The sequence below is a fragment of the Nonomuraea mesophila genome (assembly GCF_004352805.1).
Taxonomy (GTDB): Bacteria; Actinomycetota; Actinomycetes; order Streptosporangiales; family Streptosporangiaceae; genus Nonomuraea; species Nonomuraea longispora.
In genome coordinates this window covers 1-55,189 of record NZ_SMLD01000015.1, presented here as the reverse complement: position 1 = coordinate 55,189, position 55,189 = coordinate 1, and the positions used below count along the sequence as shown (strand labels likewise).

Sequence of the window (55,189 nt, the reverse complement as noted above, 5' to 3'; positions counted from 1 at the left end):
GCGGCGATCCGCGAGATCGTACGGGCCAGCCGGACGTCGCGCTCGGTGACCCCGCGCGTGTCGTGGCTGGTGAGCCGGACGTCGACGTGGGTGTAGCGCAGGTCGAGATCGGGATGATGGTCCATCTCCTCGGCCGCCGCGCCGATGGCGTCGACGACGGAGAGCCCGGTCGCGAAGTTCCTCGTCCTGATGCGGGTGTGCAGGCCGCCGAGCAGGAGCACCCACCCGTCGAGCGCTTCGCCTGCGATCTGCTGTCCAGTGAGCTTGGTCATGAGGTCATGCTCGCGTACCGCCCGGGGACGGAGGAAGGCGGCACGGCGCTGGAGCTGCGGTGCAACCCGTTCGTTATGGGTTCGATCCGTGCGGGCCGCGACGCCGTACTCCGGGGCACTCGACCTTCCGGAGACCGCCATGACCATGCGACCGTTACCTCTCGTGCTCCTCGCGCTCGCCCTGCCCGTCGCCGCCTGCACCGCGCCCACCGGACAGGCCGCCTCCGCGTTCGGCCGGCCGCCCTCGGCGGCGCCGTCGCAGGAGCCCGCGCAGCCGCGCGGCGTCGTGTCCGTCGCGGAGGCCCGAACCGTACTCGACCAGTGGGACAAGGCGGAGGCGGACGCCCAGAGGCAGGGCGGCACCGGCTGGACGGCGGCCGAGACCGGGTTCGCCGCCACCATGAGCAAGGCCGACAGCCGGGCGCGCGAGATGATCGGCGAGACCGTCACCACACCGCGGCAGGCCATCGTCAAACCGCGCTTCGCCATCCCGGGGAAGGTCTCGGGCGCCGCGTGGTTCATGGCCGAGTTCCGCCGCAAGGGCGGCACCGCCTGGTCCCAGGTGATCTTCAAGAAGACGCCGGACGGCTGGCGCATGGTCTTCATGTCCATCACCTCCGCCAAGTCCCGGCCACCCGCCGTCGCCCGCGACGGCGACGGCCTGGCCACCGCGCTCGCGCCGGACGACGGCGACGGCCTCGTCGCCTCGCCTCGCCGGATCGCCCAGGCGCACGCCCGGCTGCAGGCCACGTACGGCGAGGACCGCGACGCCCTGCGGGTCTTCACCACGCGAGCCATCCCCCGCCTGAACGCCGACGCCAGGCGCGACGAGCGCGCGACGCTGGGCAACGAATGGACCATGGAGGTCCGTTCACGCCCGGTCGCCGAGGTCTACGCCCTCAGAACGGCCAAGGGCGGCGCCCTCGTCTGGTACGGGATCCGGCAGCAGAACATCCACGTCGCACGCCCCGGCACCACCGCCACCATGACGTTCACCGACCGCGTGCCCGCCGCGCTGAGCCACGGCCGCAGCTACGAGCGCAGGGCCGTGCTCAAGTCGGCCGGGATGTATCTCGCCGTCGTGCCCCGCTCGCCCGGCCCGGCGCGGGTCCCCGCGGAATGGTTCATCAGCCTCAGCGCCGGCGGCTCCTGACCCGCGCGATGACGCCGGCGACAGCCCGACCGTGCACCTAGGTACACCCCCGGCGTGCCCTCACCCCCATTCCGGCCCCTGACCTGGCTCATTAGCGTCGAAGCCAGCATCCAAGGGGGTCTCAGCCGTGAACACGTCACTCCACTCCTCGACCGCACCGAAGGGCTCGCCCGCCCCGGCCGCGCGGGCACCCGCCCCGGACCTGGCCCGGGGAATCATGTTGCTGGCGATCGCGTACGCCCACGCGCCGCTGTACGTCAAGGCCGTCGACGGCACCGGGCTGCTCAACGACGTCCTCGCCTTCCTGCACCAGTTACTGATCAACAACCACGCCCGGCCGATGTTCGCGTTCCTGTTCGGCTATTCGCTGGTGCAACTGCTCAACCGGCAGTTGCAGCGGGGCAACGACTGGGTGAGCGTGCGCAAACTGCTGCGCCGCCGGGGCTGGTGGTTGCTCGCCATCGGGTTCGTGCACGTCATGGTGATCGTCCCGCTCGACATCCTCGCCCCGTACGGCATCGCCGCCCTGCTCTGCGTCGGCCTGCTGCGGGCCAAGGACAGGACGCTCCTGTGGCTGTCGGGCATCGCCCTCGTGCCGTCGGCGCTGATGGTCGGGTTCGCCATGTGGTACCCGCTGTCGGAGGGCACCTCGGCGTACGAGGCCGGCAACATCGTCCCCGAGGCGTACGGCGCCGCCGAGTTGCTGATGGGCCGGCTCGTGTCGTGGCCGTTCGGCCTCGTCATCGGCGTCATCATGGTCATCCCCGGGGTGTTCGCCGGGATCTGGGCCGCGCGCCGGCGGCTGCTGGAGGAGCCCGTCGAGCACCGGACGCTGCTGATCCGCATCTCCGTGATCACCACCGCCGTGTCGCTGCTCGGCTCCGTCCCCGCGGGGCTCATGCAGGCCGGCTGGTGGACCGCTCCGTCCGGCACGTCGGTGCTGGTCGCCTCGCTCCTGCAGCCGTTCACCGGGCACTTCGGCGGCATCGGGCTGGCCGCGATCATGGGTCTGGCCGCGATCCCCGTCATCCGCCGGCCGAACGCCCTGGCCACCGCTCTCCAGGCGCTCGGCCAGCGCTCCATGAGCCTGTACCTCTTCCAGTCCGTCGTGTTCGTCACGCTCTTCTTCCCGTACGGGCTCAACCTGCAGCACGACCTCGGCCTCGCGGGCGCCACGGGAGTGGCCACGGCCACCTGGCTGGCGTCGCTCCTCATCGCCGACCTCATGCGCCGCGCCGGACACCGCGGCCCGGCGGAGATCCTGCTGCGCCGCCTGGCCTACCGGTGACCCGCGCGCCCGCGAGCCGGTGCCGGATAAGGTGATCGGATGTCTGTCCGTCTGATCGGAGCCAATCCCGGTCTCACCCTGTCCGTCGCCGGCGAGCGGGTCGCCTTCGTGTCCGTGTGGCGGGTCGACTGGTCCGCACGCGGCAAGGGAAACGCCCTGGTCATGTGGCACGACGGCACCACCAGGGTCGTCGCCGAGGACCGCGAGCTCGGGGCCTGGCTGGCCGACGGCTTCACCCGGCACTTCCCCGAGGTGCGCGGCCTGGCGTGGCCGCGGCCCGCGTTCACCCGGGCGCCCGTCGACCTGGAGCTCGACCTGGACAAGGGGCTGCGGGCCACGGCGGACGACGTGACGGTCGAGATCCCCGGCCCGCCCCGCGAGCGGCGGGCCGTCCGCGTGCCGGAGTTCGACCTCGGAGGCGTGCCGCACCTGCTCACCAACGTCTTCATGCCGTGCGACACCGGCAACCTGACGATCGGCGGCACGGCGGTGCCCGCCGACTCGGCCACCGCCTTCCTGGCCGACGCCGAGGTGTGGAGCAACTGACCACCCGCCCCTGCTCCCCGTACGGAGGCTCGCGGCGCGCGGTTTCCTCGACGAGGTGAGACCCGCTCCGGCAGCCCTGTGCGGATAGGGTCGAAGGCAGGCCTGGGAACGGAGGGAACCGATCATCGCCAGCGACCACTCGCACCCGACCGATCATGGTCGCGACCACTCCCGCCCGCACGACGAACGGTCGCCGCGCCGCCGGGTGACCGAGGCCGCGATCCTGAGCGGTCACGACCAGAGCCTGGCCGACATCGCCCAGTGGACGTGCCCGCACGGGCAGCATGCCGGGAACGGCTGCGTCACCTGCTACCGCGCCGCGGGCGAGGCCGACCCGGCGTTGCCGCTGTGGGACGTCGCGGTGTGGTTCACCTCGGTCAAGCCGATCCCGATCAGGGCGCTGCACGACGTGCACCGCCATGACCGCCAGTTCGCGATCGACCAGCCGTCGACGCCTCTGGTCTACCTGCTGAGCGGGCAGGCCCGGGCGGCGCTGGGGGCGGAGGCGGTGGCGGGCGTGGTCGGGTTCTTGGTGCAGAACCAGCACATCGTGGACGAGTTCGTCGTGACGGAAATTCGTGCCGTGCGTTCGTGACGCGCACGCGACGCGATGTGTGATAGCGTGAGAGCAGTTGCAGATGTGTTACCCATAAGACTTGTGCGCACCTGACGAGATCGATCTTCAGGTGCGTTTTTTGTTTCCGGTCATCTCCGGATGGGCTCATTCCAGCGACGCGGGGTCCGTAACGTGCGGATCTCGTCCCGCCTCCTATCTAAAGGAGATAGACATGGCGACCGGAACCGTGAAGTGGTTCAACTCCGAAAAGGGCTTCGGCTTCATCGCGCAGGACGGCGGCGGCGCCGACGTGTTCGCGCACTACTCCAACATCGTTTCCAACGGTGGCTACCGTGAGCTGGCCGAGGGCCAGAAGGTGGCCTTCGACGTCGTCCAGGGCCAGAAGGGCCCGCAGGCGGAGAACATCGTTCCCGCCTGACACGGCATCAAGCTCCACGACCGGGGCCCGCACCTGCATGGGTGCGGGCCCCGGCTCGTTTTCTGCAGGCACCGCCCATGAGGTGCGGAATGCCTGGGTAAGACGGGGTGCGACAGAAGGGTCGCGAGGAGAGTCCTGCGCATGCGAAATGACGGCGAGCTGATGCTGGGCGGGCTGCTGGAGGCGGCCCACCTGATCGCGCTGGAGCAGGTCCCCGGCGTGGTCGCGGAGCACGCCCGCTCGGCCGGCTTCACCCAGGTCCTGATCTACGTGACCGACCTCCAGCAGCAGCGCCTCGTACCCCTGCCTGGCCAGCACAACGGCGACGGTGAAGTGCTCGAGCCGATCCTCATCGACACCACGCTCGCCGGACGGGCCTTCCGCAACGTGGAGATCGTACGCAGCCGGCGACCGGAGCCCGGGCAGGAGCCCCGGGTGTGGGTGCCCGTCCTGGACGGTACCGAACGCCTCGGCGTGCTCCAGGTGAGCATGCCGGGAACCGGCGAGATCGCCGAGCGGCGGGTCGCCCAGCTGGCATCGCTCGTCGCGCTGCTCCTGGCGGTCAAACGCTCCCACAGCGACTCCTACGCGCGGCTGGTCCGCGTCCAGCCGATGACCCTGTCGGCCGAGGTGCTGTTCAACCTGCTGCCGCCGGGCACGTTCGCCAACGATCGCGTGGTGGTCAGCGCCATGCTGGAGCCGGCGTACCAGGTGGGCGGCGACGCCTACGACTACGCCATCGACGGTGACACCCTGCACGTGTCCGTCTTCGACGCCATGGGCCACGACACGTCGGCCGGGCTGACCGCCACCGTCGCCATGGGCGCCTGCCGGAACGCCCGCATCCACGGCACCGACCTCGCCACCGCCGGCCAGACCGTCGACGAGGCGATCGCCGAGCAGTTCACCGGGCGGTTCGCGACCGGGATCCTGGCCGACCTCGACCTGCGTACCGGTGAGCTGAGCTGGGTGAACCGGGGACACCACCCGCCGCTGGTGTTGCGCGGGGGCCGCTGGGTGACCACACTGGCCGCCGAGCCCGACCCGCCGATGGGGTTCCGGCTGAGCCCGGGCACCGGGCTGCTCGGCTATCAGCTGCAACCGGGTGATCGCCTGGTCCTCTACACCGACGGGATCATCGAGGCGCAGAGCCCGGACCGGGAGTTGTTCGGGCTCGAACGGTTCATCGACTTCCTCATCCGCCACGAGGCCGACGGGCTGACCGTGCCCGAAACGCTGCGGCGGCTCATCCAGGCCATCCTGAAACACCAGCGCGGCCGGCTCCAGGACGACGCCACCGTGGTGGTCGTGGAGTGGCAGAGCCGCACCTCGGACCGCCTCGTGCTCTGAGGTCCGGACGCCCGCGGCAGCGCCCAGACCTGCGCAACAGCCCGCGGCAGCCCTCCGCCCCCGGGTGCCCCGGCGGATCCCGGGGCCACCTGGCCTCTCTACGGGGCGCTGACGGGGACGAAGCCGGTGCCGGCGCGGTAGTGGGGCGACTGGTGGCGGAAGTAGGTGTTGTAGACCTGGCAGTAGCGGCCGCCCCGGGCCAGCAGCGTGGGGTGGTCGCCCTCCTCGACGATCCGGCCGTGGTCGAGCACGATGATGCGGTCGACGTGTTCGATGGTGGACAGCCGGTGAGCGATGACGATCGAGGTGCGGCCGGCCAGCACGACGTCGAGGCCCTCCTGGATCTGGGCCTCGGTCAGCGGGTCGACGCTGGCCGTGGCCTCGTCGAGCACCACGATGGCGGGATCCTGGATGAGCAGCCGGGCCAGCGCGACGAGCTGGCGCTGACCCATGGACAGGGCGCGGCCGTGCTCGCCCACGTCGGTCCGCAGGCCGTGCGGGAGCGCGTCGACCCAGTCGCCCCCGCCCACCGCCGACGCGGCGGCGAGCACGTCGTCGTCGCTCGCCTCCGGCCGCGGGTAGCGGATGTTGTCGGCGACCGTGCCGCTGAACAGGAACGGCGCTTGCGGGACCGCCCCGATCTGCCGGCGGTAGGCGGGCAGGTCGAGGTCGCGGATGTCGTGGCCGTCGATCAGCAGACTGCCCTGCTGGAACTCGTAGAAGCGGGTGATCAGCTTGCTGAGCGTGGACTTGCCCGCGCCGGTGTGCCCGACCAGCGCGACGGTCTCGCCCGCCTCGATGAGCAGGTCGAAGTCGCGCAGCACGGGGTTGCCCGGGTCGTAGCCGAAGGTGAGGCCGCGGAAGTCGATGCGGCCGGCGAGCCTGCCGGGCTCTCGCGCGCCGGTCTGCACCACGCGCGGCTCGGCGTCGATGAGGGCGAAGACCCGCTCGGACGCCGACAACCCCTGCTGGAACTGGGACCAGAACGCGGCGATGGACGTCAGCGGGAGCCAGAAGAGCGCGACGCCCTGCAGGAACAGATACCAGTCGCCGGCGCTCAGGCCACCGCCGATCACCGCCGTGCCGCCCAGCTGCACGAGGGCGACCGTGGCGAGCCCCGCCACCAGGAAGAGCACGGGGAAGACGGCGGAGAAGACGAACCCCTGCCGCAGCGTCACGCGGTAGCTCTGCCGGTTGATGGGCCGGAACTCGTCGTAGACCTGCTTCTCCTGGCGGAAGTTCTTCGCCACCGCGATGCCGCCCATGGTCTCCTGCAGGTTGGCGTTGACCCGGCTCAGCGAACGTTGCGCGTGGCGCGTGCTGGCTCGCGCGAGGCGGCGGAACAGCAGGGCGATGCACACCACGATCGGCACGACGAGCATCGTCAGGAGGGCGAGCTCGACGCTGCGCAGGAACAGCAGAACCGTGACGAAGCCAACCATCAGCACCTGGCTGATCAGGTCCATCGTCAAGGTGGAGACCGTGGCGAAGTCGTCGGTGTCGGACGTCACCCGGCTGACGATGCGGCCCGACGGCGTCTCGTCGTAGAACGACAGGTCGCGGGCGAGCACGGCGTCGAACGCGTCCTCGCGCAGCCGCAGGACGACGTCGCCGGTGACCCGCGCGCTCTGCCACTGCCGGACGAAGTTGAACCCCCATCCGAGCACCCCTGCCAGCAGGGTGCCGCCGACCAGGTGCAGGCCGACCTCGGCGATGGTGCCGTCGGCGAGCGCGTCGACGGCCAGGCTGGCCAGCAGCGGGACGGCCGCCTGGCTGACCGAGCCCAGCACGATCATCGAGGCGACCACGAACATGGCGCCCAGCTTGGGCCTGAAGTAGGACAGGATCCGGCGGAGCAGGTCGCGGTCGTTGTAGGTGCGGTCGTAGTCCTCGGCGTCGAGGCCGTCCATGATGAAGCCCATCAGCGGGCCCTCCCCTGCTCGCTCTCCAGGACCGGCTCGTCCGGCTCGTCCGGCTCGTCCGGCGGGTCCGCCGCCACGCCGGGGGCCGCCTCGACCTCGTCGTAGTGGGAGAAGATCCGGCGGTAGAGGGGGCTGCGCCGGATGAGCTCGTCGTGCGTGCCGTAGTCGGCCAGCTCGCCCCGCCGCAGCAGCAGGACCTTGTCGGCCCAGCGGATCTGGGAGAGCCGGTGGGTGATGAGCAGCGTCGTGCGGCCGTCGAGGACCCGGCCGATCGCCTGCTGGATGAGGTCTTCCGTGGCGGAGTCGATGGCGCTGGTCGAGTCGTCGAGCACCAGGATCGCCGGGTCGGTCAGCAGCGCTCGCGCGATGGCCAGGCGCTGGCGCTGGCCGCCCGACAGCGTGATGCCGCGCTCGCCGATGACGGTGTCGTAGCCGTCGTCGAGTTCGGCGATGAACTCTGCGGCCTGCGCGTCCTCGGCCGCCCTGACCACGGCCTCGCGGTCGGCCCGCTGGCCCAGGCTGAAGGCGATGTTCTCGGCCACGGAGCGGGAGAAGAGCACGATGTCCTGCTCGATGGTGGAGATCTGGGAGCGCAGGGAGTCGAGGTCCCAGTCGCGTACGTCGACGCCGTCGACCAGGATGCGGCCCGAGGTGACGTCGTAGATGCGCGGCACCAGCTTGGTGAGCGTGCTCTTGCCCGATCCGGTCTCGCCCACGATCGCCACGGTCTCGCCGGGCCGCACGGTGAACGTCACGCCGCGCAGCACCGGCTCGCCCTCGTCGTAGCCGAACGTGACGTCCTCGAAGACGATCTCTCCGGCGATGGGCGCGGCGCGGCCGTCGTGCCGCTGCTCCAGCTCGACCTCGGCGCCGATGATGTCGAGGATGCGGCGGGAGGAGGCGATGCCGATCTGCACCAGCGAGAAGGTGAAGATCGAGATCTGCGTCGGGAAGCCCAGCATGACGACGAGGCCCATGTAGGCCACCAGGTCGCCGACCGTGATCGCCCCCGCCCCCTGCAACATGAGGCCGTGCCCCATGGCGCCGGCCACCGCGAAGGCGTAGAGGAAGGTGGGCAGATAGCGGGCCTGGACGAGGCCGTTGCGGACGAACGAGTCGCGGTAGAGGCGCGCGTGGGCGCGGAAGCGCCGCCGCTCCTGCCCCTCCTGCGCCGTCACCTTGATCACCTCGATGCCGCGCACGGCCTGGTTGAGCCCGGCGTTGAGCTCGCCGAACTGCTCGCGCATGCGGGTCGAGACCGGGTTGAGCCTGCGCATGTAGTGGCGCAGCGCGAACACGAAGACGAGCGCGTAGACGCCGGGCACGAGCAGCAGCCGGGGGTCGATGGCGGCGATGAAGAAGAACGGCACCAGGCCGTTCAGCCAGGAGTCGACGATCAGGTCGACGCCGGGACTGATCATGATGGACAGCTGGCGGATGTCGTTGGCCGCCCTGGCCATGAGGTCGCCGACGCGCTGGCGGTTGTGGAAGGTCTGGCTCTTGCCGAGGAGGGCGACGTAGAGCTCGTCGCGGGCGTCACGCTCCAGCCGTTTGGCCAGCACCTCGCTTCCCATGCGGGCGACCAGGTCGGACAGGCCCCGGGCGGTGACCAGCGCCAGCATCGCCAGCGTGATCGCCCACAGGGCGGCGGCCGGCTCGCCGCGCTCGCCCAGCACGGCGTCGAAGGCGTCGCCGGTGAGGTAGGGCACGGAGGCGTTGAGCACGATCATGACGAGCGACCCGCCGAGGAACCCGGCCAGGTGCTGCGGATGCCGGCGCAGGTGGGACCAGAGCCAGCGCACGGGACCGCGCCGGTCGTATCGCGGACCGGAGACGGAGAACTCCGAGCTGTTGGTGGTCACCTGCAGGTCCTTCCCCCTTGAGCCGCGGCGGCGGCACCGCACTGTTCCTACCACCCGGGGCCGACAGAATCCCATCGCTTTTCGTGCCGCTTGACAGAAACCTGCAACTGTAGTTATATGTTTTATGAAGCCATACGTAGAAGGATCGAGACACACACGGAGGTGGCAGACGATGCGGCTCACGTCGATCGACTCGGCCTTCCGCGAGCTGGAGCGGCAGCTGGACAGGCTGACGCAGCCCGTGTTCGGTGACGGGTGGACGTCGGTGCCGATGGACGCCGTCCGCCGCAACGACGAGATGCTGCTCCGCTTCGACCTTCCCGGCATCGACCCCGACTCGATCGAGGTCACGGTCGACCGCGGCGTCCTCTCGGTGAGCGCACGACGCGAGGAGAGCTACACCGAGGACGAGGGCGTGTTCGTCCACGAGCGCTCGACCGGCACCTTCACCCGGCAGGTCTACCTGCCCGACCATCTCGACGCCGACGGTGTCCAGGCCGCATACGACAACGGCGTGCTCACCGTGCGCGTGCCGGTGCTGGAGGCGGCCCAGCCGCGCAAGATCGAGATCGCGAAGGGCGACGCCGCCAGGGCGCTCACGAAGTGACCATGGGCGTGGCGGCCTCCGCCACGCCCATCACGAAGGAAGGGGTCCGCGATGTTCAAGACGGCACCGACGGTCGTCCTGCCGGCGGTGGAGGACCGCCCGGTGATCGGCACCTACTCCACCGCCGAACAGGCCAAGAAGGCCGTCGGTTTCCTGGCCGAGAACGGGTTCCCCGTGGAGCGGTCCGGCATCGTCGGCCACGATCTCCGCCTGGTGGAGACCGTCATGGGCCGCGCCACCGCGGGACGCGCCGCGGCCGCGGGCGCCGCCACCGGCCTCTGGTTGGGCTTGATCATCGGCCTGCTCATGCCGCTCTTCGCCGGCTCGACGGGCTCGACGGGGGCGTTCGTGCTCGGCGGGCTCGCCTACGGCGCACTCTTCGGCGCCGCGTTCGCGCTGGTCACCTACCTGGCCAACAAGGGCCCCGGGTTCATCTCCCAGCAGGCCGTCGTCGCCGACCGCTACGACGTCGTGGCCGACGCGGCCGTCGCCGACGACGCCCGCAACCTGCTGATCAAACACAACTGGCGCTCGTAGGCGCCACGAGGAGGGAGCCGGCCGGCGGTCCTCTGGCCGGGCGCGGTGACGCGGTAGCGCAGGTGGGCCGGGCGCATGGGGTGACGTCCGACGGCGCGCGGCAGCTCGCTCCGGCGAGTGGGACGCCGTCGCAGTCGGTGACCCGGCCGTGCACGACCATCGGGGTGGCGAGCCCCGCGAGCCACTCCCTGCCCGGTCGGCCCGGTCTCCTCGACGAAGGCGTGCGGGCGGGTGACGAGGGCGGTGACCGAACAGCTGTCGCATTTATGACATGGCGTGATGTCGCCTCCGCTAGCGCTTGATGGTCGCGCAGGTCGTGGGCCAGGCTGCTCGACGGCGTTCGTGACGCTCGTCGACATCGATGACAGGGCGCCACGAGTGGAGGCTCCCCGTTGCGACAGCGCGTTCTTCCCGCCCGGCCACCGCGCCGCCTCGCCGCCGCGGCCTCGGTCGCGATGACGGCGCTGCTCATCCTGACCGGGACGGCCCTCCCGGCACAGGCACACCCCGGCCCGGCCACCCCGCCACGAACCCAGCCACAACCCGCACCCTCGACCACGCCCTCAACCTCGACCACGCCCTCAACAGGGCCGACCACGGCGCCGCAAGGCGGGACGGGGGTCCAGGCGGAGCTGGCCGCGCGGCTGGCGGAGGGGGACTCGGCGTTCTGGGTCGAGTTCAAGGCGCGGGCCGCGCTGAAGCGGGCCCCGGCGATCAAAGACTGGGCCGCGCGCGGCGCCGCCGTGGTGGACGAGTTGCGCTCGACCGCCGACTCGAGCCAGGCGAAGGCGCGGGACCTGCTGCGTGAGGCGGGGGCGCGGTACACGTCCCTGTTCATCGACAACTCGATCCACGTGCACAGCGGCTCGGCCGCGCTGGCGCGTGAGCTCGCCCAGGACCCGGCGGTCGAACGGGTACGGCTGCCACGCACCTACCGGTTGCCCGAGCGCAGGCCGGGCGAGCGCGTGGCCGCCGAGGGCGCGGTGGAATGGGGAGTGGCCGCCGTCCACGCCGACAAGGTGTGGACCGACTACAAGAGCGACGGGCACGGCGTCGTGGTGGGCTCCATCGACTCGGGCGTGGACGTCTCCCACCCGGCCCTCGCCGCCGCGTACCGGGGAGCGGACGGGACACACGACCACAACTGGTACGACCCCACGGGCCTGTGCACCGCGCCAGGCCCGTGCGACACCTACGGCCACGGCACGCACACCATGGGGACGACGGTGGGCTCCGGCGGCATCGGGGTCGCCCCCGGCGCCCGGTGGATCGCGGCCAGGGGCTGCCAGGACTATCGGTGCGGCGAGCTGACGCTGGCGCTGTCCGCGCAGTGGATGCTGGCCCCCACGGCGGCCGACGGCTCAGCCCCCGACCCGGCGGCGCGGCCGAACATCCTCAACAACTCCTGGTCCTCGGCGCCGGGCGACGAGTGGTACCGGGACTACGTACGCCAGTGGGTGGCGGCCGGCATCTTCCCCGCCTTCGCCGTGGGCAACGACGGGTCCGACTGCGGCACCCAGCGCTCCCCCGGCGAATACCCGGAGTCGTACGCCGTCGGAGCCGTCGACCGGGACGGCAAGGTGGCCTGGTTCTCCTCGCGGGGCACGGAAGGCGCCGCCGACAGCAAGCCGGACATCGCCGCGCCGGGCCAGGACGTACGCTCCAGCGCCCCCGGCGGCGGCTACGAGGTGCAGAGCGGCACGTCGATGGCGGCCCCGCACGTGAGCGGCGCGGTGGCGCTCATGTGGTCGGCCGCCCCCGCACTGGCCGGCGACATCGCCGCGACCAGGGACATCCTCGACCGCACCGCGCAGGACCGCGCCGACACGACGTGCGGCGGCACCGCGGGTGACAACAACGTGTACGGCGAGGGCATGCTGGACGCCTACCGTGCCGTCGGCGCGTCGCCGCGGACCGGGACCGGCACGCTGACGGGCACGGTCACCGACGAGCGCACCGGCGAGCCGGTGGCGGGCGTGCGGGTGTCGGCCACCGGGCCGCGCACGCTGGACACCACGACCGCCGCCGACGGCACGTACCGTCTCCACCTGGACGAGGGCGGCTACGACGTCGCCCTGTCGTTCTTCGGCTACCGTACGCACGAGCTCAAGGACGTGCGGGTGAGCGGCGGCGAGACACTGACCCGCGACGTCGACCTTGTTCCCGCGCCCACGGGCCGCGTCACCGTCCGGGTCGCGGACGGCTCGGGGCAGGGCTGGCCGGTGTACGCCGCGGTGACCGTGGCCGGGGCGCAGCGCACCTGGTTCAGCGACCCCGGCGACGGGCGGGCGGTGCTCGACCTGCCCCTGGACGGCACGTACGAGATCACGGCCGCCCCGCGCCACCCCGGCTACGCTCCTGTGACCGGCCAGGTCACGGTCGGCGGCGACGTCACGCTCGACCTGTCCGCGCGGATCGACGCGGCGGCCTGCGCCGCCCCCGGCTACGCCGCCGCGGACGGCGCATGCGCTCCGGTGCCGGGCACGCTCGTGCACGGCGCCGTCACCGACGCGAACACCGGCGACCCGATCGACACCGCCACCGTCACGAGCCCGGGTGGCGGCACGGCGGAGACGGCGCCCACCCCTGACGACGACGCGCTGCCCGACGGCTTCTACTGGGTGTTCGCGCCCATGTCGGGAGAGCGGGTGCTCAGCGTCGCCCAGCGCGGCTACCGGCCGGCCTCCGAGCGCGTGACGGCGGGGACCGGCGAGGTGGCGAGGGCCGACTTCGTGCTGAAGGCGGGCCGGCTCTCGGTCAAGCAGGACGACGTGTCGGCGCGGGCCAGGCTGGGCCAGAAGGTCACGACCCGCCTGACCCTCACCAACCGGGGCAGCGCGCCGCTCACCTACGACCTCGCCGAGTCGCGGCGGGACGTCATGGCCGGGCTGCGGGGCGCGCCCGTGCGCCGGGTGCGCACGGACGGCCTGAGCCCCGCCGCGACCACGGCGGGCGGCACGACGGACAAGACAGCGGGCGACACGACGGGCGGTACATCGGCCGACACGGCGGGGGCGCCGGAGCAGGCTTCCGCCGGCCAGGCCCCGGCCGCGGAGCCGTGGACGGGCGTCGCCGACTATCCGACCACGATCAGGGACAACGCCGTGGGCTACCACGACGGCCAGGTGTACTCTTTCGGCGGCTCACAGCGCGGCCAGGGCGGCACGCCCGCCTCGTACGTCTACGACCCGGTCACGACGTCCTGGTCCCCTCTCGCGGACATGCCGCGGGCCCGGCAGAAGGCCGCCTCGGGGTTCGTGGACGGCAGGTTCTACGTCGTCACCGGCTGGGACGCGCAGGGCGAACCGGCCGCGCGTACCCTCATCTTTGATCCCGCCACGAACGCCTGGAGCACGGGGGCGGACAACCCGCATCCGTGGGGCGCGGTCGGCTCGGCGGTGCTGAACGGCCGCATCTACGCGGTCGGCGGCTGCGCCGGCGAGTGCCAGACGGCGACGGCCCAGGTCACGGTGTACGACGTGGCGGGCGACCGCTTCACCACCGCCGCCCCCTACCCCGAGCCGATCTCGTGGGCGGCCTGCGGCGGCCTGGGCGGCAAGGTCTACTGTGCGGGCGGGCTGGCCGAGGGTCCGCGCGGCACGCAGCGCTCCTACGTCTACGACCCGGCCCGCGACTCCTGGGAGCGGATCGCCGACCTGCCCTTCGACCTGTGGGGCAGCAGTTACGCGGTGGCGAACGGCAGGCTGGTCGTCGCCGGCGGGGTCACGGAGGGCGGCACCATGCTGACCAACGAGGCGTTCGCCTACGATCCCGACGCCGACACGTGGACGCCGCTGCCGAACTCCCGCTACGCCCTCTACCGGGGCGCGGCGGCCTGCGGCGTCTACAAGGTGGGCGGCGCGGACGGCCCGCGCGTCACCCCGTTCACGGAGGTGCTGCCCGGCCTCGACGGCTGTGACGCGGCCGGGACGGACGCGCCCTGGCTGAGCGCGAAACCGGCCCACGGCACGCTCGCCCCCGGCCGCAGCGCCCGCGTCACGCTCACCTTGGACGCCCGCGAGCTGGCCGGGCCCGGCACGTACGAGGCGGAGCTGGTGGTGAACGAGGACACGCCGTACCCGGCGCCGCGGCTCGGCGTGACCCTGGAGGCGCGGGCGCCGTGGCACTGGGCGCGGCTGTCCGGCCGGGTGCGGTCGAAGGCGTGCGACGGAACGGTGTCGCCGCTGCCGGGGGCGACGGTCACCGTCGAACGCCACCGCGAGTCGTGGACCGCGGGCAGCGACGCCGAGGGCCGCTACGAGCAGTGGCTGCGCGGTGGCCTTCCGAAGGCGAGGGTCACCGTCACCGCCGGCGGGCACAGGACGTCGGCCTTCGACGTCCGGCCGCTGCCGCACGCCGACGTACGCCGTGACGTCACGCTGACCCGCGACGGCTGCTGAGGTTCGGGGCGCCGGTCGCCGTGGAGTCCCGGCCATTCGGGGCAGAGGTGACTGTGTGAAGAACTTCAATCCCGGTCGGGAACCCCTGTGGGGACTGGTGCCGCCGCTGCTGGCCAGGATGGCCGCGTGGAGCGCGTGCCTGATCCTGGTCGGCGTGGTGGCCAACTACCTGATCGGCGTCGTGGCGGCGATGCGGCTCATCGCGCTGCCCGTGGCGGTCGCCCTGCTGCTCACCGCGCTGCTCTTCCCGCTGACCAAACGCCTGGGCGAGGCGGGCATGCGGCCGATCTACGCCACGTGGGTGACGATGCTGGTCGCGCTCGCCGTACTGGCCGGGACGGGCTGGATCATCGGCGTACGCGGCAACAAGGAGTTCCCCGGCCTGGTCAAGCAGGTGCAGGAGACCGCGAGGACCGTGGAGGGCTGGCTCTACAGCGGCCCGCTGCGCCTGGAGCCGAACCAGCTCAGCCAGTGGGTCGAGGACGTCGCGGGCCTGATCAGGACGCAGCAGCAGCAGATCACCGCCACCGTGCTCCAGGGCACGATGGTGGTGCTGGAGGTGCTGGCCTCCATCGTGCTGCTGCTGTTCGTGACGTTCTTCCTGCTGAAGGACGGCGACCGGATCTGGGCCTGGTTCCTCAAGGGCTTCGGCACGGCGGCGCCGCGCGTCGACCGGGCGGGACGTACGGCCTGGGCCACGCTGTCGCACTACGTGCACGGCACGGTGGCCGTGGCGGCGGTGCACGGCATCGTCATCGGCATCGTGCTGGCGATCATGGGGGTGCCGCTCTGGCCGGCGCTCGCCCTGCTGATCTTCCTGGCGAGCTTCGTCCCCATCGTCGGCATCTTCTTCGCGGGAGCGGTGGCGACGCTGGTCACGCTCGGTTCCCGTGGCCCCGTCTACGCGCTGATCTTCGTGGGCATCCTGGTGGTGGAGCAGCAGCTCGAGAACCACGTGCTGCAGCCGCTGATCGTCGGCAGGGTGCTGCGCTTCCATCCGCTGGCGATCATCATCGTGCTCGCCGTCGGCGGCATCCTGGCGGGCATCGCGGGCGCGGTCGTCGCCGTGCCGATCGCCGCGATCCTCTACCGGTCGATACCCGAGCTGTTCCGCGATCCGCCGCCGGAGCTGCCGCCTCCCAAGCCGGGGAGGCCAGAGGCCAACGAACCCCCGCGTCCCGAACCGGCCGCGCCCGGGAAGGGCGAACCGCCTCCCGCCGCCCACGATCGGAGCACTCCGTGAGCCGCCTCGACCGGCGCCTCCGGGATACGGTTGAGCCGTGACTACGCCTCAGGTCGCCGACATGTGGTTCGACCCGTCCTGCCCCTACACCTGGGTGACCTCCCGCTGGCTGCTGGAGGTGCGGAAGGTGCGGCCCGTCGAGGTGCGCTGGCACGTCATGAGCCTGTCCGTGCTCAACGAGGGCCGTGACGACGACCCCGAAGGCGACCCCGAGGGCTACCTGTGGGTGCCGGTCCGCGTGTGCGCGGCCGTCCTGCGGCAGCACGGCCAGGAGGCGCTGGGCCGGTTCTACACCGCGCTGTGGACGACCGGCGGCGACGGCGACTGGATCGCCGACCTGCGTACGGCGCTGGAGAGCGCGGGGCTGCCGGCCGAGCTGGCCGCGGCGGGCACGTCCACCGACTACGACGACGACGTGCGGGCCTCCCACGCCGAGGGCGTCGCCCTGGCCGGCGAGCACGTGGGCACGCCGATCGTGGCCGTCACGGGGGCGGACGGCGGCGGGCGCGTCGCGTTCTTCGGCCCGGTCATGTCGCGCATCCCGCGCGGCGAGGACGCCGGCCGGCTGTGGGACGGCACGCTGCTGGTGGCGGGCACGGCGGGCTTCCACGAGCTGAAGGGCGGGCCGCACCAGGAGCCGGTGCTGGGCTGAGTCAAACCGTCTGATCAGGGTTGATAACGTGACCCCGGCGGTCCTGTCACCGACTCGGGAGTTCGTTTGACCGTTACGGCCTGGCTGGCGGTGGCCGCGTTCCTGTGCGCGTACACGCTGATCGCCACCGAGAAGGTGCATCGGGTCGCGGCGGCGCTCGGCGGCGCGGCGATCATGCTCGTGATCCACGCCACCGACGCGGGCGCGGCGTTCTTCGACGAACATTCCGGCATCGACTGGAATGTGATCTTCCTGCTCCTCGGCATGATGATCATTGTCGGGGTGCTGAAACAGACCGGCGTCTTCGAGTTCCTGGCCATCTGGGCGGCCAAACAGGCCAGAGGCCGGCCGTTCCGGCTCATGGCGCTGCTGATCGTCATCACGGCGTGCGCGTCGGCGCTGCTCGACAACGTGACCACCGTGCTGCTCATCGCGCCCGTGACGTTCCTGGTGTGCGAGCGGCTGGCGCTGCCCGTGGCCCCCTACCTGATCGCCGAGGCGCTGGCGTCCAACATCGGCGGCGCCGCCACGCTCGTCGGAGACCCGCCCAACATCATCATCGCCAGTCGTGCCGGCCTCACCTTCAACGACTTCCTCGTCCACATGGCGCCGCTCATCGTGGTGCTGGTGGCGGTGTTCATCGGGCTGTGCCGGTGGTTGTTCAGGTCGGCGTTCACCTACGACCCCGAGCGGGCCGCGGAGATCATGGCGCTGAACGAGCGGGAGGCCATCGCCGACCACCGGCTCCTGCGGCAGTCGCTGGCCGTGCTGGTGCTGGTGATGGCGGCGTTCGTGCTCCATCCCGTGCTGCACTACGAGCCGTCCGTGGTCGCGCTGCTCGGCGCGGGCGTGCTGGTCGCGGCCACCCGCGTGACGACCGAGGAGGCCATCGCCGAGGTCGAGTGGCCGACGCTCGTGTTCTTCGCGGGGTTGTTCGTCATGGTGGGCGGGCTGGTGGAGACCGGCGTCATCGGGCTGGTCTCCGAGGCTGCGGCCGAGGCCACCGGCGGGCAGATGGCGCTGTCGGCGATGGTGCTGCTGTGGGGCTCGGCCGTGTTGTCGGCCGTCGTCGACAACATCCCCTACGTCGCCACCATGAGCCCCATCGTCGCCGACCTCGTCCAGGCCGCGGGCGGCGGCGAGCAGGCGCAGGTGTTGTGGTGGGCCCTCGCGATCGGCGCCGACCTGGGCGGCAACGCCACGGCCGTCGGGGCGGCGGCCAACGTCGTCATCCTCGGCATCGCCGCCCGCAACGGCAGCCCGATCAGCTTCTGGCAGTTCACGAAATACGGGCTGGTCGTGACGTTCGTGACCGTGGCGCTGTCGACGCCGTACCTGTGGCTGCGCTACCTCACCTGAGCGGCAGGACGTCCACGCCGTGCTCGTCCTCGCCGCGCGGGCCGAAGATACGCCGCTCGGCCTCCGTGATGCGCACGTCGTTGATGCTCGCCTCCCTGCGCCGCATCAGGCCCGACCCGTCGAACTCCCACTGCTCGTTGCCGTAGCTGCGCCACCACTGCCCTGAGGCGTCGCGCGACTCGTACTGGAAACGCACCGCGATGCGGTCGCCCAGCACCGCCCACAGCTCCTTGCGCAGCGCGTAGTCGAGCTCCCGCTCCCACTTGCGGCGCAGGAACTCGACGATCTGGTCGCGGCCGGTGACGAACCCGTCGCGGTTGCGCCACACCGAGTCCTCGGTGTAGGCACCCGCGACCTTCTCGGGATCGCGGGTGTTCCAGGCGTCCTCGGCGGCCTGCACCTTGACGCGGGCGCTTTCCTCGGTGAACGGCGGGACGGGCGGGCGTGACATGGGCGCCTCCTTTCCCCGGCAGCCTAACCGCAGCGGCCCGCCCCGCCGTGGAGCTACAGCAGCTTGTCGAGGGTGATGGGCAGGTCGAGGACCCGTTTGCCGGTGGCGTGCCTGACGGCGTTCGCCACGGCGGCGGCGACCCCGGTGATGCCGACCTCCCCGATCCCGAGCAGCCCCAGGGGCATCGTCGGGTCGGGCACGTCCAACCACTGCACGTCGATGCGGGGGATGTCGGCGTGCACGGGCACGAGGTACTCGGACAGGCCGGGGTTCATGATGCGGCCGGTACGCGGGTCCACCTGGGTCGCCTCCGACAGGGCCATGCCGATGCCCATCACGATGCCGCCGCGCAGCTGCGCCGCCGCCGTCTTCGCGTTGATCACCCGGCCGACGTCGAACATCCCCAGCCAGCGCGAGACGCGCACCTCTCCGGTGTCCCGGTCGACGCGCACCTCGCAGAAGTGGGCCCCGCTCGCGCCCTTCACCCAGCGCCTGCGCTCGTTCAGCGTCTTCGCCACGAACTTCAGCATGCCCGTCCCCCCACCCGCCTCCAGGTGGTCCCGCCCCGCGCGGGCCAGGATCGCCGTGTACGTCTCGCCGCGCCCGCCGTGGTGCAGACCGCCGTCGCGGGCCTCCAGCTCGGCCGCCCTGCGCCCGCGCAGCGGCGAGTCGGGAGCCCGCCGCGCCAGGGCGAGCACCGACTCCTTGAGCTTGCGGCAGGCCTCCAGCACCCCGGCGGCGGCACTGGCGGTCTGCGCCGACCCGCCCGCTTGCGGCCCCACGGGCAGCTCGGAGTCGCCGACCTCCACGCGCACGGCCTCCAGCGGCACGCCCAGCTCGTCCGCGGCGATCTGGGCCTGCACGGTGGCCGCGCCGACGCCGATCTCCTGCAGGGCGCACCGCACCACGACCGTGCCGTCCGCGGCGAGCCGCACCGTGACACTGGCCGGCATCGTCAACGACGGGTGGTACGCCGTGGCGACCCCCATGCCGACCAGCCAGCGCCCGTCCCGCATCGAGCCCGGCTGGGGATCGCGCTCGCGCCACCCGAAGCGCTCCGCCCCCGCCTCGTACGCCTCGCGCAACATCCGGTGCGTGAACCGTTTGCCGTCCATCGGGTTGTGCGCGGGCTCGTTACGCCTGCGCAGCTCGATCGGGTCGATGCCCAGCTCGCAGGCCAGCTCGTCCATGGCCGACTCCAGGGCGAAGGAGCCGACGGAGTCGCCGGGAGCGCGCATGGCCGTGTTGGCGAGCAGGTCGAGCCGGACGATGCGCTGCCGCAGATGCATGGTGGCGGCGTCGTAGAGGTGCCGGGTGGACGAGGTCACTCCTTCCGGCATGCCACCGATCCGGCTCGTCATGGCGACGCTGGTGTGGATCAGCGCGGTCAGGTCACCGCTCGGGCCGGCCCCCAGCGCGACCCGCTGCACGGTCGGGGTCCGGCCGCCGACCGTGCGGTAGACGCCTTCTCTGGTGAGGGCCAGCCGCACGGGGCGGGCGGTCGCGCGGGCGGCCAGCACGGCCAGCAGCGTGCCCGCCCAGACGAAGCCCTTGCCGCCGAACCCGCCGCCCACGTAGGGGGACAGAACTCTGACCGCCCGCTCGGGGATGCCGAATCGCAGTGCCAGGTGGGTGCGCAGCCAGGCGATGCTCTGCGTGCTCTCGTGCACGGTCAGGCGGTCGCCGTCCCACACGGCGACCGTGGCGTGCGGCTCCATCGCGTTGTGGTGCTCCGGCGGCGTGGTGAAGCGCAGGTCCACCGAGACCGGGGCGGCGGCGAGCGCGGCCACCGCGTCGCCCTTGTCGCCGCCGGCCGGCTGGAGCGCGCTGCCCTTCTGCGGCTGCGCGTTCGGCTCCTCGGCCGCGAAGTCCACCACGGCGGGCAGCTCGCGGTACGTCACCCGCACCAGGGACGCCGCGTGCCGGGCGGCCTCGGGCGTCTCTGCCACCACGACCGCCACCGGCTGGCCGTTCCAGTGCACCTCGTCCGTGCCCAGATAGGCGACCGACGTGCCGGAGACCAGCGAGCTGGGGTTCATCAGGCTGGTCTTCGGCGCCGGCTTCATGGGCGGGGCGTTCTCGTGGGTGAGCACCTCGATCACGCCGGGCACGGCCCGCGCGGCCTCGGTGTCGAGGGCTTCGATGCGGCCGCGCGCGACCGTGGCGTGGACGAGCGCGGCGTGGGCCATCCCCGGATAGCGGTGCTCGGCCGCGAAGCGGGCCTCGCCGGTGGTCTTGGCCCGGCCGTCGACCCGGTCGACCGGGCGGCCGACGTGCTTGACCGTGTCCTGCCGCTGCTCGGTCTCGGCGTACTTCGTCGTCATGCCGTGTCCTTTCCGGGGCCTGCTCCGGTGTGCAGGTCGCGCAGCGTGGCCACGATCGTGGCGCGCGCGAGGTGGACCTTGAACGCGTTGCCGGGCCGGACGTCCGCCCCGGCCAGCTCGGCCTCGGCCGCGCGGGTGAACGACTCCTCGTCCGCCGGCCCGCCGAGCAGGATCCGCTCCGCTTCGTGCGCCCGCCAAGGCCTGGTCCCGACGCCCCCGAGCGCCAGCCGCACCGCCGCCACGGCGCCGTCCCGCACCTCCAGCGCCGCCGCCACAGAGACGAGGGCGAACGCGTACGACGCCCGGTCGCGCACCTTGCGGTAACGGGATCGCGCCGCGACCGGGGCGGGCGGCAGCTCCACCGCGGTGACCAGCTCGTCGGGGGCCAGCTCCGTCTCGATCTCCGGGGTGTCACCGGGCAACCGGTGGAAGCCGGCCATGGGGATGCGCCGCGTCCCGCGTACGCTCTCCACCTCGATCACGGCGTCGAGCGCGGCCAGCGCCACGCACATGTCGGAGGGGTGCGCGGCGATGCAGCTGCCGCTGACCCCGAGCACGGCGTGCGACCGGTTGAACCCGCCGAGCGCGTCGCAGCCGCCGCCAGGCTCGCGCTTGTTGCAGGCGGCGGCGTGGTCGTAGAAGTAGGGGCAGCGGGTGCGCTGCAGGAGGTTGCCGCCGACGGTCGCCATGTTGCGCAGCTGGGCCGAGGCCCCGGCGAGCAGCGCCTGCGACAACACCGGGTAGCGGGCGCGCACCCGCTCGTCGGCCGCGAGCGTGCTGTTGCGCACCAGCGCGCCGATCCGCAGCCCGCCGCCGGGCAGCTCGCCGACCGTGTCGAGGGGCAGGCCGGTGACGTCGACGACCGTGCCGGGCCGCTCGACGCCCTCGCGCATGAGGTCGACCAGGTTGGTGCCGCCGCCGAGGAACTTCGCGTCCGGCTCGCCGGAGACCGCGCGTACGGCGCCGGCGACGTCGGCGGGCTTGACGTACGCGAACGGCTTCATCGTGCCTCCTGTGCCGCGACGTCCTTGATGGCGTCGACGATGCCGTTGTAGGCGCCGCAGCGGCACAGGTTGCCGCTCATGCGCTCCCTGATCTCGGCCTCGTCGAGCTCTCCGGGCCGTTCGGTCACGGCGCTGGGCATGCCCGCGCGGTGTTCGGCGAGCATGGCGACCGCCGAGCAGAGCTGGCCGGGCGTGCAGTAGCCGCACTGGAGGCCGTCGTGCCGGATGAACGCCGCCTGCAACGGGTGCAGTTCCTCGCCGTAGGCCAGGCCTTCGACGGTGGTGATCTCCTTGCCGTCGTACTGGACGGCGAGGGCCAGGCAGGCGTTGATGCGCACGCCGTCGGCGAGCACCGTGCACGCGCCGCAGGCGCCCTGGTCGCAGCCCTTCTTCGGGCCGGTGACGCCGAGCCGGTCCCGCAGGGCGTCGAGCAGGCTGACCCACGGCTCGACGTCCAGGGACTCGGCGGCGCCGTTCACCCGCATCCGTATCTCCGTCACGCGCTTCCTTCCGTCGGAACCGTTGTCCCGGCGACGCTAACAGAACGATGTTCCCTTAACAAGAGAACGATGTTCTTTTACATGGGCGTCGTATGCTGGGCGACGATGACGCGGACCTTCCTGCGGGCCAGGCGGCCCGAGCACAAGCAGCAGCGGCGCGAGGCCATCCTCGCCGCCGCGCGCGAGCTCGCCGCCGCGTCCGGCGTGCGCAACGTCAGTCTGGGGGCGGTCGCGGAGGCGGTCGGGCTGGCGAAGTCCAACGTCGTGCGCTATTTCGGCACCAGGGAGGAGATCTACCTCGTCCTCACCGTCGAGGAATACCGGAGCTGGGCTGAGGCGGTCACCGGCCGCCTGCGCACCGCCCGCGACATGGACGACGTGGTGGCGGCGCTGGCGGAGACGATCGTCGAGCGCCCGCTCCTCTGCGACCTTCTCAGCCACTCGTCGGTCAGCCTGGAGCACAACGTCTCGGTCGAGGCGGCCCGCACCTACAAGCTCGGCGTGGTGACGATGATCGGCGAACTGGGCGTGCAGGTCGCCCGCGCGTCACACCTGACGGAGGCCGAGGGCAGGGAGCTCGTCGGCGCGGCCGCCGGAACGGCCGGCCTGCTCTACCCCGCCGCCAATCCGCCGCGGGTCCTCGCCGAGGTCTACGCCCAGGAGCCCGAGCTCGCCCGGCACTGCCCCCAGCTGCTGCCCACCCTGCGCCGCTTCCTCGCGGCGCTCGCCGCCGGGCTGCCCACGCTCAGGCCGCCCGCCGGCTGAAAGTTTCACCTTCCGGCGCCCGCCGTCCGGGACGTCTTCGCACGTGTCCCCCTGTGGAGGTCGCACCACGCGCGGACCCCTCTGTACACGGCGACCGAATCCACGGACCATGCCTGGACGTAACCGGTTAACCCCAGCGGAAGGGCACCCTCATGACCAACCGGCTCGGGCTCGTGGCGGCGGCGTTCCTGTCGCTCCTCGTCTCCATGATCGTCGCCCCGGCTCCCGCGCACGCCGCGACCGGGCTCCGGGTCAGCGGCACCAGGATCGTGGAGGCCAACGGGAACCCATTCGTCATGCGCGGCGTCAGCCACGCGCACACCTGGTTCACCAGCGAGACCGATTCCTTCGCCGCCATCAAGGCGCTGCGGGCGAACACCGTCCGCGTGGTGCTGAGCGGCGGCAGATGGACCCCCAACGACGCCGCCGACGTGGCCGACGTCGTCTCGCTCTGCAGACAGAACCGGTTAATATGCGTGCTCGAGAACCACGACACGACCGGCTACGGCGAGCAGGACGGCGCGTACACCCTCGACCAGGCCGTCGACTACTGGAGCAGCGTCAGGAGCGCGCTCACCGGCACCGAGGACTTCATCGTCATCAACATCGGCAACGAGCCCTACGGCAACAACGACGTCTCCGCCTGGACCAGCGCGACCACCGCCGCGATCACCCGGATGCGCGGCCTCGGCTTCGACCACCTGCTCATGGTCGACGCGCCCAACTGGGGCCAGGACTGGCAGTTCACCATGCGCGACAACGCCAGGACCGTGGCCGCCGCCGACCCCCAGGGCGACACCGTCTTCTCCATCCACATGTACGGCGTCTTCGACACCGCCGCCGAGATCACCGCCTACCTCGGCGCCTTCCGGTCCGCCGGCCTGCCGCTGGTGATCGGCGAGTTCGGGCACGACCACTCCGACGGCGACCCGGACGAGGACACGATCATGTCCGAGGCGCAGTCGCGCGGCATCGGCTACATCGGCTGGTCATGGAGCGGCAACGGCGGCGGCGTCGAATACCTCGACATGGTGAACGACTTCAACGCCTCCAGCCTGACCTCCTGGGGCCGGCGCATCTTCGACGGCGCCGACGGCATCGGGCAGACCTCGCGCGAGGCGACGTACTTCGGCGGCGGCACCGGCGACGACACCACGGCGCCGGCCACGCCCGGCACCCCCTCGGCCACGAACGTGACCGCGAACGGCGCCACCCTGAGCTGGCCGGCCTCCACCGACTCCGGCGGCTCCGGCCTGGCCGGCTACGACGTCTACCGCGAGCAGGGCGCCACCGACCCGCTGCTCGGGCGGAGCGCCACGAACACGATCACCCTGACCGGGCTCAGCGCCGCCACGGAGTACCAGGTGTACGTACGCGCCCGCGACGGCGCGGGCAACCTGTCGGGCAACTCCCCCACGACGTCGTTCACCACGTCGCCCGGGGGCGGCCCCGGCGGCGGCTGCACGGCCACCGGCACGGTGCAGAGCCAGTGGGGCGGCGGCTACGTCACGCAGGTCGCCGTCACCAACAGCGGCTCGTCCGCCATCAGCGGCTGGACGGTCACCTTCACGCTGCCCAGCGGGCACACGGTCACCGGCTCGTGGAACGCCACGCTGAGCGTCAGCGGGCAGACCGTCACGGCGCGCAACGCCGGTTACAACGGCGGCCTGCCCGCGGGCGGCTCCACCAGCTTCGGTTTCCAGGCCGGCCGTCCCGGCGGCGACCCGGCCACGGCGGGCTCCTACACCTGCACCGCCTCCTGACCGCCGCACCCTGCGTACGCCGGACGTGTTCCCGCCACGCTTTCCGCGCGGCGGGGACAGCGTAGACAGCGGGGGGACAGCGGGGGACAGCGGGGGACACGGCCATTGATGAGCCGGTCAACAATGCAAGAATAATTGAAACTTCGCGATGTATCGCTATTGTATCGGCGGTCGCTAGCATGCCGAATCCACCCTCCATCGGGTTTCGCGTTCAATGCCGCTGGCAACCCCTCACACATGAGAGACATCTTCATGGATGCTGCGCTCGCCGATATCACTGACGGCTTGTGGACATATCTGCTCATTCCCGTGGTCGTTCTCCTGGGACTTTTCTTCACCATCCAGTCCAAGGGTGTGCAGTTCCGCATGTTCCCGGAGATGTTCCGGGCGGTGGCGCGGAAGTCGGCGCCGGACGGGGCGGGTGGAAAGCCGGTGTCGTCTTTCGGCGCCTTCACCATCTCCGCCGCGGCCCGGGTCGGCACCGGGAATGTGGCGGGAGTGGCCGCCGCCATCACCTTGGGCGGGGCGGGCGCGGTCTTCTGGATGTGGGTGATGGCGGTCATCGGCGCCGCCTCGGCGTTCGCCGAATCGACCCTCGCGCAGCTGTACAAGGTGCGTGACAACAAGTCCTTCCGCGGCGGTCCGGCTTACTACATGAAGTTCGGCCTCAACGCCAAGTGGATGGGCATGATCTTCGCGGTGGTCATCACGCTGACCTTCGCCCTGGCCTTCAACTCGGTGCAGGCCAACACGATCACGGCGACCATGGTGTCGGCGTTCGGCATGCCCGCCGACTCGGCCACGCCGTCCGTCATCATCGGGCTCGCCCTGGTCGCGCTCACCGCGCTGGTGGTCTTCGGCGGAGTGACCCGGCTGGTGTCGGTGACGACCATGCTGGTCCCCGTGATGGCCATCGTGTACCTGCTGCTCGGCGGAGTCGTTGTGATCATGAACCTCCACAACCTCCCCATGGTGATCGGTCAGATCGTGAGCAGCGCGTTCGGGCTCCAGGAGATGGCGGCCGGCGGCCTGGGCGCGGCCATCATGCAGGGCGTGCGGCGGGGCCTGTTCTCCAACGAGGCCGGGCTGGGCTCGGCCCCGAACGCGGGCGCCGCGGCCAGCGTGCGGCACCCGGTCAGCCAGGGACTGGTGCAGGCACTCGGGGTCTTCTTCGACACCATCCTGGTCTGTTCGATCACCGCGTTCACGATCCTCTTCGCCAACCCCACGCTGGCCGGCAACGACGAGACAGGGGCCAACCTCACCCAGTCCGCGCTGGTGACGAACCTGGGCTCGTGGGCCGGCGTCGCGCTGGCCGTGGTGATCTTCATGCTGGCGTTCAGCTCGGTGCTGGGCAACTACTACTACGGCGAGTCCAACGTGGAGTTCCTCGTCGGCCGCAAGGGTCTGCCGGTGCTCCGCGTCCTGGTGCTCATCGCGGTGTTCGTCGGGGCCGTGGGCTCCTTCGCCACGGTGTGGGCCGTCGCCGACCTGATGATGGCGCTGCTGGCGCTGATCAACCTGGCCGCACTCGCACCGCTGTCCAAGACCGCGTTCAGGCTGCTGGCCGACTATGTGGCACAGCGCAAGGCGGGCGTGGAAGAACCGGTCTTCACCAAGGACCGGATGCCCGAGCTGCGCAACGTACAGGTCTGGGACAGCGCCGACGTGCCGGTGAAGAACTGACCCAGCCCGGGGCGAGAAAGGCCGTGCTGCTTTCCCGTATTCGTGGCACGGCCCTTTTCGCAAACACCGTACGGCACCTGGAGGAGGAACCATGGCACAAACAGATCGTCCCTCACACGTGTACAGAACCTCTTACGAGGTGTTGGAGGGGAACAGCGAGAACATCCGGCTGGAAGGCGAATTCCTGATCCGTGCGACGGAATATCTCCGCGAGGAGGTGTACAGGCTGCAGGAATACTTCGGAAACCCGTCCACCGACGAAGTCGCACGCGTCTTCCGCAACGGCCAGGACGGTCAGCCCGGCTTCGACCAGATGTACAACGACCTGGACGAGGCGCTGCAGAACATCCAGAAGTCCTACGCCGGGATCTCCGCGACGCTGAACGCGATGAGCACCACCGTCAGGGAGGCGGACGGGCCCGGCACGATCGTCCTCGATGCCGTCGAAAAGCTTGTCGCGTTCAGCACCAGGACGAACGACTCCATCGCCGTGCCGACCACCCAGGCACGGCACCACTGATCGCCGGGAGGAGGCACGCATGGCCCTGGGGCCGTCGGCCAAGGTGACGCTCGGCCTGATGGGCGGCGTCGGTCTGGCCGCAGCACTGAACCCCGAGACGATCCTCGGTGTCCGCTACCTCGAAGGCGATCCGGAGAAGATCCGCGAAGCCGCGGACAAGCTCGAGTCGATCGCCGACTACATCGACCGCCATCAGCAGCAGGCCCACACCTGGGCCGCACAGATCTGGACGGAGAACAACGGGCGCGACTATGCCGAGTTCCAGCGGTTCTGGGAGAACAGGTTCGGTCTCGCGGTGTTCGCGACGGCGTACAAGTACCGAAGGGCGGCCGAGGCATGCCGCGCCTACGCCGACGTCATCGAGAAGACCAACCACGCGCTGAAAGTGCTCTGCGCGATCCTCGTCGCGGACCTGGTCTTCACCACCGGCTACCAGCTCGTCACCTGGAAGATCTTCAGGGCGATCGCGCGCAAGCAGGCGTTGTTGATCAAAAACTATGGTGAGACCTTCGCCATCAAATATCTCCTGCCCTACTTCGTCTATCCGATCGCGGACAGCTTCGCCTACGCGGCGGGCGAGGTGGCCATCCCCTTCGCCATCAACAAGGCCGCCGGGATGGAGCGGGATCTGTCAGGTAACGAGGTGACCTCGCTGGACTACAACGTGAGGGAGTACGGCAGCCACTTCCTGAGCAACATGGTCTTCGACGGCGTGGCGGACGCCACCGCCTACGGCATGCAGAAGGTGCCGGGGCTGCGGATGCTCGGCCAGAACGTGCCGCTGCCCAACGGCTGGCAGCTGAACACCGGATCCATCATCCCCAGAATGGCCGGAACGACGATGTACTCGGTGACCAGGGACCTGACGCACCACGACAACCCGCTGCCCGGCACAGAAACCGGTCTGACCGCCGAGGAGATGTACCAGAAACTGCTGTCCCACGGGTCGCGCGGGTTCATCCCGAGACGGTGACGACCCTCCGCCCGGTCGCGGCTACTCCAGATCGAGATAGGGCTTGGCCACCTGCATGGCCCTGCGCCCGGCGTCCATCATCGCCTGCCGGGCGGCATCCATGATCGCCTCGGCCATTTCCTCGGAGCCCATCCGCATCGCGCGTGGATCGATCCGCACGCCCAGCAGCTCTCCGGACGGTGCGACCCGGACCACCACTTTCCCGCCCGCGCTCGCCGCCTCGCCCTCTATCTTGTCGATCTGCCCGATGACGTCGGACAACGGCTCGGCGTCCTCGCGAAACTCCGCCACGAGCCGGTCGAGCTCGGGGTCGAAGCTCCTGCCCTCGTTCATGCGCCGAACTTACTAGAAATTGTTGACATGGTGAAAGCAGCTGTTGACGACCAGGACGTCGTGCGGAACGTGTTGACCGCCGTCAGGCCTTTCATCGGCCGCGGCAAGGTCGCGGACTACATCCCCGACCTGGCCAGGGTGGATCCCCACCAGTTCGGCTTCGCCCTGGCGACGGTGGACGGCGAGGTGCACACGGCCGGCGACGCGACCACGCGTTTCTCGTTGCAGAGCATCATCAAGGTGTTCGGCCTGGCGCTGGTCCTGGGCAGGGACAGTGACGCCATCTGGAAGCGGGTCCATCGGGAACCGGCCGGCACCCCGTTCAACTCGCTGGTCCAGCTGGAGATGGAGCGCGGCATCCCGCGCAACCCGTTCATCAACGCCGGGGCACTGGTCATCACCGACCAGTTGCTGACGGACAGAGGCGACGCCTTCGACGCGGTACGCACACTCCTGCGCGCCGAGTCGGGCAACCCCGAGGTGCAGGCCGACACCGTCACCGCGACCTCCGAGGCCACCACCGGGTTCCGCAACGCCGCGATGGCCAACCTGATCGCCGACTTCGGCAATCTGCACAATCCGGTGGACCGGGTGCTGGACCACTACTTCCGGCAGTGCGCGCTGATGCTGAACTGCGACGAGCTGGCCCGCGCCGCACTGTTCCTGGCCCGCGACGGGATCCGGCAGGACGGCTCCCGGATCCTTCCCGCACGGGACGCCAAGCGGATCAACGCCATCATGCTGACCTGCGGCACCTACGACGCGGCCGGAGACTTCGCCTACCGGATCGGGCTGCCGTGCAAGAGCGGGGTCGGCGGCGGCATCGTGGCCATCGTGCCCAGCCGCTACGCCCTGGCCGCATGGGGGCCGGGGCTGGACCAGAAAGGCAGCTCGGTGGCGGCGGCAGCGGCGATCGAGGCCTTCGTCTCGCTGACCGGCTGTTCGATCTTCTGACCGGCCGGCTCGGCACGCCGCCGGTCCGCCGTGCGGGTCATCGCAGGCGCAGCATGTAGCTGGCCTGACCGTCATCGTCGCTCTCGACCCGTTCCACCAGCCCGGCGGCGGCCATCGCGTCCACCAGTTCGTGCGCCGTCATCGGATCGGCAGGCGGGAGCCCTCTGGAGCCGGGAGTCAGATCGGTGAACCACGGGCCGTTGGCCTCCTGCAGCGCCTCCAGCACCAGGTTGTGCACCCGGGCACCGTTCAGGATGCCGGAGTGCACCGTCCGCAGCTCCTCGCTGGGCTCGACGCCGAGTTCCTCGCGCAACGCCTGACGGCACTCGACGTACGCGGCCAGCGCCTCCTCACGGCGGCCCCTGCCGTACAGCGCGAGGATGAGCAGCATCCACGCCCGTTCCCGGAAGGGATGGTCGTTCAGGAACTTCCTGGTCCGGGTGATCACCGAAGCGTACAACCGTCCGGCGAGCTCCAGCGCGGCCAGGCTCTCCAGCAGTGCCAGGCGTTGCTCGGCGAGCTGCTCCAACGGCTCGGCCCACTGCGGGTGCGGCGCCACGTCCTCCAGCGGGCTGCCGCGCCACAGGTCGTCCGCGAGGCGGAACAACTTCAGGGCGACCTCCGGGCGGTGCCGCTCAAGGGACGACTCCGCCTGCCGTATCAGCTCGGTGAAGGTCAGCATGTCCAGCTCGGGCGGGCTGACCCGGAGCCGGTAGCCGACCGAGTCGCCGATGATCCTGTCGTTGCCGCCCAGCATGGTGCGGAGGGAGCTGGCGTAGGTGCGGATGTTGGCGATGGCGGAGCGTGGCGGCCGGTCCTGCCAGAGGATTTCCACCACGGTGTCCAGCGGCGTCACCCGGTTGGGGTTGAGCAGCAGGGTGGCGAGGAACTGCTGGCGCTTTCCCGCGGTCAGGCGGACGACCCGTCCGCCCGCCCGTACGATCAGCGGCCCGAGGATGCCGAAACGCAACCCATCATCCCACATAGGGGAAAGAGTACATAAAAGTTGACAATCCCTATGTTCACGTGTCAGTTATCCACATCCTGCGCATCACCGGGCCGCATCGGGAGCCACACCCGCATGGTCGCGGTTGCCCCAACGGTGGTAGGGCACGAACCGGAGCCGCGGGACCTTCGAGGCGTCGCCGAACACGGCCTTGCGGGCCAGCAACGCACGCCGGGGGTGCACAAGATGCCCTGCCGGCTGATGATCAGTGACTCCACCTCCTCGCCCGGCGTCGCCTGACGGCTTAAACGGTTAACGACCTCTTCGGAAGGGGCACGGTGCCACAGGGCCGGTGACCTACAGTAGAGAGGGTTATCCGGTTCAGGAGAGGGACGTCCGTGAAGCGACCGACGATCGCCGACATCGCCAGCCGGGCAGGAGTGTCCAAGGTGGCGGTCTCCTACGCGCTCAACGGGCAACCCGGGGTGTCGGAGGCGACGCGGGCCAGGATCATCGCCATCGCCGACGAGATCGGCTGGCGGCCCAACAGCGCGGCCAGGGCGCTCAACGGCGCCAGGGCCAACTGCGTCGGCCTCGCGCTCTGCCGGCCCGCCCGCATCCTGGGCGTGGAGCCGTTCTTCATGGAGCTGATCTCCGGCATCGAAGGCGTGCTCGCCGACCGCTCCTACGCGCTGCTGCTCCAGGTCGTCACCAGCCACCAGCAGGAGAGCGAGATCTACCGGCGCTGGTGGGGCGAGAGCCGCATCGACGGCGCCTTCCTCGTCGACCTGCACTATTCCGACGCCCGCGTGGCCGAGCTCGAACGGCTCGGCATGCCGGTCGTGGTGATCGGCCACCCCTCCGAGTCGGGCTCGTTGTCGGCCGTCTGGTCCGACGACGGCGAGGCCGTCCGCGAGACCGTCGGCTACTTGCGGGCCCTCGGCCACCGCCGCCTCGCCAGGGTCGCCGGGCTGCCCGAGCTGGTCCACACGACCGTACGCGACCAGGCGTTCGCGCGGGCCTGCGAGGGCGTGGCCGAGCACGTCATCGTGCACACCGACTACACCGGCGAGGAGGGCGCCAGGGCCACCAGGCGGCTGCTCAGCACGCCCGACCGGCCGACGGCGATCGTCTACGACAACGACATCATGGCCGTGGCCGGGCTGTCGGTGGCGCAGGAGATGCGGGTGGAGGTGCCGGACGACCTGTCCATCGTGGCCTGGGACGACTCGCCGCTCGCCCAGGTCGTCCGGCCGCCGCTGACCGCTCTCACCCGCGACATCCCCGCCTACGGGGCGCACGCCGCCCAGCGCCTGCTCGCCCTCATCTCCGGGGAGAGCGTGCCGCCCTACCAGGACCAGGCGGCCGTCCTCACACCCCGCGGCAGCACCGGCCCTTCCCGCCCCTGATCGCACACACAGCGGCCACACGGTCCTGGGTTCCTGGGTCCGGGCGCGGGTCCCGAGTCCGGGCGGGCGCGACGTCGGGGCGGGGAAGGCCGCTTGCGGGCCTGCGCGGGCCCCGTACGCGCAGGTCCGCGGCGCGTGCCGGGGCCGTGGTGCGCGGCTGGCAGACCGCGCGTTCCCGCCGCGGCACGCGCCGTCCCCTCCTTCGCGGCACATCCCACCCTGACGGAGCGCGGGGAGGTGTGTCTGAGTACGTCCACGTGCAACCGAGACCCGACCGTGACCCGTCTTGACAAATTTTTTTGTCGGCTCTACGTTCACCCCATGGACAAAGTGACTTCGGCCGACGGCACCCCCATCGCCTACACCCGCGTCGGCCAGGGCCCGGCGGTCATCCTCGTCGACGGCGCCCTCAGCTTCCGCAAGCAGAGCATCAACGCCCCCCTGGCCACCGCGCTGGCCGGCGACTTCACGGTCTACACCTACGACAGGCGCGGACGCGGCGAGAGCGGCGACATCCCGCCGTACACGACGGAGCGCGAGATCGAGGACCTGGCCGCGCTCGTCGCCGAGACCGGTGGCCCGGTGCGGCTCTACGGCACCTCCTCAGGGGCCGCCCTCGCGCTGGCCGCCGCCGACGCGGGTGTTCCGGTCGAGAAGCTGGCGCTGTACGAGCCGCCGTTCATCGTCGACGACACCCGCCCCGCCGTCCCCGCCGACTACGAGCGCACGCTGGACGAACTGGTGGCGGCCGACCGCCGCGCCGCCGCGGTGCGCTACTTCATGCGTACGGGCGTCGGGCTGCCTGCCGTGGTCGTGGCCCTGATGCGGTTCATGCCGGCCTGGTCCACGCTCACGTCGGTGGCGCACACGTTGCCGTACGACGCGGCGTTCGTGGCGCCGTACGAGAAGGGCGAGCCCTACCCCGAGTCCAGCTGGGCCGCCGTCAAAACGCCGGCCCTGGTCATGGACGGCGGCAAGAGCCGGCCGTGGATCCGCAACGCCGCCAGGGCGCTGGCCGGCCGGCTGCCCGGTGGCGAGCACCGCACGCTCGACGGGCAGACCCACATCGTCAAGGCCGAGGCGCTGGCGCCCGTGCTGAGGGAGTTCTTCCGCTGATCTGTTCCCCCGTCCTGTCCTGGAGGTATGAGATGAGGTTCCACACCACGATCGAGCTTGGTGGCAAGACCGCCACGGGCTTCGAGGTCCCTGCCGGGATCGTCGAGAGGCTCGGCAGCGGCCGGCGGCCCGCCGTGACCGTCACCATCGGCTCCCACTCCTACCGCAGCACGGTGGCGACGATGGGCGGGCGGTTCATGCTGCCGCTGAGCGCCGAGAACCGGCGGGGCGCCGGGCTGTCCGCCGGGGACGAGGTCGAGGTGGACATCGAGCTCGACACCGCGCCCAGGGAGGTGACGGTGCCCTCCGACCTGGCGGAGGCGCTCGACCGTGCTCCCGAGGCGAAGGCGTTCTTCGAGAGCCTGTCCTACTCCCGGCGGCGGCGTTACGTCCTGCTCGTCGAGGGCGCCAAGAAGCCGGAGACCCGGCAGCGGCGCGTCGCCGACGCCGTCGCCAAGCTGGCCGACGGCGTGGCGTGAGCTCCCGGTGGGTCGCGGGAGCGAGTGACTCGCTCCTGAGAGGGAGAACGAGGATCGCCCGGCCAGGCGATCACAACCGGCCAGGGGAAACCGCAGGCTAGGGAGCATGCGACAACCCCCGGAAGAGCCTGCGATGATCGTCCGCGCCGCTTACGTCACCGCCCCGCTGCTCGTGCTGGCCTACGGAGTGATCCGCATCATCGACGGGTTCGACGGGAGCCGGGGGCCCGGACCGGCCTGGACGATCGGACATCTAGCGTTTCTCGCCGCCCTTGCACTGTTCATCGTTATATTTCGGGACATGTGGCGCATACTCGGCCGTACCAGACTCGCCACCGCCCACCTGGTCGTCGGGATCGCCGGCATCGCGTGCGCGGCCACGCAGTTCGTGATCGACATCGCGATCGGGTTCATGGCGGCCGACCACGCGGCCATGGGCCCGCTGTTCGAGCAGGTGCAGGCCGTGCCGGGAGCACAGCTCGTGATCTACGACGCGGGGCCGTTCCTGTTCTACGTGGCCCAGCTCGCGCTCGTCGTCCACCTGGCCACCCGTGGGCACGTCACGTTGTGGACCCCCGCCCTGGTGGCCGTCGACCTCGCGCTGCCCCTCGTGGACAAGGATCTGATGTCGGTCGGAGCGTTCTTCCTGCTGGTGTCGTTCTGGCCACTGGCCAGGAGGAGCACTCCCGCAGCCCGGCCCACACTCGTTCGTGCGTGAGGAAGGACGAGGCAGCGTGTCCCATCCGACGCTCATCAGCGTGGCGCGCCGCAGGTTCCACGCGCTCCCCCACCTCCGGGTGGACGCCGCGCTCGCGGTGCTGATCACGATCGTGCAGCTCTGGCCGCTGATCTCGCGTGAGAGCCCGCAAGGAGGGCTGTGGCACTGGTGGGGGTACACGGTCGCGGTCGCCGCCTCGGTCCCCCTGATGTGGCGGCGGCGCGCGCCGTTCGTGGTGCTGCTCGCCAGCGGGGGCGTGAGCACGCTCTACGACCTCGCCGACAACGTCGCCGACCAGCCCATCTGGTACGGCACCCTCGTCGCGCTCTACACGGTCGCCGCCTACAGCCGCCTCGGGGCCAGAATCATCGCGTTCGCAGTGACCGCGGCCGGCGGCCTGCTCGCGGTCGGCTCCTGGGAGACCGCGCTGCGCGGCACGGTGCTGCTGGTCGCCGCGTACGCCATCGGCAGGGCGGCGGCCACCTCCCGCGCCCACGCGGCCGCACTGGAGGAGCGCGCGGTCCGGCTGGAGAAGGAGCGTCAGATGGAGGCCGAACGCGCCGCGCAACGCGAACGTGACAGGATCGCCCGCGACATGCACGACATCCTCGCCCACGCGGTCAGCCTGATGGTGGTCCAGGCCGAGGCCGGGCCCGTGGTGGTGCGCAGCGACCCGGCGAGGGCGGAGGCCGCGTTCGACGCCATCGCCGAGGCGGGGCGCGATGCGATGGTGCAGTTGCGCCGTATGCTCGGCCTGCTCAGAGACGGTGAGACGTCGCGCGCGCCGCAGCCTGCCATCGGCGATCTGCCCGCGCTGGCCGAGCAGGTGGCGGAGACCGGGCTGCGGATGACCTTCGACGTGCGGGGCAAGCCACGGGCCGTGTCGCCCGACTGCGCGGTCGCCGCCTACCGCATCACGCAGGAAGCGCTCACCAACATCGTCAAGCACTCCGGGGCCGATCACGCCGGCATCCGGCTCACCTGGGAGGACCACGACCTGATGATCGACATCACCGACGACGGGCGAGGCGGCGGGCGCGGGTTGCCCTCCGGCGGCGACGGGCTGATCGGCATCCGCGAGCGCGCCGCCGCCTGCGGCGGCACCGCCACCGCCGGGCCGCGCACCGACGGCCACGGCTTCGCGGTGTCCGTACGCCTGCCGCTGGCCCGCCCATGACCGTCCGCGTGGTCGTCGCCGACGACCAGGAGCTGGTCAGGGGCGGGTTCGCGATGATCCTCGACGGGCAGCCCGACATCGAGGTGGTCGCCGAGGCGGGCGACGGGGTGGAGGCGGTGGCCGCGGTCCGCGAACACATCCCCGACGTGCTCCTGCTCGACATCCGCATGCCCAGGATGGACGGCATCGAGGCCGCCGGGATCGTCTGCGCGGAAACCCGGTGCCGGGTGCTGATGCTCACCACGTTCGACGTGGACGACTACGTCTTCGACGCGCTGCGGGCGGGGGCGAGCGGGTTCCTGCTGAAGGACGTGCGCCGCGACGACCTGGTGCATGCGGTCCGCGTGGTGGCGGCGGGCGAGTCGCTGCTCGCGCCGACCGTGACCACGCGGCTGATCTCCGAGTTCACCTCGCGGCCCGCGGCCAGAAGGGTGACGGGTCTGGACGTGCTGACCGCGAGGGAGCGGCAGACGCTCGAGCTGATCGCCCGCGGCCTGTCGAACGCCGAGATCGCCGCGGCCATGGTGGTCAGCGAGCACACGGTGAAGACGCACGTCAGCAACGTGCTGTCCAAGCTGGGGCTGCGTGACAGGGTGCAGGCGGTCATCGCGGCGTACGAGTCGGGGCTGGCCGTTCCGGGGGCGTAACGCGCGGGCCGGCGGGTAGGCGGGGCCCCATGACTGAGGGTTTCGACACCGAGATGTTGTGGGAAGAGTTCCACCGGACGGTCAACATGAACTCCGAGGAGCTGCGCGCGCATCTGCTCGCCGACGCCTCCGACGAGGAGGGCTTCCCGCCCGACCCCGACCTCGGCATCGACGAGCTGGGCCGGGGCGTGCTGCACGTCCTGAGCAAGCGCAAGGGCGACCTGACCAGTGCCGACCTCGATGTGATGCGGCAGGTCGTCGACCTCGTCGAGACGTTGGGCGACAGGACGGACGACGAGTCGCGGCGCGAGCTGATGTCCGTGGGTCACGATCCGTTGAGGGGATGACAGATGGTCCAGCCGCGCTCGTGGATCGAGGGGTACGTACGAGCCTGGAACTCCAACGATCCCGACGACATCGCCGCGCTGTTCACCGAGAACGCCGTCTACTACGCCGAGCCGTACAGCTCGCCGTGGCAGGGGCGCGACGCGATCGTCTCGGAGTGGCTGGCGCGGCAGGACAAGCCGGGTGAGGCCACGTTCGAGTGGCATCCGGTGTGCGTGACGGACGAGGTAAGCGTCGTCCAGGGAGTCACGACATATCCGGATAAGACCTATAGCAACCTCTGGGTCATCCGATTCGTGCCGGACGGGCGGTGCCGGGAATTCACCGAATGGTGGATGCTGCACGATGTCAAATGATGCAATGGCCCGAGCCGCCTTCACCCGAGGAGATCAGTTGAAAGACAACCTCGACCTCGCCGCGAGCGCCCAGCAACTGGCCGACGCCGCCCCGACGGGATCGATCGACCGCGCCGCCGCCTCGTCCGTGGCCATCACGCTCGCCACGACCCGCGACATCAACGATGCGAGAAAGACGCTCGACGGGCTCACCCCGGCCGAGGTGCGGACGGCGGCGCTCGACCTCTTCGACCGGTTGTCGGCGGACTAGCGGCCCGCAGAGCCATCATCCGAGGCCGGGGGCCGCACGGGGACACCGGCCGCGATGCCCGCTGCCCCGTCGCGCTCCGCCGTACACCTCGCACGGCCACCAGGTGGCGGGGTGGCCCTGCGGATTCGTTGCGAGCTGGAAGCTATAGTCCGGCCCATGAATGGATCACGACTCGTCGCCACAGGTCACTACCAACCCGCAAGAATCCTGACAAATGAGGATTTGGCGACCATGGTGGATACCAACGACGAGTGGATCACCCAGCGGGTCGGGATCCGCACCAGGCACGTCGCAGGCCCCGACGAAAGCGTGGCCGACCTGGCCACCCACGCCGCCGCCAAAGCGCTGGCCGGCAGCGGGCTCGGCGCGTCCGACATCGACCTCGTCCTCGTCGCCACCTGTACGCAGACCGAGCGCGCCCCCAACGTCGCCTCCCGCGTCGCCGCCGCGCTCGACGTCCCCTCCCCCGCCCTGATGGACGTCGGCGTCTCGTGTTCGGGCTTCACCCACGCCCTGGCCGTGGCCGACCACACGATCCGCGCGGGCGCCGCGACGAACGCCCTCGTCGTGGGCGCGGACAAGATGACCGAGGTCACCGACTGGACCGACAGGACCACGTGCGTGCTGACGGGCGACGGCGCCGGCGCGGCCGTGGTCAGCGCCGCTCCCGAGGCGGAGATCGGGCCTGTCGTGTGGGGTTCGGTGCCGGAGCAGGGCAGGGCCGTACGCATCGAGGGCACGCCGACCCGCTTCTCCCAGGACGGCCAGAGCGTCTACCGCTGGGCCACCACCCGGCTCCCGGCGATCGCGCGGCAGGCGTGCGAGCGCGGCGGCGTGACCCCGGAGGAACTGGCCGCCGTGGTGCTGCACCAGGCGAACCTGCGCATCATCGAACCCATCGCCAAGAAGCTGGGCGCGGTCAACGCGATCATCGCCCGTGACGTGGTGGAGTCGGGCAACACCTCGGGCGCGAGCGTACCGCTGGCGCTGTCGAAGCTCCTCGAACGCGGCGAGATCCGCCGCGGGGCGCCGATCCTGCTGTTCGGCTTCGGCGGCAACCTGTCCTATGCGGGCATGGTCGTCCGCTGCCCCTGACCTCACCGAGCGGGTGAGGAGAAGGTCGATGCACCACCCGCGCCCGCCGCGCGACCTCACGGAGCGTGGACGGTGCGCAGGTGGCCGACCAGTTTGCGGATCTCCCGCGCGTAACGCTCGGCGAACTCCGGCGAGGCCGGGTCCTCGTCCCAGACCGCGCGGATGAGCTGGGGGAAGGAGATGCCGGCCGCGGCCATGGAGAACAGCGCCAGCAGGACGGCGCCGGGGTCGAGGTCGGCGGGGAACTCGCCGTCCTGCTGGCGCCGGCGCAGGTGCTCGAGGTCGCGGCGGACGTCGGCCACGAACGCCGGGTCGGGCGTGCCGTCGTCCGTGAGCCCCTGCCAGAGCATCAGCTTGCCGTAGTCGCGGCGGGCGGAGTTGGCCCGGACGTAGCCGGCGACCAGCTCGGCGAGCTCGGAGGAGGAGTCGGCGAAGGTGCTCTCCTCCACGTGCCATCGTGCGTTCAACGCCTGGTAGAGGCCCTCTTTGCCGCCGAAATAGTACGAGATCAGCTGCTTGTTGACGCCCGCCCTGGCGGCGATCTCGCTGACCCGTGCGCCCGCGAACCCCTTCGCGGCGAACTCCTCCAGCGCCGCCTGAAGAATGCGAGCCTTCGTGCGTTCGGGGTCGCGCTGCTTCTCCTCCGGTGCTCGTCTCATGGTCGGCAGATTATCATCCATCCGTTTGGTTGACAGATTCAGCCAAATGGATGACTATCGCTCCCATGACACCTCACATCGCGATCATCGGTGGCGGCATCGGCGGGCTCTGCCTGGCCCAGGGGCTGCGCAAGGCCGGCCTCGACGTGACCGTCCACGAGCGGGACCGCACCCCCGCCGACCGGCTGCAGGGCTACCGCGTGCACATCGACCCGCACGGTGCCCGCGCGCTGCACGACTGCCTGCCCGCTCACCTGTGGGAGGCCTTCCTCCGTACGACCGGGCAGGGCGGACAGGACTTCGGCTTTCTCACCGAACGGCTGAACCTGCTCACGCTGCTCGAAACGCCCAAGGCCGGCGACCCCGCCGACGACCACCACTCGGTCAGCCGCATCACGCTCAGGCAGGTGCTGCTGTCCGGCCTGGACGACGTCGTACGGTTCGGGAAGACGTACGAGCGGTACGAGAGGCTGCCCGACGGGCGGACCCGGCTCTTCTTCGCCGACGGCACCAGCGAGGACGCGGACATCGTGGTCGCCGCGGACGGCGGCAACTCGCGGGTGCGCGAGCAGCACCTGCCGCACGCCAAGCGGGTGGACACCGGGATCATCACGGTGGCGGGGAAGTTCCCGCTCACCGACGCGACCAGGAAACGCCTGGCCCCCCGGCTGGCCGACGGGCCGAACACCATCATCCCGCCCAGGGGCATGGGCCTGTTCACCGCTCCGCACGACCTCGGCGAGCCCGTGACGTACGGCGGGATCGGGGTGACGGAGGACGAGGGTGCGCTGATGGACAACACGAGCAGCTACGTCCTGTGGGCGTTCGGCGCGACCACCGGCCGCTTCCCGCCGGAGATTTCGGAAATGTCGGGCGGGCAGCTCAAGGACACCGTGGCCCGCATGATCCGCTCCTGGCACCCCGACCTGCGCAGGCTGGTCGACATGACCGACGCCGACACCGTCACCCTGCTGCCGATCCGCACCTCCATCCCGATCGGCCCGTGGCCGGCCTCCACCATCACCTTCATCGGCGACGCCATCCACAGCATGACCCCGATGCGCGGCATCGGCGCGAACACCGCCCTCCGCGACGCCCGCCTGCTCTGCGTCGAGCTCACGCACGCACTCACGGACGGGGGCGACCCGGTCGCGGCCATCGCCCGCTACGAGTCGCACATGCGCGAGTACGGCTTCGCCGCCGTGCGCGGCTCCCTGCGCTCGGCCGAGCAGTTCATCGGCGACAGCCGGGTGGCGCGCACGGGGTTCAAGACCTTCCTGCGCCTGGTCCAGCGGTTCCCCTCGCTCAAGGCCAAGGTGTTCGCCTAGGCCTGGAACGGCGGCCGACCCGCGTCGGCCATCCGCACACCCTCGCGATGTCGAGAACGTGGTGGCGGCTCCGTCCCAGGTACGTCAGCGGCCACGACGGGCCGCTCGGAGGAGAAGGAGAGCCACCATGACCATCAGGCGGATGGACAACATCGGCATCATGGTCGAGGACCTCGACGCCGTCATCGCGTTCTTCGTGGAACTCGGCATGGAGCTGGAGGGCAAGGGGCTGGTCGAGGGGAGCTGGGCGGCACGTTGCGTCGGACTCGACGCACAACGGGTCGAGGTGGCGATGATGCGGACCCCGGACGGCCACGGGCGGGTCGAGCTGGCGAAATACCTCATGCCGCAGGCGGTCGGCGGGGTGCCGGTGGACGCCCCGGTGAACACGCTGGGCATTCGCCGCATCATGTTCGCGGTCGACGGCATCGACGACGTCATCGCCCGCGTCTGCGCCCGCGGCGCCGAACTCGTCGGCGAGGTGGTGCAGTACGAGGACGCCTACCGGCTCTGCTACCTCCGCGGCCCCGAGGGCATCATCGTCGCCCTGGCCGAGGAACTCGGCTGAAGGACACCGATCGCGGCACGGCGTCCCCGACCGCAGGTGACGGCCGGCGCACGCGGGCGAGGCCGGAGGCCTGCCGCCCCGTCGCCGTCAGGGGCGCAGCCGGTGGAACAGCTCGACCCTGGCGTGGTGGTAGTCGAGGTCGTCCTGGTCGTGCTCGACCCCGGAGCGGGCGGCCTTGTGGAAGTAGGCGTATTCCCTGCGCAGTTTGTGGCGTACGAGCTGGACCAGCGACTCCTCGTCGAGCCGGGAGGCCGTGCCGCCCTCCTCGTGGTAGGCGTCGACGAACTCCTTGCTCGGCCCCGTCAGGTCGTCGCCCCATTCGAGCGCGGCCGCCGCGAGCTCGGCCTCGGGCGCGCCGACGAAGCTTTCGTCCCAGTCGAGCACGGCCACGATCGTGCCGTCCCTGGCGAGCGTGTTGCCGGTGTAGAAGTCGCCGTGCAGCGGGTGGCGCAGCCGGTGCCGGGCGTGGAAACCGGCCAGCCAGCGGTCGAGCTGCGGGTCGTCGAGCCCGGCGGCGTCGTGGGGCGGGTCGCCGTACAGGCCGGACTCCTGGAAGGCGGGCACCGGGCGCGGGCCCTGCCGGCAGCCGGCCAGCGACCGGTGCAGCCGGGCCAGGAGGCGGGCGCCCGCCACCCGATGCGCGGGCACGTCGGAGTCGGGCCAGGACCCCTCGACGTACGGCCAGCACGAGATCGGGCGGCCCTCGACCGTGATGACCGTCGTGCCGTCGGGGGTAGGGAGGGGGGCGAGCGCCTCCGGCAGCGTCGCGGCGGCGTGCCTGGCGACGGCGTGGCACCACTCGGGTTCGGCGGGTTCGCGCCCGGCGGGGCCGACCCGGATCACGTGGCCGCCGAGGCGGTGGGCGGCGGACTCCTCGCCGCCGTGCAGCCGCTCGGCTGAGCCGGTGACGCCCCAGGTCAGGGCCACGGCTTCGCGTGCCGCGGGGGTCAGCGGGGTCGTGGCATAAATCACCTCGCCAGGGTACTGCGGACGTCATGCTTCCGGTTTGGCGACGGATGCGCGATGGTTTAGGCAACTTGCACCGCGAGGTAAGGAGACCTGTGGTCAGTTCTGGCACGATCGATACTCGGGGCAGCGATTTCGCCCGGCTTTCTCATCGCATCATGGACGCCGGTCTGCTCGACCGGCGTCCCGTTTACTACGCCATCAGGATGAGCATCGCGGCCGTGATCTATCTCGGCTGCTGGGCGCTGTTCGCCTGGGTGGGTGACTCCTGGCTGCAGCTTCTCGTCGCGGCCGCGATGGCCGTGGTCTTCGCGCAGCTCGGCTTTCTCGCCCACGACCTCGGGCACCGTCAGGTCTTCAGGAAGCGGCGGCCCAGTGACGTCGCGGGGCTGCTGATCGGCAACTTCGGCATCGGGCTCGGCTGGGGGTGGTGGACCAGCAAGCACAACCGGCACCACGCCAACCCCAACCATGAGGACCACGATCCCGACGTGTCCCCCGCCGTGATCGTCTGGTCGGAGGACCAGGTGGCCAAGAGCCGCGGAATCCCCCGTTTCGTCGCCAGACACCAGGCGTGGTGGTTCTTCCCGCTGCTCACCCTGGAGGCCTGGCACCTGCACGTGGCCAGCGTCAAGGCGCTGCTCAAGCCGGGCGCCAAGCGGCGTACGACCGAGCTGAGCCTGATCGTCATGCACTTCGTGCTCTATTTCGGCCTGGTCTTCACCATCCTGCCGCTCGGTAAGGCGCTGGTGTTCCTCATCGTGCACCAGGGCTTGTTCGGCATCTACCTGGGGCTCTCGTTCGCGCCGAACCACAAGGGCATGCCCGTGCTGACCAAGGAGGACAAACTCGATTTCCTTCGCAAGCAGGTGCTGACCTCGCGCAACGTCAAAGGAAGCTGGTTCACCGACGTGGCGCTCGGCCAGCTCAACTACCAGATCGAGCACCATCTGTTCCCGAACATGCCGGCGCCCAACCTGCGCAGGGCGCAGCCCATCGTGCAGGCGTACTGCACGGAGATCGGCGTGGACTACCTGCAGACCGGCCTCGTGGCGTCGTACGGGCAGGCGCTGCGGCACCTGCACGAGGTCGGGGCCTCGCTCCGATGACCGGCGGGGCGCCCGTGAGCGGGCGCCCGCTCAGTTCGCGCCCTCCTCCAGCCGCTGGCGCAGGCGGTCGCGGCGGCGTTCGAGCTCGGCGATCAGTTCGGTCTGCTCGTCCGCCTGACTGATCATGGCGGAGATCTCCACCTGGTCGGTCGCGCCCATGTCGCGGATCTGGTCGCGGATGTCCTGGTTCTCGGCGCGCAACCGGGCCAGGTCCTCTTCGACCTGCCGGAGCTCGTCCTCAGTGCTCATTCACCGGCTCTACCCACAGGGACGGCGGCGATTACCCGGCCCTGGCGGCGGCGTACAGAATGGGGGCCATGCGCAGGCCGTCCAAGGACACGCTCGTGTCGCTCGTCGTCATCGCCGCGGTGCTGGCGGGAGTGCTTCTCGCTCTTATGCTGCGCAGCTCCGGTCCGGTCAACGCGTTCGACGTCGTGCTGCCGGTCGTCGCCGCGGGCGGCGTGCTGATGCGCGAGCGCTGGCCCGTCGCGGCGCTGGTCATCGTGGTCGTGGCGACGGGCGCCTACTACCCGTGGGCGACGGTCGACGGGCCGCTCATCGCGCTGCCGCTGTTCGCCCTCTACACCGCCGCCGACAAGGGGCACCTCACCGCGGCCATCGTCATGGGGGCGGCGGCGCTGCTCGGCATGGGGCTCGGCGAGGCCGGCGGGGTCAGGCACGTGGACGACAGCGCGTTCCTGATGATCACCGGATGGGTGGTGGCGGCCATCGCGTTCGGCGGCGTCACCCGCAACCGCCGCGCCTACCTCGTGGAGGTGCGCCGGCACGCGCTCGACGCCCTGCGCAGCAAGGACGAGGAGGCCAGGCGGCGTGCGGACGAGGAACGGCTGCGCATCGCCCGAGAGCTGCACGACGTGCTCGGCCACAACATCTCCATGATCAACGTGCAGGCCGCGGCGGCGCTGCACGGGCTGAGGAAACGGCCCGAGGACGCCGAGACGGCGCTGCGGACGATCAAGGACACCAGCAAGGAGACGCTGCGCGAGCTGCGCACCACCTTGGGTGTGCTGCGCCAGGTCGACGAGGACGCGCCGACCGCGCCGGCCGACAGCCTGGCGCGGGTGGACGAGCTGGTCGAGGCGTCCGGGCTGAAGGTCGGCACCGAGCTGTCGGGGCCGCTCGACACGGTGCCGACCGAGGTGGATTTGGCCGCCGCCCGCATCGTCAGGGAGGCTCTGACGAACGTATCCCGCCATTCCGGTACGAACGAGGCAACCTTGAAAATCAGCAACAGGTCCGGAAATATCGAGATCTGCGTGGAGGATGACGGTCCGGGCGCCACCTACGAGGGCGGCAGCGGCTTCGGCCTGAGGGGCATGCGCGAGCGCGCGGTCCTGCTGGGCGGCACCCTGGAGGCCGGGCCACGCCCCGAAGGCGGATTCCGCGTCGCCGCCCGGCTGCCGCTGAAGGGGATGCGATGATCCGCGTACTGCTCGCCGACGACCAGACCCTGGTCCGCGCCGGGTTCCGGTCGATTCTCAGCGACGAGGACGACATCGAGGTCGTGGGCGAGGCGCCCAACGGCGCCGCGGCCGTCCACGGTGCCCGCGAGCTCAAGCCCGACGTGGTCCTCATGGACATCCGCATGCCCGAGCTCGACGGATTAGAGGCCACCCGCCAGATCGCCGGCGACCCCCGGCTCGAAGGCGTCAAGGTGATCATCCTGACCACGTTCGACCTGGACGACTACGTCTACGGCGCGCTACGGTCCGGGGCGAGCGGCTTCCTCGTCAAGGACACCGAGCCCGCCGAGCTGATCCACGCCGTACGCGTCGTGGCGAGGGGCGACGCGCTGATCGCGCCGTCCATCACGCGGCGGCTGATCGCCGAGTTCGCCGGCCGGGTCAAGCGCCCGGAGCCGGGCCCCGAGCTCAACGCGCTCACCGAACGCGAGCGCGAGGTCATGGCGCTGGTGGCGGCCGGCCTGTCCAACGACGAGATCGCGGCCCAGCTCGTGCTCAGCCCCGCCACGGCGAAGACGCACGTCAGCCGCATCATGACCAAGCTGTCCGTACGCGACAGGGCCCAGCTCGTCATCATCGCCTACGAAGCCGGCATGATCACCCCAGGCTGGCTCACCCCCTGACCTGCGGGGTCACCCCGCATACCCCGAAACAACGGAAAACGCCCTGACCTGCGAGTCTCCACGCGTACGTCCTGGGAGGTACGTGCGGCGGGGTCATGCGACCCCGGATGTACGCCAGGTGTCCGCCGGAGCATGACGTCGCCGGGCAAGCCGTACGCGCAAGCTCTCAGCATGGACACCGTCGACCTCGCCCGCCTGCAGTTCGCGATCACGGCGGGCGCACACTTCCTCTTCGTGGCGCTGACGCTCGGCCTGGCGACCCTGCTGGCGGTCGTCCAGACGCGGGCCACGTTCGGCGACAGCCCCGTGCACCTGCGGATGACGCGGTTCTGGGGGCAGCTCTACATCATCAACTACGCGATGGGCATCGTCACCGGCCTGGTGATGGAGTTCCAGCTCGGGTTGTCGTGGAGCGGGCTGACGGAGTACGCGGGCGACGTGTTCGGCTCGGCGCTGGCGCTCGAGACGCTGGTGGCGTTCTTCATCGAGTCGACGTTCCTGGGCCTGTGGATCTTCGGCTGGAACAAGCTGAACCGGTGGGCGCACCTGGCGCTGATCTGGATCGTGACGCTGACCGCGTACGCGTCGGCCTTCTGGATCATGGTGGCGAACGGCTTCCTGCAGAACCCGGTGGGCCACGTGCTGGAGGGCGGCAGGATGCGGATCGCGGACTTCGGGGCGATGGTGGCCAACCCGGCGGCGCAGGTGGCGTTCTGGCACGTCGTCACCGCCGGGATGGTCGTCGGCGGGTTCTTCATGGCCGGGGTGAGCGCGTACCACCTGCGCAGGCGCACCACCGAGCAGGACCTCTTCCGCAAGTCGCTGCGAATCGGGTTGGGGGTGGCGCTGCCGGCCGTGTTCGCCACCGCCACGTCCGGCGGGCTGGGGTTCCAGACGATGCAGCCGGCCAAGGCCGCGGCCTGGTCGCGCGACGCCGAAGAACTCGCTGCGGCGCAGGCCGAGATGGTGGCCGCGCACGGGGCGGGCGACTACCTGCCGCCGGCGGGCTGGGTGCAGGCGAGCGGCACGACGATGTTGCTGCTCTTCGCGCTCATGATGTACTTCCTGCTGCCGAGCTGCCTGCTGATGCTCTTCCGGCCGGTCGTGCGCCAGTTCGGGCTGTGGCACTGGGTGACGACGCTGATGATCCCCGTCCCGTTCGCGGCCATGCTCGCCGGCTGGGCCTTCCGCGAGTTCGGCCGCCAGCCGTGGACGGTGTACGGGCTGCTGACCACGTCGGAGGCGATGTCTCCGGTGTCGGCGGGGCAGATGCGCTTCTCCGTGGTCGCCTTCTTCACGGTGTTCGCCGTGCTCATCACCGTCAACACCTGGCTGCTGGCGCGGCACGCCCGCCGGGGGCCCGGCGCCGTGTCACTCGGCGACCGCCCGATCGAGGCGCCCGTTCCCGCCCCTACCTTCTGAGGAGCCGTCATGGAGATCTTCATCCTGGCCTTCTTCGCGCTGGGCTACCTGGTCCTGGCCGGCGCCGACATCGGGGTCGGCATGGCGCTGCCGTACCTGGGCAGGTCGGCGGCGGAGCGGCGCGAGGTGATCGCCGCGATCGCGCCGTTCTTCCTGGGCAACGAGGTGTGGCTGGTCGCCACGGCGGGTGTGCTCGCGGGGTTGTTCCCCCACTTGGAGGGCGAGCTGCTCACCGGGAACTACAGCGTCGTCGTGGTGCTGCTGCTGGCGTGGGTGGTCCGCGACATGGGGCTGTGGCTGCGGGGGCGGATGCCGGGGGTGCGCTGGCAGGGTTTCTGGGACGGCGCGATCGTGGCCGGCAGCTGGGGGCTGGCGCTGAGCTGGGGGCTGCTGCTCGGACACGTGCTGCTCGGCATCACCGGGCCGTTCGCCCTGCTGCCCGCGCTGGTGGTGGCCGCGCTGTTCGGCACCCACGGCCTGACGTTCGCGACGCTGCGGCTGCGCGGCCGGCTGCGGGCGCGGGCGGCCGTGTTGTCCGGCGGTGCCGGGGAGGGGCGCACGTACGCGCTGACCTCGGCGGCGCTGGTGGCGGTCGGGGTGCTGGCCGGGCTGCGGCTCCCGCTGGACCCGGGAAGCGCGGGCACGGTGCTGGTGCCGGTCGTGCTCACCCTGATGCCGCTGCTCGTGGCGGCGCAGGGCTGGGTGTGGTGGACGTTCCGGCACCGGGTCACCGGCCCGTCCTACCTGTGACCGTCCCGGCCGCCGGGGCCGGCGGTCCGCGGTCGCCTGACCGTCCCGGCGGGTCACGCGAAGTTCGCCGAGGCGTTCTCCGGCGACATCCCCGGCGGGGAGGCCCGCAGCCAGCGGCAGCCGTGCGGGCCGAGCGCGACCCGCGCCACGCCCTCCCGCGAGATTTCCAGCGTGCCGTCCGCCAGCAGGTCGGTGAGCAGGGAGCCTTCCAGGCCCGGCAGCGTCAGGTCCATGTCGCAGGCCGTGTCGCCGAGGTTGTGCGCCATCACCATCGTGGCCCCGCCGCCGTCGCACCGGTGCGCGAGGACCGCGTGCTCCGGGGAGTCGAGCACGGTGCACTGGCCCCACGCCAGCTCGGGGCACTCGCGGTAACGCTCGATGAGCAGCTGGAACCAGCGCAGTAACGAGCCGGCGTCCCGCCTCTGAGCGGCCACGTTGACCCGTTCCGGCGCGAAGGGGCCCTCCGGCGTCGCGCGTTCCGGTTCGGCGGAGCCGAAGCCGCCGTCCGGCGCCCACTGCATCGGTGTGCGGACCGCCATGCGGCCCTCCTGCGCGAGGTCCTCCCCCATGCCGATCTCCTCACCGTAGAAGATCACCGGCGTGCCCGGCAGCGAGAACAGCAGGCTGTAGGCCAGCTTGACCCGCCGCAGGTCACCCCCGAGCATGCCCGGCAGCCGCCGGCGCAGCCCGCGGCCGAAGATCTGCATCTCCTTGTCGGGGCCGAACGCCGCGAAGATCTCCTGGCGCTCCTCCTCGGTGAGCTTGTCGAGGGTCAGCTCGTCGTGGTTGCGCAGGAACATGGCCCACTGGCAGTCCTTCGGCGGTTTCGGGCGCTCGCGCAGGGCGGCGGCGAGCGGCCGGGCGTCGCCGCGGGCCATCGACAACCAGGCCTGCTGCATGCCGACGAAGTCGAAGCACACGGTGACCTGGTCGCCGAGCCCTTCGCCGAAATAGCTCATCAGGTCCGCGTACGGCAGGTTGACCTCGCCGAGCAGAATCGATCCGCCCTGGCGGCGGTTCATGAACGCGCGCAGGTCCGCCAGGAAGTCGTGGGGGTTCGCCAGCTCCGGGTCGACGTTCTCGATGAGGTACGGCACCGCGTCCACCCTGAACCCCGACAACCCCAGCTCCATCCAGAAGCCGAGCACCCGCATGATCTCGTCCCGCACGGCGGGGTTGGCGATGTTGAGGTCCGGCTGGTGCCGGTAGAAGGTGTGCAGGTAGTACTGTCCCGAGCCCTCGTCGTACTCCCAGACGCTGTCCTCCTTGTCGGGGAAGACGATCTGCTCCGGGTCGTCCGGCTCGGGGGTGTCGGACCAGACGTACCAGTCGCGCAGGGGCGAGTCCCTGCCCGAGCGCGACTCCTTGAACCAGGGGTGCTGGTCGGAGGTGTGGTTGACGACCAGGTCGGCGATCACGCGCAGCCCCCGGTCGTGGGCGGTACGCATGAACTCCACGAAGTCGCCCAGCGTCCCCAGTCGCGGGTTTACGCGGTAGAAGTCGGTGATGTCGTACCCGTCGTCCTTGTTGGGGGTGGGGAAGAACGGCATGAGCCAGAGGCAGGTCACGCCCAGACCGGCGAGATAGTCGATCCGCTGCGTCAGCCCGCGGAAGTCGCCCACGCCGTCGCCGTCGCCGTCCTTGAACGTCTCGACGTCGAGGCAGTAGACGACGGCGTTCTTCCACCACAGATCCGAGGTGTACGTCAGTCGCATCCGTGCCCGCTACCCCCGGCGGGCGCGCTGTCACGACAACGCGCGGATCGCCTCTTCCACCATCTCCCAGAAGCGCCCGGCGTCGATCCCGGTGGCGACGTTCGCGTTGGGGGCGCGTCCCAGCGTGTTCAGCAGGTCGACGCTGGTCGCGCCCGCCGTCTCCGTGCCGTGCAGTTCGATGTCGAGCCTGGTACGGGCCGTGGTCACCACGCCGGGCGCGGCGACCAGCGCCACCGCCACCGGGTCGTGCAGCGGGGCGTCGGGCATGCCCTGGTCGGTCTCGTACGTCGAGTTGAAGAAGTTGAGCAGCTCCACGCCGAACGCGGCCGTCCTGTTGCCGACGGCGTCGATGCGGGCGAGCACGTCGTGGGTGACGAGGGCCTGGTGGGTGACGTTGAGCCCGATCATGGTGAACGACGGGCCCGCGTCGAGCACGATGGCCGCGGCCTCGGGATCCAGCCAGGAGTTGAACTCGGCGTACGGCGTCACGTTGCCCCTGCCGGTCGACCCGCCCATCCAGACGATCTCGCGTACGCGGGAGAGCCTGTCCGGGTAGGTGCGGGCGAACAGCGCGATGTTCGTCAGCGGGCCGGTCGCGACGATCGTCACCTGCTGCTCCGCTGCGTCGATCGTGTCCCTGATGAGGTCGATCGCGCCGCGCGGGTCCGCCGCCACGGACGGCACGGGCAGTTCGGGCCCGCCGAGCGCGTTCTCCCCGTGGATGGAGCCGGCCGTCGACAACCGGCGTACGAGGGGTCCGGCGGCGCCGGGCGAGATGGGCACTCCGGCGATCCCCGCGACGTGGGCCGCGACTCTGGCGTTGTACGTGGTCTGGTCGAGCCGCCCGTTGCCGCCGACGGTGGTGATGGCGCGCAGGTCGATCTCCGGGTGCCCGGCGGCCAGCCAGATCGCGAAGACGTCGTCGTGTCCCGGATCGCAGTCCAGAATCACCGGTGTCGACACGAAAAACCCCCTCTTGTACGCCTTTATAGTCATGCTACAAGCGTCAATCCGGGTGGCCGCCGTGCACTCGTCAGGCTCTGACGGCCTGCCTGGCCCTGAGCGCGATCTCCAGCTCGAAGCGGATGTCGGGGTCGGCGAGCTGGTCGCCGTAGAGCTCCTCGAGCTGGCGCAGCCGGTAGCGCACGGTCTGCGGGTGCACGTGCAGCCGGGCGGCCACCTCGCCCGCGCCCCTGCCGTGCCGCAGCCAGGCCAGCAGGGTCTCCGCCAGCCGGTCCTGCTGGGTGGGCCGCAGGTGGGCCAGGGGCGCGAGCCGCACCTCGGCCAGCGCGGTGACGAGCTCCTCGTCCTTGAAGACCACCAGCGTGGCCATGTGGTCGGCGCACCGGACGAGCCCGTCGGGCAGCACGCCGCGGCGCGACAGGTCGAGCGCCTCCCTGGCCCACCGCAGCGACGTCGCGGCGGCGGTCAGGGGCACGGCGGGCCCGATGGCGGCCCGGCGCCCGCGCAGGGCCTGGTCGAGCATCCTGGCCTGGCCGGGGCCGTTGGGGTCGGGCGCCAGCAGGCACGGCTGCGGCCGGTCCATGGCGGTGAGCACGTCGGAGGGGAACGCGAGCGCCGGGCAGGGCCCGAGCCCGTCGTCGAACGCCACGCAGGCCACCGTCCTGGGCAGCCGCCACCCCGCGGCCCTGGCCAGGTCGGCGATGGCCTCGGCGCTGGCGGGCGGGCGGCTGAGCAGCAGGTCGAGCAGGCGGGTGCGGCGGCGCTCGGTCTCGCCGGCGGCGTGCGCCCGGGCCTCGGCGAAGCCCTCGGCCGCCGCGTCGGCGAGCTGGTCGAGGTGGACGAAGATGGCCTCGCCCAGGTCGTACAGGTTCTGCGGGGACAACCCGCACGGACCGGCCAGCTCCGTCAGCCGCCGCCAGCCGACTCTGGCGCCGAGCCGCATCGCCGCCTGCAGCGGCTCCAGGTTGCGGCCCTCGGCCGCCTCGCCCCTGCCGATCATGCGGAACGGCTCCGGGTCCCACGCGGCGTCAGGGTCCTCCACGCGGTCGAGGAAACCCTCGACGGCCTGCTCGACCGCGATCCTGATGACCTTGATGTAGAGCTCGTCCGACGGCCTGGCGTATTCGGGGATCCGGGTCTGGATCTCCTGGATCACCTCGTCGGAGACTCGCCCGATCCCCGGCCTGAGGGCTTTCGCGACGTCCGCGGTGCTACGGCTCTCGCTGCTGTCACTTTTGATGACCATGGTCCCTCCTGCCCCCCATTGTGACCCAGGCGACAAGAGTTGTGTAGCAAGAGCTTGTTTGTTATCACTTCTGGAGGAAGGCCCCGAACTCCTCCACGTCGATCAGGCCGTCGCCGTCCTTGTCGAGCTGCCGCACACCGGCCTGCGCGGCCTCCAGCGTCACCGGCCGGCCGAGCACCTCCATCAGCCGTACGAGCTCCTCCGCGGAGATGCGCCCGTCCTTGTCGGCGTCGATCAGCTCGAAGGTGGTCGCGTAGTCGCTCATGGGTCGCCCTTCCGCCGGGATCACTGTCGCGTCAGACCTTAGTAGCGACGTGTCGTAGTGCGTCAATGAATGCCATCACTTGCGGCCTGCTGTCCCCTTCTCGCCACGCGATGGCGAGTTCGCCCGGAGGCAGCCCCATGACCGGCCGGTACGCGAGCCCCGGCCTGTTGTAGAGGTCGGCGTTGCCCTCGGCCACGAGCACCACGCCGAGCCCGCTCGTCACGGACTCGAACACCTCCTCAGGCGTGTGGGCGGTGACCCCGACGACCGGTTCGTCGTCGCGCGCGTCGCGCCCGAGCCAGAAGTCGCGCAGCGGCCCCGACGACACGGGCAGCGCGATGAACGGCTCGTCGCGCAGGGCGGAGAACGGCACCTCCGCCAGCGCGGCGAGCCGATGGTCGGCGGGCAGGGCCACCCCACGCCCTTCCGTGGCCACCACGTACGTCCGCACCCCCGGAGGCACCGGCAGCCACACGAACGCCACGTCCGAGCTCCCGTCGGCCAGGCCGCCGCTGGGGTCGCCCCATCCGACCAGCCGCAGCGAAACCTCCCAGCCCGGCAGCCGCTCACGGAAACGGCGCAGGGCCGCCTGCTGCAGCCCTCTGCCCACGACCGTCTGCAGGCCGATCACCAGCGTCCCCGCCGGCGCAGCGGCACGCGCCTCCTCCACGCCCGCGGCCCACCGCCCGAGCAGGTCGCGGGCGACCGGTAGCAGCGCCTCGCCCTGCCTGGTCAGCGCCATCCCGCTGGGCACCCGCTCGAACAGCCCGAACCCGAGCTGCCGTTCCAGCACCCTGAGCTGCTTGGACAGGGCGGGCTGGGAGACGAACAGCCGCTCGGCGGCCCGCGTCACATTCAGTTCCTCGGCCACCGCCACGAAATAACGCAATTCCCGCAAATGCACGTCCATAGCCACTGGTTATAGCAAAGGGTCTTGGACGTACGGCCCACCCGCCCGGCAGGCTTACCGCCATGAAGACACGCACTCTTGGAAACCTGCAGGTCCCCGCCATCGGCTTCGGCGCCATGGTGCTCTCCCCCGGCGTGTACGGCGACATCGACGACGAGCGTGCCGAGACGGCGCTCAGGTCGGCGCTGGACGCGGGCGGCACCCACGTGGACACCAGCGACGCCTATGGCGCGAACGGACACAACGAGCGGCTCGTGGGCCGCGCGATCAAAGGGCGCCGCGACGAGGTGGTGGTCGCGACCAAGTTCGGCCTCGCGGTCCCGGAGGGCGAGCCCAGCAGGTCGCACCCGGTCGGCTACGCCTTCAACGAGCTCCGGGTGAACGCCGAGCCCCGCCTGGTGCGCCGCTACGCCGAGCGCAGCCTGCGCAACCTCGGCACGGACGTGATCGACCTCTACTACGCGCACTACCCCGACCCCGGCGTGCCGATCGAGGAGACCGTCGGCGCGATGGCCGACCTGGTGCGCGACGGGTTGATCAGGCATGTCGGCCTGTCCAACGTGACGGCCGCCCAGCTGCGCGCGGCGCACGCCGTCCACCCGGTCGCGGCCGTGCAGAACGAGTGGTCGATGTGGCGGCACGTGGACCCGGACCTCCTGGCCACCGCACGTGAGCTGGGCGTGGGCATCGTGGCGTGGAGCCCTCTCGGCAGCGGCTTCCTCACGGGCACCGTGCAGTCGCTCGGCGAGGGCGACTTCCGCCACAACGCCCCGCGATTCGACAAGGAGAACTTGGCGAGCAACAACGACCGCTATGCCCCGATCCGGGCCATCGCCGCACGACTCGGCATCACCCCCGCCCAGCTGGCCCTGGCCTGGCTGCTGCACCAGGACGAGCACGTGGTGACCATCCCGGGCAGCCGCACCCCCTCCCACATCGAGGAGAACCTGGCGGCGGCCGACCTCACCCTGCACCAGGACACGCTGGACGCGATCGACAAGGCGCTGGCCGGGTTCGAGGTGTCCGGCGGGACGCTTCTCTAGTCAGAGCAGCTCCGGCCTGCCGCGTACGCCGGCCGCCACCCAGACCGTGGCCAGGCAGGCGTACAGGCTGAGCATCGCCCCACCCGTCGAGGCGAGAACCGCCGAGGCGACGAGGGCCAGGGCGAGCAGCACCGCCCAGCCGTACAGGATCCTGCGGCGCAGCACCGAGCCGGTGTGCGCCGCCTCCTGGGCGGGGGTGACCAGCGCCATGACCCCGGCGCCCGCGGTGCCGAGCGGCTCGCTGCCGAACCCGATCCCGAGGCCCAGCGTCACCGCGCCCACGCCCACCAGGCCGCAGCAGAGCACGGCCACACGGGACTCGACGACGTCGAAGAGCAGCTGGGTCGTCTTGCCCCGGGCCAGCCGGAGCGTGCTGACCGCCTCGGCGACCCACGCCGCCCAGTGCAGCAGCGCGACGACCACGAAGACCAGGATGACCGGGGGGATGGCGGGCAGCAGGAACAGCAGCCGCCACCCGCCCCGGAACCTGCCGCGCACCGCCGCCAGCCACCGGTACACGGGGTTGCGCTGCTTGAGCGCCGCCACGAGCAGATCCCGGGCGTGGCCGAAGCCGGGATCGAGGCGGAGCACCTCACGGAAGGCCTCCGCGGCCCGCCGCGGGTCGCCGAAGGCCAGCTCGGCGCGGCCGAGGACGAGGTGCGCCGTGGCGCTCTCCGGATCCAGCCGTACGGCGTGCGCGGCGGCGGCCCTGGCCGGCTGCGCGTCCCCGAGCTGCGTGCAGGCCAGCGACAGCAGGCACACCAGGTCGGGGGCCTCCGGGTCGATGGCCAGTCCCCGCTGCGCCGCGTCGGCCATCTGGCGCCACTGGCCGGCCAGCATGTGGGCACGGGCCAGCTGCTCCCAGACCGGCGGGTGCTCGGGATTGAGCCGGAGCGCGGCGGTGGCGGCGGCCAGCGCGGCGGCAGGGCGGCGGGCCCGGTGGTGCACCTGCGCGGCCACGTAGTGGGTGGACCAGTGGTCGGGCGCGAGCCGTACCGCCTCGTCCGACTCCTCGACGGCCTCGGCCGCGTTGCCCTGCTGGACCAGGGCGAGGGCCAGGAAGGCGTGCGCGGTGGCGTACTGCGGCTCCTGGGCGAGCACGCCGCGCAGCTCGCGCTCGGCGTCGGCCGGCCGGCGCAGCTGCAGCAGCGTCCGTGCGCGTTCCAGGGGGTCGCCCGTGGTCGTCACCGTTTGCCTTTGACCCAGGGCAGCAGTTCGTCCCACGCGCCCGAGTCGTTCGCGTGCATGACGTAGTTGCGGGCCGTGGCCATCCACTCGTGCACCGCCGAGGGGCGGATGGACTGCGCGGCGGCCAGCAGGTCGGGCGTCGACAGCGGGATGGGCCGGCCGGCGCTGATCGACTGCTGGAGCTTGACCTCCACCGCCCGGTCCACCAGGCCCTTGAGGTCGGCGCCGACGCAGTGCTCGGTGACCCGGGCGACCGCGTCGTAGTCCATCTCCGCCAGGGGCTTGTCCCGGCACAGGATGCGCAGGATGGCCGCGCGGGCCGCAGCGTCCGGCGGCGGTACGAGCACGGGCTGGTCGAAGCGGCCGGGCCGGCGGAAGGCCGGGTCCACGTACCAGGGGGCGTTGGTGGCCGCCAGCACGAGCACTCCCTCGTTGGCGTGCTCGTCCACGCCGTCGAGCTCGGCCAGGAACTGGTTGACCAGCTGCCGGGTGTGCGCCTGGCGCATGTCGGAGCGGCGGGCGGCCAGCGCGTCGACCTCGTCGAAGAAGAGCACGCACGGCCGGTTGCGCCGGGCCAGGTCGAACGTGGCCCGCAGGTTGCGCTCGCTGGAGCCGATGTACATGTCCAGGATGTCGGCCAGGCCGACGTTGACGAACTTCGCGCCGAGCTCCCCGGCGGCGGCCCTGGCGAGGTGGGTCTTGCCCGCGCCGGGAGGGCCGTAGAGCAGCACGCCGCCGCCCGCGCGCTTGCCGAACGCGGCGAACATCTCCGGCTGCTGGAGCGGGAGCAGCAGCTTGACGCGCAGCGCCTCCTTGACCGCCTCCATCCCCGCCACGTCGGCGAAGCTCACCTTGGAGTGCTCGACCTCGGCGGTGGCCCGGTCCGCGGGCCCCGGGGAGGGCGGATGGTAGGCGGGGGCAGGTCCGGCGTGAGGTGCGGCGTGGGCTGGGAC

General features: G+C 71.1%; 55 protein-coding genes (1 of these 55 cut by a window edge). 36 read left to right on the top strand and 19 right to left on the bottom strand.

Translation table 11 applies throughout. The features are described from left to right. A protein-coding gene (locus tag E1295_RS08725) for a 4a-hydroxytetrahydrobiopterin dehydratase (RefSeq protein ID WP_132629380.1) crosses the window boundary here: on the bottom strand, nt 1–272 show its beginning. Its footprint begins 382 nt before the window's first position; 272 of the gene's 654 nt are visible here — the first part of the coding sequence; it begins with the start codon at nt 270–272; its stop codon lies off the left edge, out of view. A 139-nt stretch (nt 273–411) separates the two neighbouring features. Between E1295_RS08725 and E1295_RS08720 the strand changes: the two genes are divergently transcribed. From E1295_RS08720 to E1295_RS08695, 6 genes are all read left to right on the top strand, one after another. Further along, a complete protein-coding gene (locus E1295_RS08720; RefSeq protein WP_132629378.1) occupies nt 412–1,425 on the top strand; it encodes a DUF8094 domain-containing protein in 1,014 nt (337 codons plus the stop codon). A gap of 127 nt (nt 1,426–1,552) precedes the next feature. Next, complete coding sequence (locus E1295_RS08715; RefSeq protein ID WP_246079924.1) at nt 1,553–2,713, top strand: DUF418 domain-containing protein; 1,161 nt, start codon at nt 1,553–1,555, stop codon at nt 2,711–2,713. A gap of 39 nt (nt 2,714–2,752) precedes the next feature. Continuing rightward, nucleotides 2,753–3,259, top strand: coding sequence for an SMP domain-containing protein (locus tag E1295_RS08710; protein ID WP_132629376.1), 507 nt, complete (start codon nt 2,753–2,755; stop codon nt 3,257–3,259). Nucleotides 3,260–3,464: 205 nt separating this feature from the next. Continuing rightward, nucleotides 3,465–3,854 (top strand): hypothetical protein, encoded by a 390-nt coding sequence (locus E1295_RS08705; protein ID WP_132629374.1) that lies wholly within the window; start codon nt 3,465–3,467, stop codon nt 3,852–3,854. A 193-nt stretch (nt 3,855–4,047) separates the two neighbouring features. Continuing rightward, complete coding sequence (locus E1295_RS08700) at nt 4,048–4,254, top strand: cold-shock protein (protein ID WP_132629372.1); 207 nt, start codon at nt 4,048–4,050, stop codon at nt 4,252–4,254. Nucleotides 4,255–4,395: 141 nt separating this feature from the next. Beyond that, the gene (locus E1295_RS08695) at nt 4,396–5,604 is read left to right on the top strand and encodes a PP2C family protein-serine/threonine phosphatase (RefSeq protein WP_132629370.1); all 1,209 of its coding nucleotides are present in this window, start codon (nt 4,396–4,398) and stop codon (nt 5,602–5,604) included. Nucleotides 5,605–5,702: 98 nt separating this feature from the next. Here E1295_RS08695 and E1295_RS08690 read toward each other — a convergent pair whose 3' ends face one another. After that, a complete protein-coding gene (locus E1295_RS08690; RefSeq protein ID WP_132629368.1) occupies nt 5,703–7,526 on the bottom strand; it encodes an ABC transporter ATP-binding protein in 1,824 nt (607 codons plus the stop codon). After that, on the bottom strand, nt 7,526–9,388 hold the full coding sequence (locus tag E1295_RS08685) for an ABC transporter ATP-binding protein (protein ID WP_246079923.1): 1,863 nt from the start codon (nt 9,386–9,388) through the stop codon (nt 7,526–7,528). The genes E1295_RS08690 and E1295_RS08685 overlap by 1 nt, the downstream gene beginning before the upstream one ends. Before the next feature lie 172 nt (nt 9,389–9,560). Here E1295_RS08685 and E1295_RS08680 point away from each other — a divergent pair, with 172 nt between their 5' ends. From E1295_RS08680 to E1295_RS08655, 6 genes are all read left to right on the top strand, one after another. After that, nucleotides 9,561–9,995 (top strand): Hsp20/alpha crystallin family protein, encoded by a 435-nt coding sequence (locus E1295_RS08680; protein ID WP_132629366.1) that lies wholly within the window; start codon nt 9,561–9,563, stop codon nt 9,993–9,995. 51 nt (nt 9,996–10,046) lie between these two features. After that, the gene (locus tag E1295_RS08675; protein WP_132629364.1) at nt 10,047–10,532 is read left to right on the top strand and encodes a general stress protein; all 486 of its coding nucleotides are present in this window, start codon (nt 10,047–10,049) and stop codon (nt 10,530–10,532) included. A 392-nt stretch (nt 10,533–10,924) separates the two neighbouring features. Further along, complete coding sequence (locus E1295_RS08670; protein ID WP_132629362.1) at nt 10,925–14,932, top strand: S8 family serine peptidase; 4,008 nt, start codon at nt 10,925–10,927, stop codon at nt 14,930–14,932. A 55-nt stretch (nt 14,933–14,987) separates the two neighbouring features. Then, nucleotides 14,988–16,175, top strand: coding sequence for an AI-2E family transporter (locus tag E1295_RS08665; RefSeq protein WP_246079922.1), 1,188 nt, complete (start codon nt 14,988–14,990; stop codon nt 16,173–16,175). A 61-nt stretch (nt 16,176–16,236) separates the two neighbouring features. Next, the gene (locus E1295_RS08660) at nt 16,237–16,827 is read left to right on the top strand and encodes a mycothiol-dependent nitroreductase Rv2466c family protein (RefSeq protein ID WP_132629455.1); all 591 of its coding nucleotides are present in this window, start codon (nt 16,237–16,239) and stop codon (nt 16,825–16,827) included. Between the two features lie 66 nt (nt 16,828–16,893). Then, the gene (locus E1295_RS08655) at nt 16,894–18,186 is read left to right on the top strand and encodes an ArsB/NhaD family transporter (RefSeq protein ID WP_132629360.1); all 1,293 of its coding nucleotides are present in this window, start codon (nt 16,894–16,896) and stop codon (nt 18,184–18,186) included. Here the strand turns inward: E1295_RS08655 and E1295_RS08650 are convergent. Genes E1295_RS08650 through E1295_RS08635 form a run of 4 tightly spaced genes read right to left on the bottom strand, consistent with a single transcriptional unit; the run spans nt 18,179 to nt 22,450 of the window. Continuing rightward, entirely contained in the window at nt 18,179–18,637 is a 459-nt protein-coding gene (locus E1295_RS08650; RefSeq protein ID WP_132629358.1) for a nuclear transport factor 2 family protein, read from the bottom strand. The genes E1295_RS08655 and E1295_RS08650 overlap by 8 nt on opposite strands. Nucleotides 18,638–18,690: 53 nt before the next feature. After that, a complete protein-coding gene (locus E1295_RS08645) occupies nt 18,691–20,961 on the bottom strand; it encodes a xanthine dehydrogenase family protein molybdopterin-binding subunit (protein WP_132629356.1) in 2,271 nt (756 codons plus the stop codon). Continuing rightward, nucleotides 20,958–21,965, bottom strand: a complete 1,008-nt coding sequence (locus E1295_RS08640) for an FAD binding domain-containing protein (RefSeq protein ID WP_132629354.1) — start codon at nt 21,963–21,965, stop codon at nt 20,958–20,960. The genes E1295_RS08645 and E1295_RS08640 overlap by 4 nt, the downstream gene beginning before the upstream one ends. Further along, nucleotides 21,962–22,450 (bottom strand): (2Fe-2S)-binding protein, encoded by a 489-nt coding sequence (locus E1295_RS08635; protein WP_220448616.1) that lies wholly within the window; start codon nt 22,448–22,450, stop codon nt 21,962–21,964. The genes E1295_RS08640 and E1295_RS08635 overlap by 4 nt, the downstream gene beginning before the upstream one ends. A gap of 120 nt (nt 22,451–22,570) precedes the next feature. On the opposite strand from E1295_RS08635, the gene E1295_RS08630 reads away from it, so the two are divergent. From E1295_RS08630 to E1295_RS08610, 5 genes are all read left to right on the top strand, one after another. Beyond that, a complete protein-coding gene (locus E1295_RS08630; protein ID WP_132629350.1) occupies nt 22,571–23,230 on the top strand; it encodes a TetR family transcriptional regulator in 660 nt (219 codons plus the stop codon). Nucleotides 23,231–23,382: 152 nt separating this feature from the next. After that, nucleotides 23,383–24,993, top strand: coding sequence for a cellulase family glycosylhydrolase (locus tag E1295_RS08625; RefSeq protein WP_132629348.1), 1,611 nt, complete (start codon nt 23,383–23,385; stop codon nt 24,991–24,993). A 237-nt stretch (nt 24,994–25,230) separates the two neighbouring features. Continuing rightward, complete coding sequence (locus E1295_RS08620) at nt 25,231–26,679, top strand: alanine/glycine:cation symporter family protein (RefSeq protein WP_342775848.1); 1,449 nt, start codon at nt 25,231–25,233, stop codon at nt 26,677–26,679. Nucleotides 26,680–26,797: 118 nt separating this feature from the next. Next, nucleotides 26,798–27,199, top strand: coding sequence for a hypothetical protein (locus E1295_RS08615; protein WP_132629346.1), 402 nt, complete (start codon nt 26,798–26,800; stop codon nt 27,197–27,199). 19 nt (nt 27,200–27,218) lie between these two features. Then, a complete protein-coding gene (locus tag E1295_RS08610; protein WP_132629344.1) occupies nt 27,219–28,172 on the top strand; it encodes a WXG100-like domain-containing protein in 954 nt (317 codons plus the stop codon). A gap of 21 nt (nt 28,173–28,193) precedes the next feature. On the opposite strand, the gene E1295_RS08605 is transcribed toward E1295_RS08610, so the two are convergent. After that, nucleotides 28,194–28,505 (bottom strand): YbaB/EbfC family nucleoid-associated protein, encoded by a 312-nt coding sequence (locus tag E1295_RS08605; protein ID WP_132629342.1) that lies wholly within the window; start codon nt 28,503–28,505, stop codon nt 28,194–28,196. A gap of 27 nt (nt 28,506–28,532) precedes the next feature. On the opposite strand from E1295_RS08605, the gene E1295_RS08600 reads away from it, so the two are divergent. Continuing rightward, nucleotides 28,533–29,459: a glutaminase gene (locus E1295_RS08600; protein ID WP_132629340.1), complete on the top strand. Its 927-nt coding sequence runs from the start codon at nt 28,533–28,535 to the stop codon at nt 29,457–29,459. Nucleotides 29,460–29,496: 37 nt separating this feature from the next. Here the strand turns inward: E1295_RS08600 and E1295_RS08595 are convergent, their stop codons facing one another. After that, nucleotides 29,497–30,444 carry an AfsR/SARP family transcriptional regulator gene (locus tag E1295_RS08595; protein ID WP_132629338.1) on the bottom strand — a complete coding sequence of 316 codons (948 nt, stop codon included), beginning with the start codon at nt 30,442–30,444 and terminating at the stop codon, nt 29,497–29,499. A 359-nt stretch (nt 30,445–30,803) separates the two neighbouring features. Between E1295_RS08595 and E1295_RS08590 the strand changes: the two genes are divergently transcribed. The 10 genes from E1295_RS08590 to E1295_RS08545 all read left to right on the top strand — a co-directional run bounded on the left by E1295_RS08590 (nt 30,804) and on the right by E1295_RS08545 (nt 37,997). Beyond that, entirely contained in the window at nt 30,804–31,814 is a 1,011-nt protein-coding gene (locus E1295_RS08590; protein ID WP_132629336.1) for a LacI family DNA-binding transcriptional regulator, read from the top strand. Nucleotides 31,815–32,135: 321 nt separating this feature from the next. Continuing rightward, complete coding sequence (locus tag E1295_RS08585; RefSeq protein ID WP_132629334.1) at nt 32,136–32,930, top strand: alpha/beta fold hydrolase; 795 nt, start codon at nt 32,136–32,138, stop codon at nt 32,928–32,930. 32 nt (nt 32,931–32,962) lie between these two features. Continuing rightward, nucleotides 32,963–33,409, top strand: coding sequence for a YdeI/OmpD-associated family protein (locus E1295_RS08580; RefSeq protein WP_132629332.1), 447 nt, complete (start codon nt 32,963–32,965; stop codon nt 33,407–33,409). 106 nt (nt 33,410–33,515) lie between these two features. Beyond that, nucleotides 33,516–34,127 carry a hypothetical protein gene (locus E1295_RS08575; protein ID WP_246079921.1) on the top strand — a complete coding sequence of 204 codons (612 nt, stop codon included), beginning with the start codon at nt 33,516–33,518 and terminating at the stop codon, nt 34,125–34,127. A 16-nt stretch (nt 34,128–34,143) separates the two neighbouring features. Further along, nucleotides 34,144–35,304 (top strand): sensor histidine kinase, encoded by a 1,161-nt coding sequence (locus tag E1295_RS08570; RefSeq protein ID WP_132629330.1) that lies wholly within the window; start codon nt 34,144–34,146, stop codon nt 35,302–35,304. Then, entirely contained in the window at nt 35,301–35,951 is a 651-nt protein-coding gene (locus E1295_RS08565) for a response regulator (protein WP_132629328.1), read from the top strand. Before E1295_RS08570 ends, E1295_RS08565 begins: the two co-directional genes overlap by 4 nt. Before the next feature lie 29 nt (nt 35,952–35,980). Further along, complete coding sequence (locus E1295_RS08560; RefSeq protein ID WP_132629326.1) at nt 35,981–36,298, top strand: DUF3140 domain-containing protein; 318 nt, start codon at nt 35,981–35,983, stop codon at nt 36,296–36,298. Between the two features lie 3 nt (nt 36,299–36,301). Further along, nucleotides 36,302–36,652: a nuclear transport factor 2 family protein gene (locus E1295_RS08555; protein ID WP_132629324.1), complete on the top strand. Its 351-nt coding sequence runs from the start codon at nt 36,302–36,304 to the stop codon at nt 36,650–36,652. A 37-nt stretch (nt 36,653–36,689) separates the two neighbouring features. Then, nucleotides 36,690–36,902: a hypothetical protein gene (locus E1295_RS08550; protein ID WP_132629322.1), complete on the top strand. Its 213-nt coding sequence runs from the start codon at nt 36,690–36,692 to the stop codon at nt 36,900–36,902. Nucleotides 36,903–37,058: 156 nt separating this feature from the next. Then, complete coding sequence (locus tag E1295_RS08545; protein ID WP_132629320.1) at nt 37,059–37,997, top strand: beta-ketoacyl-ACP synthase III; 939 nt, start codon at nt 37,059–37,061, stop codon at nt 37,995–37,997. Between the two features lie 56 nt (nt 37,998–38,053). Here the strand turns inward: E1295_RS08545 and E1295_RS08540 are convergent, their stop codons facing one another. Then, nucleotides 38,054–38,656: a TetR family transcriptional regulator gene (locus tag E1295_RS08540; RefSeq protein ID WP_220448608.1), complete on the bottom strand. Its 603-nt coding sequence runs from the start codon at nt 38,654–38,656 to the stop codon at nt 38,054–38,056. A 65-nt stretch (nt 38,657–38,721) separates the two neighbouring features. On the opposite strand from E1295_RS08540, the gene E1295_RS08535 reads away from it, so the two are divergent. Beyond that, the gene (locus tag E1295_RS08535) at nt 38,722–39,984 is read left to right on the top strand and encodes an FAD-dependent oxidoreductase (RefSeq protein ID WP_220448607.1); all 1,263 of its coding nucleotides are present in this window, start codon (nt 38,722–38,724) and stop codon (nt 39,982–39,984) included. Between the two features lie 127 nt (nt 39,985–40,111). Next, nucleotides 40,112–40,552 carry a VOC family protein gene (locus tag E1295_RS08530; protein WP_132629316.1) on the top strand — a complete coding sequence of 147 codons (441 nt, stop codon included), beginning with the start codon at nt 40,112–40,114 and terminating at the stop codon, nt 40,550–40,552. Between the two features lie 87 nt (nt 40,553–40,639). Here E1295_RS08530 and E1295_RS08525 read toward each other — a convergent pair whose 3' ends face one another. Beyond that, nucleotides 40,640–41,524 (bottom strand): phosphotransferase enzyme family protein, encoded by an 885-nt coding sequence (locus E1295_RS08525; RefSeq protein ID WP_132629314.1) that lies wholly within the window; start codon nt 41,522–41,524, stop codon nt 40,640–40,642. A 152-nt stretch (nt 41,525–41,676) separates the two neighbouring features. Here E1295_RS08525 and E1295_RS08520 point away from each other — a divergent pair, with 152 nt between their 5' ends. Further along, complete coding sequence (locus tag E1295_RS08520; RefSeq protein WP_246079920.1) at nt 41,677–42,627, top strand: fatty acid desaturase family protein; 951 nt, start codon at nt 41,677–41,679, stop codon at nt 42,625–42,627. 30 nt (nt 42,628–42,657) lie between these two features. On the opposite strand, the gene E1295_RS08515 is transcribed toward E1295_RS08520, so the two are convergent. Next, complete coding sequence (locus tag E1295_RS08515) at nt 42,658–42,876, bottom strand: hypothetical protein (RefSeq protein WP_132629312.1); 219 nt, start codon at nt 42,874–42,876, stop codon at nt 42,658–42,660. Between the two features lie 68 nt (nt 42,877–42,944). Between E1295_RS08515 and E1295_RS08510 the strand changes: the two genes are divergently transcribed. The 4 genes from E1295_RS08510 to E1295_RS08495 all read left to right on the top strand — a co-directional run bounded on the left by E1295_RS08510 (nt 42,945) and on the right by E1295_RS08495 (nt 46,906). Then, on the top strand, nt 42,945–44,069 hold the full coding sequence (locus tag E1295_RS08510) for a sensor histidine kinase (RefSeq protein WP_246079919.1): 1,125 nt from the start codon (nt 42,945–42,947) through the stop codon (nt 44,067–44,069). Beyond that, complete coding sequence (locus E1295_RS08505; protein WP_132629310.1) at nt 44,066–44,734, top strand: response regulator; 669 nt, start codon at nt 44,066–44,068, stop codon at nt 44,732–44,734. Before E1295_RS08510 ends, E1295_RS08505 begins: the two co-directional genes overlap by 4 nt. 132 nt (nt 44,735–44,866) lie before the next feature. After that, complete coding sequence (locus E1295_RS08500; protein WP_342775847.1) at nt 44,867–46,156, top strand: cytochrome ubiquinol oxidase subunit I; 1,290 nt, start codon at nt 44,867–44,869, stop codon at nt 46,154–46,156. Nucleotides 46,157–46,165: 9 nt separating this feature from the next. Next, a complete protein-coding gene (locus E1295_RS08495) occupies nt 46,166–46,906 on the top strand; it encodes a cytochrome d ubiquinol oxidase subunit II (RefSeq protein ID WP_132629308.1) in 741 nt (246 codons plus the stop codon). A gap of 53 nt (nt 46,907–46,959) precedes the next feature. Here E1295_RS08495 and E1295_RS08490 read toward each other — a convergent pair whose 3' ends face one another. The 5 genes from E1295_RS08490 to E1295_RS08470 all read right to left on the bottom strand — a co-directional run bounded on the left by E1295_RS08490 (nt 46,960) and on the right by E1295_RS08470 (nt 52,005). Further along, complete coding sequence (locus E1295_RS08490) at nt 46,960–48,621, bottom strand: alpha-amylase family protein (protein WP_132629306.1); 1,662 nt, start codon at nt 48,619–48,621, stop codon at nt 46,960–46,962. 30 nt (nt 48,622–48,651) lie between these two features. Beyond that, nucleotides 48,652–49,584, bottom strand: a complete 933-nt coding sequence (locus tag E1295_RS08485) for a nucleoside hydrolase (protein WP_132629304.1) — start codon at nt 49,582–49,584, stop codon at nt 48,652–48,654. A gap of 70 nt (nt 49,585–49,654) precedes the next feature. Continuing rightward, nucleotides 49,655–50,830, bottom strand: coding sequence for a PucR family transcriptional regulator (locus E1295_RS08480; RefSeq protein WP_166427148.1), 1,176 nt, complete (start codon nt 50,828–50,830; stop codon nt 49,655–49,657). A 64-nt stretch (nt 50,831–50,894) separates the two neighbouring features. Then, nucleotides 50,895–51,095: an EF-hand domain-containing protein gene (locus tag E1295_RS08475; protein ID WP_132629302.1), complete on the bottom strand. Its 201-nt coding sequence runs from the start codon at nt 51,093–51,095 to the stop codon at nt 50,895–50,897. Nucleotides 51,096–51,126: 31 nt separating this feature from the next. After that, entirely contained in the window at nt 51,127–52,005 is an 879-nt protein-coding gene (locus tag E1295_RS08470) for a LysR family transcriptional regulator (RefSeq protein ID WP_132629300.1), read from the bottom strand. A gap of 62 nt (nt 52,006–52,067) precedes the next feature. On the opposite strand from E1295_RS08470, the gene E1295_RS08465 reads away from it, so the two are divergent. Then, a complete protein-coding gene (locus tag E1295_RS08465) occupies nt 52,068–53,048 on the top strand; it encodes an aldo/keto reductase (RefSeq protein ID WP_132629298.1) in 981 nt (326 codons plus the stop codon). Here the strand turns inward: E1295_RS08465 and E1295_RS08460 are convergent, their stop codons facing one another. Then, a complete protein-coding gene (locus tag E1295_RS08460) occupies nt 53,049–54,236 on the bottom strand; it encodes a tetratricopeptide repeat protein (RefSeq protein ID WP_166427147.1) in 1,188 nt (395 codons plus the stop codon). Then, nucleotides 54,233–55,189 (bottom strand): ATP-binding protein (locus E1295_RS08455; RefSeq protein ID WP_246079918.1); only part of this gene is annotated, 957 nt, incomplete at its 5' end. The genes E1295_RS08460 and E1295_RS08455, both read right to left, overlap by 4 nt.

What these genes read in the sequence shown, in the direction of transcription:
- E1295_RS08720 (WP_132629378.1), top strand. Translation starts at nt 412, where the DNA reads ATGACCATGCGACCGTTACCTCTCGTGCTCCTCGCGCTCGCCCTGCCC.
- E1295_RS08710 (WP_132629376.1), top strand. Translation starts at nt 2,753, where the DNA reads ATGTCTGTCCGTCTGATCGGAGCCAATCCCGGTCTCACCCTGTCCGTC.
- E1295_RS08700 (WP_132629372.1), top strand. Translation starts at nt 4,048, where the DNA reads ATGGCGACCGGAACCGTGAAGTGGTTCAACTCCGAAAAGGGCTTCGGC.
- E1295_RS08695 (WP_132629370.1), top strand. Translation starts at nt 4,396, where the DNA reads ATGCGAAATGACGGCGAGCTGATGCTGGGCGGGCTGCTGGAGGCGGCC.
- E1295_RS08690 (WP_132629368.1), bottom strand. Translation starts at nt 7,526, where the DNA reads ATGGGCTTCATCATGGACGGCCTCGACGCCGAGGACTACGACCGCACC.
- E1295_RS08680 (WP_132629366.1), top strand. Translation starts at nt 9,561, where the DNA reads ATGCGGCTCACGTCGATCGACTCGGCCTTCCGCGAGCTGGAGCGGCAG.
- E1295_RS08675 (WP_132629364.1), top strand. Translation starts at nt 10,047, where the DNA reads ATGTTCAAGACGGCACCGACGGTCGTCCTGCCGGCGGTGGAGGACCGC.
- E1295_RS08660 (WP_132629455.1), top strand. Translation starts at nt 16,237, where the DNA reads ATGTGGTTCGACCCGTCCTGCCCCTACACCTGGGTGACCTCCCGCTGG.
- E1295_RS08650 (WP_132629358.1), bottom strand. Translation starts at nt 18,637, where the DNA reads ATGTCACGCCCGCCCGTCCCGCCGTTCACCGAGGAAAGCGCCCGCGTC.
- E1295_RS08645 (WP_132629356.1), bottom strand. Translation starts at nt 20,961, where the DNA reads ATGACGACGAAGTACGCCGAGACCGAGCAGCGGCAGGACACGGTCAAG.
- E1295_RS08640 (WP_132629354.1), bottom strand. Translation starts at nt 21,965, where the DNA reads ATGAAGCCGTTCGCGTACGTCAAGCCCGCCGACGTCGCCGGCGCCGTA.
- E1295_RS08635 (WP_220448616.1), bottom strand. Translation starts at nt 22,450, where the DNA reads ATGCGGGTGAACGGCGCCGCCGAGTCCCTGGACGTCGAGCCGTGGGTC.
- E1295_RS08630 (WP_132629350.1), top strand. Translation starts at nt 22,571, where the DNA reads ATGACGCGGACCTTCCTGCGGGCCAGGCGGCCCGAGCACAAGCAGCAG.
- E1295_RS08625 (WP_132629348.1), top strand. Translation starts at nt 23,383, where the DNA reads ATGACCAACCGGCTCGGGCTCGTGGCGGCGGCGTTCCTGTCGCTCCTC.
- E1295_RS08620 (WP_342775848.1), top strand. Translation starts at nt 25,231, where the DNA reads ATGAGAGACATCTTCATGGATGCTGCGCTCGCCGATATCACTGACGGC.
- E1295_RS08610 (WP_132629344.1), top strand. Translation starts at nt 27,219, where the DNA reads ATGGCCCTGGGGCCGTCGGCCAAGGTGACGCTCGGCCTGATGGGCGGC.
- E1295_RS08605 (WP_132629342.1), bottom strand. Translation starts at nt 28,505, where the DNA reads ATGAACGAGGGCAGGAGCTTCGACCCCGAGCTCGACCGGCTCGTGGCG.
- E1295_RS08600 (WP_132629340.1), top strand. Translation starts at nt 28,533, where the DNA reads ATGGTGAAAGCAGCTGTTGACGACCAGGACGTCGTGCGGAACGTGTTG.
- E1295_RS08595 (WP_132629338.1), bottom strand. Translation starts at nt 30,444, where the DNA reads ATGTGGGATGATGGGTTGCGTTTCGGCATCCTCGGGCCGCTGATCGTA.
- E1295_RS08585 (WP_132629334.1), top strand. Translation starts at nt 32,136, where the DNA reads ATGGACAAAGTGACTTCGGCCGACGGCACCCCCATCGCCTACACCCGC.
- E1295_RS08580 (WP_132629332.1), top strand. Translation starts at nt 32,963, where the DNA reads ATGAGGTTCCACACCACGATCGAGCTTGGTGGCAAGACCGCCACGGGC.
- E1295_RS08575 (WP_246079921.1), top strand. Translation starts at nt 33,516, where the DNA reads ATGCGACAACCCCCGGAAGAGCCTGCGATGATCGTCCGCGCCGCTTAC.
- E1295_RS08565 (WP_132629328.1), top strand. Translation starts at nt 35,301, where the DNA reads ATGACCGTCCGCGTGGTCGTCGCCGACGACCAGGAGCTGGTCAGGGGC.
- E1295_RS08560 (WP_132629326.1), top strand. Translation starts at nt 35,981, where the DNA reads ATGACTGAGGGTTTCGACACCGAGATGTTGTGGGAAGAGTTCCACCGG.
- E1295_RS08555 (WP_132629324.1), top strand. Translation starts at nt 36,302, where the DNA reads ATGGTCCAGCCGCGCTCGTGGATCGAGGGGTACGTACGAGCCTGGAAC.
- E1295_RS08545 (WP_132629320.1), top strand. Translation starts at nt 37,059, where the DNA reads ATGAATGGATCACGACTCGTCGCCACAGGTCACTACCAACCCGCAAGA.
- E1295_RS08540 (WP_220448608.1), bottom strand. Translation starts at nt 38,656, where the DNA reads ATGAGACGAGCACCGGAGGAGAAGCAGCGCGACCCCGAACGCACGAAG.
- E1295_RS08535 (WP_220448607.1), top strand. Translation starts at nt 38,722, where the DNA reads ATGACACCTCACATCGCGATCATCGGTGGCGGCATCGGCGGGCTCTGC.
- E1295_RS08530 (WP_132629316.1), top strand. Translation starts at nt 40,112, where the DNA reads ATGACCATCAGGCGGATGGACAACATCGGCATCATGGTCGAGGACCTC.
- E1295_RS08520 (WP_246079920.1), top strand. Translation starts at nt 41,677, where the DNA reads ATGGACGCCGGTCTGCTCGACCGGCGTCCCGTTTACTACGCCATCAGG.
- E1295_RS08515 (WP_132629312.1), bottom strand. Translation starts at nt 42,876, where the DNA reads ATGAGCACTGAGGACGAGCTCCGGCAGGTCGAAGAGGACCTGGCCCGG.
- E1295_RS08510 (WP_246079919.1), top strand. Translation starts at nt 42,945, where the DNA reads ATGCGCAGGCCGTCCAAGGACACGCTCGTGTCGCTCGTCGTCATCGCC.
- E1295_RS08505 (WP_132629310.1), top strand. Translation starts at nt 44,066, where the DNA reads ATGATCCGCGTACTGCTCGCCGACGACCAGACCCTGGTCCGCGCCGGG.
- E1295_RS08500 (WP_342775847.1), top strand. Translation starts at nt 44,867, where the DNA reads ATGACGTCGCCGGGCAAGCCGTACGCGCAAGCTCTCAGCATGGACACC.
- E1295_RS08495 (WP_132629308.1), top strand. Translation starts at nt 46,166, where the DNA reads ATGGAGATCTTCATCCTGGCCTTCTTCGCGCTGGGCTACCTGGTCCTG.
- E1295_RS08490 (WP_132629306.1), bottom strand. Translation starts at nt 48,621, where the DNA reads ATGCGACTGACGTACACCTCGGATCTGTGGTGGAAGAACGCCGTCGTC.
- E1295_RS08480 (WP_166427148.1), bottom strand. Translation starts at nt 50,830, where the DNA reads ATGGTCATCAAAAGTGACAGCAGCGAGAGCCGTAGCACCGCGGACGTC.
- E1295_RS08475 (WP_132629302.1), bottom strand. Translation starts at nt 51,095, where the DNA reads ATGAGCGACTACGCGACCACCTTCGAGCTGATCGACGCCGACAAGGAC.
- E1295_RS08470 (WP_132629300.1), bottom strand. Translation starts at nt 52,005, where the DNA reads ATGGACGTGCATTTGCGGGAATTGCGTTATTTCGTGGCGGTGGCCGAG.
- E1295_RS08465 (WP_132629298.1), top strand. Translation starts at nt 52,068, where the DNA reads ATGAAGACACGCACTCTTGGAAACCTGCAGGTCCCCGCCATCGGCTTC.